The 57,671-nt window shown below is 63.6% G+C and carries 48 protein-coding genes (2 of these 48 running past the window's edge); 19 read left to right on the top strand and 29 right to left on the bottom strand.

Going from position 1 to position 57,671, the window contains the following annotated elements; all coding sequences use genetic code 11:
* Nucleotides 1–296 carry the 5' end (the start) of a DMT family transporter gene (locus ACZ5IU_RS06485; RefSeq protein WP_464421380.1) on the bottom strand. The gene continues 607 nt to the left of window position 1, outside the view, so 296 of the gene's 903 nt are visible here — the first part of the coding sequence; the start codon lies at nt 294–296; its stop codon lies off the left edge, out of view.
* A 180-nt stretch (nt 297–476) separates the two neighbouring features.
* Between ACZ5IU_RS06485 and ACZ5IU_RS06480 the strand changes: the two genes are divergently transcribed.
* Complete coding sequence (locus ACZ5IU_RS06480; protein WP_464421379.1) at nt 477–1,718, top strand: hypothetical protein; 1,242 nt, start codon at nt 477–479, stop codon at nt 1,716–1,718.
* 10 nt (nt 1,719–1,728) lie between these two features.
* Here the strand turns inward: ACZ5IU_RS06480 and ACZ5IU_RS06475 are convergent, their stop codons facing one another.
* The 4 genes from ACZ5IU_RS06475 to pdxR all read right to left on the bottom strand — a co-directional run bounded on the left by ACZ5IU_RS06475 (nt 1,729) and on the right by pdxR (nt 7,126).
* The gene (locus ACZ5IU_RS06475) at nt 1,729–2,496 is read right to left on the bottom strand and encodes an MBL fold metallo-hydrolase (protein ID WP_464421378.1); all 768 of its coding nucleotides are present in this window, start codon (nt 2,494–2,496) and stop codon (nt 1,729–1,731) included.
* A gap of 137 nt (nt 2,497–2,633) precedes the next feature.
* Complete coding sequence (locus ACZ5IU_RS06470; protein ID WP_464421377.1) at nt 2,634–4,211, bottom strand: AbgT family transporter; 1,578 nt, start codon at nt 4,209–4,211, stop codon at nt 2,634–2,636.
* 108 nt (nt 4,212–4,319) lie between these two features.
* Nucleotides 4,320–5,525: a M20 metallopeptidase family protein gene (locus tag ACZ5IU_RS06465; protein WP_464421376.1), complete on the bottom strand. Its 1,206-nt coding sequence runs from the start codon at nt 5,523–5,525 to the stop codon at nt 4,320–4,322.
* Between the two features lie 200 nt (nt 5,526–5,725).
* Nucleotides 5,726–7,126, bottom strand: a complete 1,401-nt coding sequence (pdxR, locus tag ACZ5IU_RS06460) for a MocR-like pyridoxine biosynthesis transcription factor PdxR (protein WP_464421375.1) — start codon at nt 7,124–7,126, stop codon at nt 5,726–5,728.
* Nucleotides 7,127–7,255: 129 nt separating this feature from the next.
* Here pdxR and ACZ5IU_RS06455 point away from each other — a divergent pair, with 129 nt between their 5' ends.
* Nucleotides 7,256–8,224, top strand: a complete 969-nt coding sequence (locus tag ACZ5IU_RS06455) for a DMT family transporter (protein WP_464421374.1) — start codon at nt 7,256–7,258, stop codon at nt 8,222–8,224.
* On the opposite strand, the gene ACZ5IU_RS06450 is transcribed toward ACZ5IU_RS06455, so the two are convergent.
* The 5 genes from ACZ5IU_RS06450 to ACZ5IU_RS06430 form a co-directional block, all read right to left on the bottom strand.
* Nucleotides 8,206–9,492 carry an MFS transporter gene (locus tag ACZ5IU_RS06450; RefSeq protein ID WP_464421373.1) on the bottom strand — a complete coding sequence of 429 codons (1,287 nt, stop codon included), beginning with the start codon at nt 9,490–9,492 and terminating at the stop codon, nt 8,206–8,208. The two genes, ACZ5IU_RS06455 and ACZ5IU_RS06450, sit on opposite strands and share 19 nt — an antisense overlap.
* A 167-nt stretch (nt 9,493–9,659) precedes the next feature.
* Nucleotides 9,660–10,769 carry a YkvI family membrane protein gene (locus tag ACZ5IU_RS06445; RefSeq protein WP_464421372.1) on the bottom strand — a complete coding sequence of 370 codons (1,110 nt, stop codon included), beginning with the start codon at nt 10,767–10,769 and terminating at the stop codon, nt 9,660–9,662.
* Nucleotides 10,770–10,842: 73 nt separating this feature from the next.
* Nucleotides 10,843–12,270 carry an FAD-binding oxidoreductase gene (locus tag ACZ5IU_RS06440; protein WP_464421371.1) on the bottom strand — a complete coding sequence of 476 codons (1,428 nt, stop codon included), beginning with the start codon at nt 12,268–12,270 and terminating at the stop codon, nt 10,843–10,845.
* On the bottom strand, nt 12,267–13,286 hold the full coding sequence (locus tag ACZ5IU_RS06435; RefSeq protein WP_464421370.1) for an electron transfer flavoprotein subunit alpha/FixB family protein: 1,020 nt from the start codon (nt 13,284–13,286) through the stop codon (nt 12,267–12,269). Before ACZ5IU_RS06435 ends, ACZ5IU_RS06440 begins: the two co-directional genes overlap by 4 nt.
* A complete protein-coding gene (locus ACZ5IU_RS06430) occupies nt 13,276–14,091 on the bottom strand; it encodes an electron transfer flavoprotein subunit beta/FixA family protein (protein ID WP_464421369.1) in 816 nt (271 codons plus the stop codon). Before ACZ5IU_RS06430 ends, ACZ5IU_RS06435 begins: the two co-directional genes overlap by 11 nt.
* Nucleotides 14,092–14,313: 222 nt before the next feature.
* On the opposite strand from ACZ5IU_RS06430, the gene ACZ5IU_RS06425 reads away from it, so the two are divergent.
* From ACZ5IU_RS06425 to ACZ5IU_RS06405, 5 genes are all read left to right on the top strand, one after another.
* A complete protein-coding gene (locus ACZ5IU_RS06425; RefSeq protein WP_464421368.1) occupies nt 14,314–14,985 on the top strand; it encodes a protease inhibitor I42 family protein in 672 nt (223 codons plus the stop codon).
* Between the two features lie 152 nt (nt 14,986–15,137).
* Complete coding sequence (locus ACZ5IU_RS06420; protein WP_464421367.1) at nt 15,138–17,321, top strand: diguanylate cyclase; 2,184 nt, start codon at nt 15,138–15,140, stop codon at nt 17,319–17,321.
* A 62-nt stretch (nt 17,322–17,383) separates the two neighbouring features.
* A complete protein-coding gene (pap, locus tag ACZ5IU_RS06415) occupies nt 17,384–18,928 on the top strand; it encodes a polyphosphate:AMP phosphotransferase (RefSeq protein ID WP_464421366.1) in 1,545 nt (514 codons plus the stop codon).
* Nucleotides 18,925–19,719, top strand: coding sequence for a metal ABC transporter ATP-binding protein (locus ACZ5IU_RS06410; protein WP_464421365.1), 795 nt, complete (start codon nt 18,925–18,927; stop codon nt 19,717–19,719). The genes pap and ACZ5IU_RS06410 overlap by 4 nt, the downstream gene beginning before the upstream one ends.
* Before the next feature lie 2 nt (nt 19,720–19,721).
* Entirely contained in the window at nt 19,722–20,522 is an 801-nt protein-coding gene (locus ACZ5IU_RS06405) for a metal ABC transporter permease (RefSeq protein WP_464421364.1), read from the top strand.
* Here ACZ5IU_RS06405 and ACZ5IU_RS06400 read toward each other — a convergent pair.
* From ACZ5IU_RS06400 to ACZ5IU_RS06350, 11 genes are all read right to left on the bottom strand, one after another.
* Nucleotides 20,497–21,558 carry a hypothetical protein gene (locus tag ACZ5IU_RS06400; protein WP_464421363.1) on the bottom strand — a complete coding sequence of 354 codons (1,062 nt, stop codon included), beginning with the start codon at nt 21,556–21,558 and terminating at the stop codon, nt 20,497–20,499. The two genes, ACZ5IU_RS06405 and ACZ5IU_RS06400, sit on opposite strands and share 26 nt — an antisense overlap.
* 21 nt (nt 21,559–21,579) lie before the next feature.
* The gene (locus ACZ5IU_RS06395) at nt 21,580–22,197 is read right to left on the bottom strand and encodes a hypothetical protein (RefSeq protein ID WP_464421362.1); all 618 of its coding nucleotides are present in this window, start codon (nt 22,195–22,197) and stop codon (nt 21,580–21,582) included.
* Between the two features lie 96 nt (nt 22,198–22,293).
* The gene (locus tag ACZ5IU_RS06390; protein WP_464421361.1) at nt 22,294–23,460 is read right to left on the bottom strand and encodes a hypothetical protein; all 1,167 of its coding nucleotides are present in this window, start codon (nt 23,458–23,460) and stop codon (nt 22,294–22,296) included.
* Nucleotides 23,461–23,567: 107 nt separating this feature from the next.
* Nucleotides 23,568–24,719 (bottom strand): hypothetical protein, encoded by a 1,152-nt coding sequence (locus ACZ5IU_RS06385; RefSeq protein ID WP_464421360.1) that lies wholly within the window; start codon nt 24,717–24,719, stop codon nt 23,568–23,570.
* Between the two features lie 103 nt (nt 24,720–24,822).
* On the bottom strand, nt 24,823–26,424 hold the full coding sequence (locus ACZ5IU_RS06380; RefSeq protein ID WP_464421359.1) for a Ppx/GppA phosphatase family protein: 1,602 nt from the start codon (nt 26,422–26,424) through the stop codon (nt 24,823–24,825).
* Nucleotides 26,409–27,713: a YfcE family phosphodiesterase gene (locus ACZ5IU_RS06375; RefSeq protein WP_464421358.1), complete on the bottom strand. Its 1,305-nt coding sequence runs from the start codon at nt 27,711–27,713 to the stop codon at nt 26,409–26,411. Before ACZ5IU_RS06375 ends, ACZ5IU_RS06380 begins: the two co-directional genes overlap by 16 nt.
* Nucleotides 27,710–28,720, bottom strand: a complete 1,011-nt coding sequence (locus tag ACZ5IU_RS06370; RefSeq protein WP_464421357.1) for a CHAD domain-containing protein — start codon at nt 28,718–28,720, stop codon at nt 27,710–27,712. The genes ACZ5IU_RS06375 and ACZ5IU_RS06370 overlap by 4 nt, the downstream gene beginning before the upstream one ends.
* Entirely contained in the window at nt 28,701–30,887 is a 2,187-nt protein-coding gene (gene ppk1 / locus ACZ5IU_RS06365; RefSeq protein WP_464421356.1) for a polyphosphate kinase 1, read from the bottom strand. The genes ACZ5IU_RS06370 and ppk1 overlap by 20 nt, the downstream gene beginning before the upstream one ends.
* 128 nt (nt 30,888–31,015) lie before the next feature.
* Nucleotides 31,016–34,573 carry a hypothetical protein gene (locus ACZ5IU_RS06360; RefSeq protein ID WP_464421355.1) on the bottom strand — a complete coding sequence of 1,186 codons (3,558 nt, stop codon included), beginning with the start codon at nt 34,571–34,573 and terminating at the stop codon, nt 31,016–31,018.
* Between the two features lie 21 nt (nt 34,574–34,594).
* Nucleotides 34,595–36,040 carry a tetratricopeptide repeat protein gene (locus ACZ5IU_RS06355; RefSeq protein WP_464421354.1) on the bottom strand — a complete coding sequence of 482 codons (1,446 nt, stop codon included), beginning with the start codon at nt 36,038–36,040 and terminating at the stop codon, nt 34,595–34,597.
* Nucleotides 36,041–36,340: 300 nt separating this feature from the next.
* Entirely contained in the window at nt 36,341–37,105 is a 765-nt protein-coding gene (locus ACZ5IU_RS06350) for a Rossmann-like domain-containing protein (protein WP_464421353.1), read from the bottom strand.
* A 71-nt stretch (nt 37,106–37,176) separates the two neighbouring features.
* Between ACZ5IU_RS06350 and rsmG the strand changes: the two genes are divergently transcribed.
* The 3 genes from rsmG to ACZ5IU_RS06335 are packed head-to-tail and all read left to right on the top strand — an operon-like array spanning nt 37,177 to nt 39,525.
* Nucleotides 37,177–37,863 carry a 16S rRNA (guanine(527)-N(7))-methyltransferase RsmG gene (gene rsmG / locus ACZ5IU_RS06345; protein WP_464421352.1) on the top strand — a complete coding sequence of 229 codons (687 nt, stop codon included), beginning with the start codon at nt 37,177–37,179 and terminating at the stop codon, nt 37,861–37,863.
* A gap of 4 nt (nt 37,864–37,867) precedes the next feature.
* On the top strand, nt 37,868–38,638 hold the full coding sequence (locus ACZ5IU_RS06340) for a ParA family protein (RefSeq protein ID WP_464421351.1): 771 nt from the start codon (nt 37,868–37,870) through the stop codon (nt 38,636–38,638).
* Entirely contained in the window at nt 38,617–39,525 is a 909-nt protein-coding gene (locus ACZ5IU_RS06335; protein ID WP_464421350.1) for a ParB/RepB/Spo0J family partition protein, read from the top strand. The genes ACZ5IU_RS06340 and ACZ5IU_RS06335 overlap by 22 nt, the downstream gene beginning before the upstream one ends.
* A 476-nt stretch (nt 39,526–40,001) precedes the next feature.
* Here the strand turns inward: ACZ5IU_RS06335 and ACZ5IU_RS06330 are convergent, their stop codons facing one another.
* Nucleotides 40,002–40,367 carry a hypothetical protein gene (locus ACZ5IU_RS06330; protein WP_464421349.1) on the bottom strand — a complete coding sequence of 122 codons (366 nt, stop codon included), beginning with the start codon at nt 40,365–40,367 and terminating at the stop codon, nt 40,002–40,004.
* 469 nt (nt 40,368–40,836) lie between these two features.
* Between ACZ5IU_RS06330 and ACZ5IU_RS06325 the strand changes: the two genes are divergently transcribed.
* A complete protein-coding gene (locus ACZ5IU_RS06325; protein WP_464421348.1) occupies nt 40,837–41,319 on the top strand; it encodes an HIT family protein in 483 nt (160 codons plus the stop codon).
* Nucleotides 41,316–41,945: an IMPACT family protein gene (locus ACZ5IU_RS06320; RefSeq protein ID WP_464421347.1), complete on the top strand. Its 630-nt coding sequence runs from the start codon at nt 41,316–41,318 to the stop codon at nt 41,943–41,945. The genes ACZ5IU_RS06325 and ACZ5IU_RS06320 overlap by 4 nt, the downstream gene beginning before the upstream one ends.
* Here the strand turns inward: ACZ5IU_RS06320 and ACZ5IU_RS06315 are convergent.
* Nucleotides 41,915–42,355: an N-acetyltransferase family protein gene (locus tag ACZ5IU_RS06315; protein WP_464421831.1), complete on the bottom strand. Its 441-nt coding sequence runs from the start codon at nt 42,353–42,355 to the stop codon at nt 41,915–41,917. The two genes, ACZ5IU_RS06320 and ACZ5IU_RS06315, sit on opposite strands and share 31 nt — an antisense overlap.
* 427 nt (nt 42,356–42,782) lie before the next feature.
* Between ACZ5IU_RS06315 and ACZ5IU_RS06310 the strand changes: the two genes are divergently transcribed.
* Nucleotides 42,783–43,322, top strand: coding sequence for a biotin transporter BioY (locus ACZ5IU_RS06310; protein WP_464421346.1), 540 nt, complete (start codon nt 42,783–42,785; stop codon nt 43,320–43,322).
* 158 nt (nt 43,323–43,480) lie between these two features.
* Here the strand turns inward: ACZ5IU_RS06310 and phrB are convergent, their stop codons facing one another.
* The 3 genes from phrB to ACZ5IU_RS06295 form a co-directional block, all read right to left on the bottom strand.
* A complete protein-coding gene (phrB, locus tag ACZ5IU_RS06305; RefSeq protein ID WP_464421345.1) occupies nt 43,481–44,818 on the bottom strand; it encodes a deoxyribodipyrimidine photo-lyase in 1,338 nt (445 codons plus the stop codon).
* Nucleotides 44,819–44,866: 48 nt separating this feature from the next.
* Nucleotides 44,867–45,700: an aminotransferase class IV gene (locus ACZ5IU_RS06300; RefSeq protein WP_464421344.1), complete on the bottom strand. Its 834-nt coding sequence runs from the start codon at nt 45,698–45,700 to the stop codon at nt 44,867–44,869.
* Between the two features lie 155 nt (nt 45,701–45,855).
* Entirely contained in the window at nt 45,856–46,560 is a 705-nt protein-coding gene (locus tag ACZ5IU_RS06295; RefSeq protein ID WP_464421343.1) for a polysaccharide deacetylase family protein, read from the bottom strand.
* Nucleotides 46,561–46,702: 142 nt separating this feature from the next.
* Here ACZ5IU_RS06295 and ACZ5IU_RS06290 point away from each other — a divergent pair, with 142 nt between their 5' ends.
* The 4 genes from ACZ5IU_RS06290 (at nt 46,703) to ACZ5IU_RS06275 (ending at nt 52,264) form a co-directional block, all read left to right on the top strand.
* Nucleotides 46,703–48,925 carry a response regulator gene (locus tag ACZ5IU_RS06290; protein WP_464421342.1) on the top strand — a complete coding sequence of 741 codons (2,223 nt, stop codon included), beginning with the start codon at nt 46,703–46,705 and terminating at the stop codon, nt 48,923–48,925.
* Nucleotides 48,926–48,960: 35 nt separating this feature from the next.
* Nucleotides 48,961–49,617, top strand: coding sequence for a response regulator (locus ACZ5IU_RS06285; protein WP_464421341.1), 657 nt, complete (start codon nt 48,961–48,963; stop codon nt 49,615–49,617).
* Nucleotides 49,618–49,780: 163 nt separating this feature from the next.
* Nucleotides 49,781–51,937 (top strand): methyl-accepting chemotaxis protein, encoded by a 2,157-nt coding sequence (locus tag ACZ5IU_RS06280; protein WP_464421340.1) that lies wholly within the window; start codon nt 49,781–49,783, stop codon nt 51,935–51,937.
* A gap of 69 nt (nt 51,938–52,006) precedes the next feature.
* Nucleotides 52,007–52,264 (top strand): hypothetical protein, encoded by a 258-nt coding sequence (locus tag ACZ5IU_RS06275; RefSeq protein ID WP_464421339.1) that lies wholly within the window; start codon nt 52,007–52,009, stop codon nt 52,262–52,264.
* A 53-nt stretch (nt 52,265–52,317) separates the two neighbouring features.
* On the opposite strand, the gene ACZ5IU_RS06270 is transcribed toward ACZ5IU_RS06275, so the two are convergent.
* Both ACZ5IU_RS06270 and ACZ5IU_RS06265 read right to left on the bottom strand, forming a co-directional pair.
* Nucleotides 52,318–53,979 carry a methyl-accepting chemotaxis protein gene (locus ACZ5IU_RS06270; RefSeq protein ID WP_464421338.1) on the bottom strand — a complete coding sequence of 554 codons (1,662 nt, stop codon included), beginning with the start codon at nt 53,977–53,979 and terminating at the stop codon, nt 52,318–52,320.
* Nucleotides 53,980–54,025: 46 nt separating this feature from the next.
* On the bottom strand, nt 54,026–56,197 hold the full coding sequence (locus tag ACZ5IU_RS06265) for a heavy metal translocating P-type ATPase (RefSeq protein WP_464421337.1): 2,172 nt from the start codon (nt 56,195–56,197) through the stop codon (nt 54,026–54,028).
* A 54-nt stretch (nt 56,198–56,251) separates the two neighbouring features.
* Here ACZ5IU_RS06265 and ACZ5IU_RS06260 point away from each other — a divergent pair, with 54 nt between their 5' ends.
* Complete coding sequence (locus tag ACZ5IU_RS06260; RefSeq protein WP_464421336.1) at nt 56,252–56,545, top strand: hypothetical protein; 294 nt, start codon at nt 56,252–56,254, stop codon at nt 56,543–56,545.
* Between the two features lie 3 nt (nt 56,546–56,548).
* On the opposite strand, the gene ACZ5IU_RS06255 is transcribed toward ACZ5IU_RS06260, so the two are convergent.
* Nucleotides 56,549–56,743, bottom strand: a complete 195-nt coding sequence (locus ACZ5IU_RS06255) for a heavy-metal-associated domain-containing protein (RefSeq protein WP_464421335.1) — start codon at nt 56,741–56,743, stop codon at nt 56,549–56,551.
* 145 nt (nt 56,744–56,888) lie between these two features.
* On the opposite strand from ACZ5IU_RS06255, the gene glnA reads away from it, so the two are divergent.
* A protein-coding gene (glnA, locus tag ACZ5IU_RS06250) for a type I glutamate--ammonia ligase (protein ID WP_464421334.1) crosses the window boundary here: on the top strand, nt 56,889–57,671 show its 5' portion. Its footprint extends 645 nt past the window's final position; only the first 783 of its 1,428 coding nucleotides appear in the window; the start codon lies at nt 56,889–56,891; the stop codon falls past the right edge of the window.

Here is a 57,671-nt window from a genome sequence, read left to right as displayed (position 1 = left end):
GACACGCCCGTGAGCCTGATGGCCGTGAAGAAGGCGAACTGGTAGCCCATGACGCCTGTTACGGTGATGAGGAGCGGGACGAGGGGCGTCCGGCGAAAGGCGTCGAGGATTCGCGCGCCCGTGACGACCATGTAGCCCGCCAGGAAGAAGCCCGCGAAGACGACGCGCACGGCCCCGACCGTGAGCGGATGCGCTCCTTCCGGGGCGAAGGCCTGAATGATGCCGCTCAATCCCCAGCTCATGCTCGACATCATGACGAACAGCATTCCCCTGAGCCGCTCCGCGTTTCCGTTCACCGTCGATCGCCGTCCTTTTGTTCTCCGCCGGAAGGATTATAGGCAGCGGAAGCGGTTCTGTCACGAAGAAGCCATCGCGATCGCCTCTTTCGGACGCGCCGGGGACGGCTGGACAAACGGGGAAACGAGTGACATGATTCGGAAAGATCGAGTACATTCCGTTTCCCGGAGGCGATGCGAATGACCGGACCGGTTTCTCCAGAAAAGACAGTCGCTACGTTCATGCGGCGACTCCGCCCGTTCGACCTCTCAGACCTGCCGCTCGACGTCGTGATCCTTCTCATCGGCGGCCTGACGCTGGCCCTCGCGGGAGTGCTCCTCTTCCCGGTCTCGACGGGGGCGCTTCCGTATTACGAAGAGGGGCTGTACGGACTTCTGCTGTTCATCTTCGCGCTCCAGACCGTGACGCTCGGGAAGACGCCGTTCGGCGACGCGCGCCGGACGGCGCCGGTCGTGGGCGCAGGGCTGCTCCTCGCGTCCGCGGGGATCGTCACGTGCTTCGTCCCGGGCCTCCTCGGGCCGCTTCCGCGTGTGCTGCTCTTCTGCTGCTTCTCCGTCGGCGGAGCGCTGCTCCTCGCGCAGATGGTCCTCTCGGAAAGCCGGCTCCGCGCATGGATGGCCTACGGCGGAATCTTCCGGCGCCTCGCGGCGGCCTGCGGGGCCGTCTATACCCTGTCGATCCTGACGGGGCTTCTCGTCCGGACCCCGTCGCTTCTGACGACGCGAACGACGGCCCTCGTCGCGATCGCGTTCGGCGCGTCGGTTTTCTTCCTCGCGTCGATTCTCGCGTCGATCGCCCGAAAGTACCCCCAAGTCGCCGGCGACGACGCCCCGGGCGGCGTCCCGCTTCCGCCCGACCGCGCCCTGCTGCTGCTGACGGCCGTCTTCATGGTGCTTCTCGGAGTGCTCCTGATCCCCGTGAACTTCGGCATCCTGCCGTTTTCGGGAAGCGCGCAGCTCGGGCTTCTCGTCGTGATCTTCTCCGTCCAGATGCTCGCGTCCGGGAGTACGCCCGTCGGCGCCTATCCGCGGACGCGGCTTATGGTGGCGCTCGGGCTCATCCTGGCGGGCCCGGGCATCGTCTCGTGCATCGTCCCGGAGGTTCTCGCGCCGTTCCTGACAGTCCTCGTCGGCGTGCTCAACGTGGCGGGCGGGGCGCTCGCGCTCGGAAAGATCGTCCTCCCCGCGCTCACGGGTCCGAAGCGTCCGGGCGGGAGCCTGCCGCCGATCCTCTCGAGGCTCCGGACGACGCAGATCGCGATGAATCTCCTCTCGATCGCGTTCGGCGCGTCGATGCTCCTCCCCGGGATCGTCCCCGGGCCGGTCGTCGGCCCCGTCCTCGCCGCGAACGGCGGCGCCCTGCTCTATCTGCTCCACATCCTCGGCGACATCGACAGGATGACGGAGGACGCGACAGCCTAGGACGGCGGGATCACTCCATCTTCCGAATTCTCACTTCGATGCCGCTGCCCTTCAGAAGGGCTTCGAGCCTCCCCGTGTCGGTCTGTCCGTAGTGGTACGGATAGAGGATCTTCGGGCGGAAGGCGAGCGCGGCGTCCGCGACCATCTCGGGCGACATCGTGTACGGCAGGTTCATCGGCAGGAAGGCGACCGTGATTCCCGAAAGCGCCTTCATCTCCGGAGTGTTCTCGGTATCTCCGGCGATGTAGACGGTCGTGTCGCCGAAGGTCAGAACGTAGCCGTTTCCCTCGCCCTTCGGGTGGAAGGGCTGTCCGGTATCGCGCCTGTGGACGATGTTGTAGGCGGGCACGGCCCGGACGGGAATTCCGAGGACGCTCGCCGCGTCGCCGTTTTTCATGACCGTTCCCCATCCGAGGATTCCGGCGCATTTCGGCGTGAGGATCGTTTCCGTCGAGGGCGTCACGATGCGGTCGAGCGCCGCCCGGTCGAGGTGGTCCTGGTGTTCGTGCGTGATCAGGACCGCGTCCGCCTTCGGAAGCGTCGAATAGTCGGCGGCCTTGCCGTAGGGGTCCACGTGGATCACCTTTCCGCCGAAAGAAAGCATGAGCGTTCCGTGGCCGAGGAACGTGATCGTGAGCTCTCCCGCCGACGTGGCGAAGACATCCTCCTCGAAGGCCCGTCCCGCGGCCGGAGCGTTCGCGAACGCCGCGCCGGCCGCACACACACCCGCGACGGCGAGCGCGAGGGAGAATCCGAGAAACACGGCCATCTGATTCATCGACATCCCCTCCTTCATACGGATTCGTCAGTATGTCACCATGCTACCGCAATCGGAAATCCGGTGCAAACGAACAAAAAAGCCGTCTCCCGCCCATCGGGACAGGAGACGGCGCACATACGGACGGACGGACGGAGTTACATGCTCACTCCGGCACCCGGTCCGAGCGGAATGCCGACGAGGTACCACACGATAAGCATCAGCGTCATTCCGGCCATGAACGCCAGCGAGTAGGGCATCGAGAGCGAGATGACCGTTCCGATGCCGACGGGGGGATCGGACTCCTTCTTGTACTGTTCGAGAAGGCCGATGACGACCGGAACGTAGTACGACAGCGGCGAGATGATGTTCGTCGTCGAGTCGCCGATCCGGTAGGCGACCTGCGTCAAAGCCGGCGAGAAGCCGACGAGCGAGAACATCGGCACGAAGATCGGGGCGAGGATGAGCCACTTCGCCGAGCCGCTGATCATGAAGAGGTTGATGAACGAGCAGAGCAGGATGAAGAGCACGAGCAGCGGGATGCCGCCGAGGTTCAGCGCCTTGAGGCCTTCGGCGCCCTTGACCGAGAGGATCGTCGTGAGGTTCGAGACGTTGAAGAGATAGACGAAGCACGCTGCGGGAAGAGCCACGACGAGGAAGCTCACGGCGCCCGACATGCCCTTCTGCATGAGCTTCGGGATGTCCGACGCGGTTTTTATCGTTCCCGCGCCGACGCCGTACGTGGTGCCGACGACGAAGAAGATCGCAAAGAGAATGGCGACGATGCTCGAAAGCAGCGGCGACGAAGGAACGAGCGTTCCGTTGTCGGCTCGGAAGAACGCCCCCTGCGGGACCGTGAGGTAGAGCAGCAGACCGACCATCAGGACGAGCGCGACCGTCGCGCAGCGGAGTCCGCGTTTCTCTTCCGGCGTTACGGCGTGCTCCTTGAGGAAGGACTCGTCCTTCACGGAGACGTCGTCGCCGAGAACCCTGACCGTGAAGCGTTCCGTGACCCACGTCGTGAGAAACGTCAGCACGACGGTCGCGGCGATCATGAAGTACCAGTTGATCAGCGGGTGGGTCGCTCCGGCGACGTGCATGCCTTTCGCGGCCGATTCGGTGATCCCCGCGAGCAACGCGTCCGTTCCGGCGACGAAGAGGTTCGCCGTGAAGCCGCCCGACGCCGCCGCGTAGCCGACGATGATCCCGACCCAGGGGTTGCGTCCGAGGGCCTTGAAGACCGCGCCGCCGATGACCGGCGTGAAGATGATTCCCGCGTCGGAGGCGAGGTTCGCGTTGATGCCGACGAGCGCGAGTGTCGCCGTGACGAGGTAGGACGGCGCGCCGAGGATCGTCCGGCGCATGAGCGCGGAGATGAATCCCGTCTGCTCGACGAGGCCGATGCCGAGCGTCATCGTCATGATGAGGCCGAGCGGCGCGAAGCCGACGTACGTCTTGACGAAATCCGCCAGGAACGTCCGCATCGCCTTGAAGCTCATGAGATTCAGGACCGCGACGGTGACTTCCTTCGGGGCCTCGCCCGCCTTGCTGGACGCGGCGAGGTACTTGACCGAGACGCCCTTCTGGGACAGGTAATACGACAGCGCGATGACGATGGCCGAGAGGATGACGAAGAGCCAGAACGGGTGGGGAAGCTTGTTGCCGACGATCTCGATCCCGCGGATGAATCGTTCGAAGAGTCCCTTTTCCGCAGGACGGTCGGATGTATTCGCCATATTCTTTCCTCCTTCGGTTTTCACAGATTCTTCCGATAGATCTGTGCCGGGGTCGATCCGGGATACGATATCGATGCCACGCTTCGAAGATCCTCTCCCTCTCCGCGATCACCTCCCGGTCCGGTCGTCCGCGATCGAGATCGCCGAACGCACGAGCGCCTCAACGCCGTACGGGAAGCACGCTTCGTCGGGAGTGAATCCCGTGTTGTGGACGGGCGCGAACGTTGCCGGATCCACCCCTTCGGGGCGGCAGCCGAGCCACAGGAACGCCGATGGGACGACGCGCGCGAAGAACGAAAAGTCCTCTCCGCCCATCGCGGGGTGTTCGACGTCGAGGACTCGCGCGCCGGGTACTGAATGGAGCGCTTCCCGGACCGTCGCGGTCACGGTTGGATCGTTGAGAAGCGGCGGATATCCCTTCACGTAGCGGATCTCCGCCGTCGCGCCGAACGCCGTCGCGATTCCTCCGGCGACCTGGCGGATGCGTTCGGGCATCATGTCCTGAACCTTCGGAGAGAGCGTCCGGACGGTTCCTTCCATGACGACCTCGTCGGCGATCACGTTGTAGCGGTATCCGCCGCGGATCGTTCCGATCGAGAGCACCGCCGCGTCGAGCGGCGAGACGTTTCGCGACACGATCGTCTGGAACGCCGAAAGGATCTGGCCTGCGGCCGCGATCGCGTCGACGCCCCTGTCCGGTTCCGACCCGTGGGAGCTGCGCCCCCGGACCGTCACGAAGACGCGGTCCGACGCCCCCATCATCGCACCCGGGCGGATGCCGATCTCCCCCGTCGCGAGCGACGGCCAGACGTGGAGTCCGACCATGGCGTCGACGTGCGGGTCTTCGAGGGCCCCCGCCTCGATCATCGCCGGAGCGCCGCCCGTCGGGTTCGCCTCCTCGGCGGGCTGGAAGACGAACTTCACGGTTCCCGCGAAGTCGTCCTTCATCCGGGCGAGAACCATGGCCGCGCCGAGGAGCATCGCCGTGTGCGCGTCGTGGCCGCAGGCATGCATCACGCCTTCGCTTTCCGAGGAATACGCGAGATTCGTCTGTTCCGTCATCGGCAGCGCGTCCATGTCGGCGCGAAGCGCGCAGACGCGTCCCGGCCCCCCCGCGCCGCGGATCGCTCCGACGACGCCGTTTCCGCCGACGCCCTCTCGGAATTCGATCCCGAGCGACGACAGGGTGTCCATCACCCGCGACGCGGTCCGCTCCTCCTCGCCGCTCAATTCGGGATGTCTGTGGATGTCCCTGCGGATCTCGATGACCTTCGGCATCACGTCGTCGATCAGCCGCTTCAGCCGTGTATCCACGATGCACACACCTCCAGTGGGAATGATTGCCGCGGCGAACCGGCGATACTTCGCCGGAACGCCGTTTCGTACCATATCATATTCTCGCGGTACGAGACAATACATGAAGATGTCCCGTGAGAATTCCACTTCACTCCAAATATGAATCTTTCAGTAAAAATTGAATATGCTGGAATGCGATGGTTTTTAACATTCAACTGTCAGGCGATGACGCGCCGGAGTCTCGCGACGCCCTCCCGGATGCGGCCCGGATCGAGGTTGCCGTATCCCATGATGACGTATTCGAGGTACCGCCCGGGCCGGATCGCGTGCGCCTCGACCGGATAGACGCGAACGCCTTCCCGTTCGAGCGCGGCGAGAGTCGCTGCGTCGAAGGCGCACCCGGGGAAACGAACGACCGCGTGGAGTCCCGCGGATGCCGTCGCGACGCGGTGCGAACCTGGGAAACAGTCCTCGAGCGACGCGAGAAGTTCCGAACGGTTCTTTCGGTAGATGCGCTTCATGTCGGCGATATGCCGCTCGAGGACGCCGCTCTCGAGCAGCCTCGCGAGAACGGGCTGGTCGCACCCGGACGTATGGTTGTTGAGCGCGTACTTCGCGTCGCGGAACTCGCCGGCGAGTTCCGGCGGTACGACCGCGTACCCCGTGCGGAATGCGGGGGCGAGCGTCTTGCTGAACGAACCGATATAGACGGTCCGTTCCGGACACAGCTCCCGAAGCGAACTCACCGGCGACCCCTCGAAACGGAATTCGCTCTCGTAGTCGTCCTCGACGATGAGACACCCGGTTCTCTCCGCGTATCCGGCCAGGATGACGCGCCGCTGGATCGGGAGCGTCCCTCCGAACGGGAACTGGTGCGACGGAGTCACGAAGACGAACGCCGCGTCTTCCGGCGCCGCGGGCAGAAATTCCGTGAGAAGCCCCGATTCGTCCACTGGCACTGGGAGGAGACGCATCCCGGCCGTCTCGAGCGTCTGCCGGAAGTGAAGGTGGAGGGGATCCTCGACGATGGCCGACGCGCGCCTCTTCCCGAGGACGACCGCGCAGAGCGTCAGGGCTTCCGCGGCGCCGACCGTGACGACGATGTCCTCCGGACTGCATTCGATGTCCCTCGCGCGCCGCAGGTAGTCCGCGATGGCGCTCCGGAACGCCGGGTTCCCGGCGGGGTCTCCGTAGCCGAAGGTCTGCGCGGGTTCGTCGCGGAAGACAGACCGGAAGGCCGCCGACAACTCCCGGACCGGAAGCGCCGAAAGCTTCGGAACGCCCGTACGAAAATCGATCAGTCCCGGTGTTGTCCGCGGAACGGACGGCAACGAAGACATCGTCGTCACGTTCCGGCGCGACTGCGCCCGGAAACAGGCGCCCGCGGAGACGTACGTTCCCGACCCCGGGCGCGCCTCGAGGTAGCCTTCCGAGAGAAGCTGGTCGTACGCGTCGAGGACGACGTTGCGCGATACGCCGAGCTGTTCGGCGAGTCGGCGCGTCGAAGGAATCTTCGTCCCCCCGGCGAGGAGTCCTTCGGCGACGCGCCGCCGGAACTGCCGGTAGAGCTGCCGCGCGAGTCCCTCGCCTGCCGACCTGTCGAGCGTGATCTGGAACATCGCTCATCGCCCCTTTCATGCGTGTGGTGCCGTCGAAAAAAGCCAAAGCGGCCCTTATGGTATCGGCAATTATGTCATATCGTGGGAACCACGTTCGAGGGACGAAACGACACGAAGGAGGGACGATTCATGGATGGAAATGAAGCACGGCCTCGAGGCATCACGGACCTTCCGTGGCAACGGGCATTCCGTACGGAAGGGGAGAAAGCGCGGACGCGATGGCGTTTCGGCGCGGGAGATGCGAGCGCGGTTCTCGCCGGAATTCTCTGGGGGGTGAATTACCCCGTCACGAAATGGGTTCTGCAGTCGATCCCGGAGGGCCAGTTCCTCGTGCTCCGGTTCGGGGCGGCGGCCTGTGTCTTCGCGCTGCTCCTGACCCTTCGGGAACAGAAGACTCCCCGACCGAAAATGCGTTCGCTGCTCGTTCTCGGACTGCTCGGCGTCGGTGTATACAACATTCTCTTCACGATGGGAATCCATCGGACATCCGCGTCGACAGCCGCGCTCATCATCTCGACGTCGCCGCTCATCACGGGCGTCTGGTGCGCCCTGACCGGGAGGGAGCCGTTCGCGAAACGACGTTGCGTGGGGACGCTGACCGCCTTCGCGGGCGTGATTCTCGTCCTCGTGTCGTCACGAGGGGGATTCTCGTTCGCGCAGGGGTATCTCGCGGGAAACGCGCTCATCGCGTGCGGGGCGTTCCTCTTCGCGCTCTACGCGGTCCTCGCGCGTCCGCTCCTTGAAATCCACTCGCCGGTTTGCGTGACGAGCCTCGTCATGATCGTCGGCTCGGTCGTCCTGCTGCCGTTCGGCCTCTGGCTGACGCCGCCGTCCCTCTGGGTCCGCCCGTCGGCCGGCGCGCTTTTCGGCATGGGCTACATCGTGCTCTTCGGGACGGTCGCCGCGTTCACCCTGTGGTACCGCGGCGTCCGCGACATCGGCCCCGTCGGCACGGTCCTCTATCACTTCGTGACGCCGACCGTGAGCATGGTGGTCGCGCCGGTGCTTCTCGGCGACGCGACCGGAGGCGGCAAGATCGTCGGCGCGGCGTTCGTCCTCGCCGGGCTGCTGGTCGCCCGTCAGTCGCGTTCCCGGTAGCGAATGACCGGAAACACGCAGAGGACGATCGCGGCCGCGACGACGAAGAAACTCGCGGCGTAGCCGCCGGACGCATAGGTTCCGGCGATGGACGCGGGGAATCTGTTGATGATCGCGCCGGTTCCCCACTGCGCGACAACCGCCGAAAGCACCGTCGCCATATTCATCATCCCGAAAATGGCGCCTTTCTCGCCGGCCGGAGCGTGCTCGTTGACGCCGCCGACGATGTAGATCCCCATGACGCCGATCGTGATTCCCGAAAGCAGCGTGAGCGCGCCCGAGACCCATATCGGCAGACGCAGCGTCATCGACAGCACGAGGCAGACCCACATGAGCGCGTTCGCGGCCGCCGACCGGAGCAGCAGACCGCGGATCCGCGATGGTTGCGCCCCGATGAGGCTCGCGACCGTCGGACCGATCATCATGCCGATTCCGGTGAGCGAGGCGAGGAAGCGTGCCGTAGCGGCTGGGCAACCGTAGGCGGCCGCGAACCACGAGACCGACCAGAGCCCCTGGAACGAGAAGAGCGTCGACGACGACATGATCCAACACGGCAGGACTGCGCGCAGCGACCGGCTTTTCGCGATCGTCAGGGCCGCGCGGCCGAGTCCCGCGGCGAACTCGCGCAGATTCTTCCCTTCCGGCCGGTCGTGCGCCGCGCACCGCACGGGATCGTGCCGCGACTGGAGCAGCAGCGATACGGAAACGGCCAGAAAGACCGCCCCGAGTCCGGCGAACGAGAGGCGGACGCCGAACGCGTCGAGCGCGACGCCCAGGCAGACGACCGACGCCACGGCTCCGAAATCCGCGATCGTGAAGTTCACGGCGGAGTAGAGGCAGTAGCGCTCGGGGCGGAACGCGTACGCCTGGAAGACGAGCCCGGCCGAGTACATCGGAGCGAGCCCGAATCCCGAGAGGAAGCGCCAGGCTCCGAGCGTCATGGGCGTGGCCTCCCACGCGACGAGGAAGTTCGAGAGGGCGGCGAGGAGCATTCCGATCCCGGAGACGCGAAGCGGTCCGAACCGGTCGTGGAGGATGCCCGAAACGGGCTGCATGAAGGCGTACGAGTAGAAGTGCAGGCTCGACAGGAAGCCGATGAGCGACGCGGTCATCCCGAGGCGCTCCGCCTCGGCGGGCATGACGACGGCCGCCGAGGTTCGGAGGAAGATGCTCAGGAAATACGCGCCGGACAGAAGCAGGAAGAGTCCGTGCGCGCGGATGGACGAAAGCCGCGATGTCTCTTCCGGAATCATGCGGTTGGGTGTCATGATCAGACCTCATTTCGGATTGCATGCAATTTTTTCCGGAAAGCATAGCATATCCGCGCCGTCCCGGCAAAGAACGCACGAGTCCGCCGCAAGGCGGGAAACGAAAAGCGCCCGACCTCCGTGTCGGAGGCCGGGCGCTTTTGTGCTGCGTCGTTTCGGAACGAGACTCAGTTGGCCTTCCAGCTTTTCGAACGGAACAGCCCGACGAACAGGATCGGAATGACGAGAAGGAAGATCGCGATCGACCCGAGATAGCCGTACCCCTTCGCGATGAGCGGGAGCAGGCCGAACAGCGCGACGCCCCATGTGATGAGGACGTACGCGAGCGACGCGACGATGTTCGCCGCGCGGTCGCTGCTTCCCCTGTGCGTCCGGCACCACCAGCCGACGATCCGCCGCGCGCCGCCGTAGATCAGACTGACGCCCGTGGAGACCACGGCGAGGAAGATCAGGATCGATACGATGCCGGTTCCGAACGCACCGCCGCCGCCGTGTGCCGCGACGTAGAGCACCGGGACCTTCTCGGCGACGATCGTCGGATAGTGCGCGAGCACGCCGAGCGTCGCGAGCCAGAGAACCCCGGCGTTGACGAGGACGCCGTAGCCGAACGCCTTCTTCACGTCCTCGTGGCTCATGAGCGCGTCGGCGACCGCGATGTAGGCCCCCATGGCGCACGTCTGGAAGCCGATGTATTTCGCCGTTGCCCAGAACGCCTCTCCGAAGCCCTTCGGCGCCGGGGCGGAGGCGAGGACGCCGATCAGCTGCGGCAGGTTCACGACGAGGTTCGCGACGTAGATGATGAGCATCCCGATGATGATCAGGAGCGCCATGGCCGTCGCCGCACGCCGGACGACTTCCGCGCCGAAGATCGTGAGGAAGAAGATGCAGACCGCGACGATGACCGTGTTCATCACGTAGCCCGTCCCGAGGAGCTGCTGCATGACCGTGCCCCCCGTCGCGATGGCGACGGCCGACGCGATGAGGAGGATCATGAGGTACATGACCTCGAACGCATTCGAGAAGAAGATCGAATACGGATGGAAGAACCGGTCCATCCACTCCCGGTAGTCGTATGCCTTGTGAATGAATGAAAACTCCCAGGCGTAATACAGGACCCATCCGACGATCAGGATGGCCAGGACCGGCGTGAACGCCGCGTACCACCCGTAGCCGACGAAGAAGTCAACGAGCTGCCTGCCGCTCGCGAACCCTCCGCCGAAGTGAGTCGTGAACCAGACAAACGCCACCGCAAGTGGTCCCCATTCCTTCCTCACCATTTCCATACCCCCCCTTTGCTGTATGCTGCCGGATCGAGCGTCGCGTTCCGCGTTCGATGAAGCGCTGTCGTGTCTAGTAGTCTCCCAGGACCTTCCCAGGGTTCATGATGTTGTCGGGATCGAAGGACGCCTTGATGCCGCGCAGGATCGCGAGTTCCTCGTCGGACTTCGTCCCGAGGAAGATCGGCATCTTGACGAAGCCGACGCCGTGCTCGCCGCTTCCCACGCCGCCGAGTCTGACGGCGACCCTGACGAGTTCCTCGAAGTACTCCTCCGCGAATTCCGCCCACTCGTGCGGCTCCATGTCCTTAGGCTTGAAGATGATCGGGTGCAGGTTTCCGTCGGCGATGTGGCCGAGAAGCGCCATCTCGATGCCGCGCCGCTTCGCGGCCGCGTGGCTTTCGGCGACCATTTCGGGAACGGCCGACAGCGGAACGACGAGATCGCCCGAGAGCGACGCGTACGGGTCGTAGTTCCGCGCCCCTTCGGCGAGGTTCTGGCGCACGTTCCATATCGCCGCCGATTCCGTGCGGCTCTCCGCGACGAAGACCTCGAGCGCGCCGCCGTCCGTGAGGATCTTTCCGACGGTTTCGTAGGAGTCTTCGAGGCGTTCCTCCGTATCTCCCTCGATCTGGATGATGAGGTAGGCCGCCGCCCTGTCCTGACAGGGCAGGCTCGTGTTGAGGTAGCGGCAGGTGATCTCCGTCGAGAACCTGTCGAGGATCTCGCAGGAGATGATCGGGACGCCCGACCGGATGACCTTCGCGACGCAGTCGACGGCCTCGTCGAGCGTTCCGAACGCCGTGAGGAGATTGACGACCTTTCCGGGCTTCGGTTCGAGGTTGACGATGATCTTCGTGATGACCGCGAGGGTCCCCTCCGACCCGACCATGAGCTGGACGAGGTTGTAGCCCCACGTATCCTTCCGGATCTTTCCGCCGAGCGTGAGGATCGTTCCGGATGCCAGGACGACCTCGAGTCCCATGACGTGCCGCCGCGTGCTTCCGTAGCGGATGACCTTTCCGCCGCCGGCGTTCGTGGCCACGTTGCCGCCGATGAAACTCGTCTCGGTGCTCATCGGGTAGCCCGCGTAGAGGAAGCCCTTCTCGGCGACGGCCTTGCAGAGTTCGTTCGTGACGACGCCGGGCTCGACGACCGCGACTCGGTTGACGGGATCGATCTCGAGGATCCGGTTCATTTTTTCGAGCGACAGGACGATGCCGCCCCGGACCGGAACGGCCGAGCCTGCGAGGCCGCTTCCCGCGCCCCGCGGCGTGACGGGGATCCTGTACTTCGAAGCGATCTTCATGACCGCCGAAACCTGTTCGGTCGTATCGACTCGGACGACGACGTCGGGCATGTGGCCGAAGATCTGCCCCGCCTCGTCCCAGGAGTAGTTCTCCATCGTGTCCCTGTCGTCGGTGACGACGTTGCGGACGCCCGCGGCGCCCCTGAGTTCCGCGACGATCTCGGGAGTGACGACTCCGTATTCCCGGGTCATCGGGCCTGGCCCCCCTTCCTCCCGCAGTCCGGGCACATCTCGATGAGCTTCGGCACGATCTCCATCGCGTCCCCGACGATGCCGACGTCGGCGACCCGGAAAATCGGGGCGTCGGGGTCGGTGTTGATCGCGATGACCGTGTCGGAGGCGGACATCCCGGCGAGGTGCTGCACGGCGCCGGAGATCCCGCAGGCGATGTAGATCCGCGGCGTGACGGACTTTCCCGAAAGGCCGACCTGCGCCGAATAGGGCGCCCACGAGAGATCCACGGCCTGCCGCGACGCGCCGACGGAACCGCCGAGCCTGCGCGCCAGTTCCTCGAGCATCGCGAAGTTCTTCGGGTTCTTCATGCCCTTGCCGCCCGCGACGATGATCTCGGCGTCCTGGATCGGCAATCCGACGGCCTTCTCGCGCTCGAACGACAGTCTCTGATAGACGGAGGCGAGGTCCGCGGGCGAGCCGCGCTTCGCGATCACCTCTCCCTTCCTGCCGGCGTCGGGCGCGAGCGGCTTTTTCGAGCGCGGACGAACCGTGCACATCTGGGGTTTCGTGTTCGGGGTCCGGATGTCGGCCATGACGTTCCCGCCGATCGCCGGGCGCGTCTGGAGCAGCAGCTTCGTCTCGGGGTCGATGTCGAGCCCCGTGCAGTCGGCCGTGAGCCCCGTTTCCAGGTCGACGTAGAGCACGGGCATCACGGTCCGCCCCGTCGTGGTCGCCGACGCGATGAAGATCTCGGGCTTGTACTCCTTCGCGAGCGAGACGAGAACCGCGTTGTACGCGTCCGGCCGGTAGGTCGCGAGTTCGGGTTCGTCGACGACGTAGACGACGTCCGCGCCGTGGCGGACGAGGCCGTCCGTCTGGTTCGCTATTCCCGAGCCCAGGACGACGCTCGCGAGCCTGCTTCCGAGCTTGTCGGCGAGTTTCCTGCCCCACGCCAGAAGTTCCCACGACACGGGATGGATGACGCCGTCGCGCACCTCGGCAAGCGTCCAGACTTCTCCGCGTTCAGCGGACATCCGAAGCCACCTCCTCTATTGCGCCGCGTTCGCGCAGCAGGTCGAACACGGCCCGGACAGCGCCGTCGGGATCGTCGGCCATCGAGAAGATCTTCCCGTTCCGCGTGATCTGGGGGTACATCACGCGGACGACCTTCGTCGGAGAGCCGTTCAGCCCGAGCTTCGAGTCCGGGATTCCGAGGGACGCCGCGTCGAGCAGCGGGATCTCCGTCCTGCGCGCCCGCATCTTTCCGGAAAGCGTGCACAGACGCGGGGTGTTGATCTCCTTGACGACGCAGAGAAGCGCAGGGAGCGGAGCGGAGATCGTCTCGTGCCCTCCCTCGACGGCCCGTTCGAGGACGATGCGGCTTTCCTCGACCGACGCCACCTTCGAGACGTACGTGACGACGGATGCCCCGAGGTATCGCCCGACGGCCGGGCCGACCTGTCCGGTCTCCCCGTCGGTGGCGCGTTCCCCGGCGAGAATGACGTCGAACTCCCCGCACTTGCGGATTCCCTCCGCGAGCGTCAGCGCCGTCGCGAGGGTGTCCGATCCCGCGAACTTCCGGTCCGAAATGAGGCAGCCTCTGTCGCAGCCCATCGCGATCGCCGACGCCACCGCCCGCCGCGCCGTGGGCGGTCCCATGGAGATCACGGTGATCTCGCCCCCGAGCCGTTCCTTGAGGCGCACCGCCTCCTCCACCGCGTGAAGGTCCAGCGGATTGAGCTCCGCCTCGACCCCCTCGCGGATCATGGTTCCGGTCGTTTCGTCGATCCTGATGTTTTCCGTGGCCGGAACCTGCTTGACCAGTACAGCCATTCGCATTCGCAACACCTCCTGAATTGGGATATCGTAATCGTCATGCGAGCGGAAAATCAAGAGACATTCAAACGTGTATTGCAAAAAGTACACTTTTCAAGAAGACGCCGACTTTTCCGCATGTACGCGAAGATACGGACGAGTCGTGGAATTGGTCCATGTTATACTACGTTTCAGAGATCCGGTGTCTCTCCGGATCCCGATATCAGACGGAAAGGGTGATGGAAAATGCGACTGACGTCGTTGCGGGAGATTCCGCGGTATATCCTGTCGGTTTTACTGCTTGCGGCGATGGTGCTTCCGGCGTTCGGGGCACAGGCCTTCCCCGAATCGCAAAGACCGGTTCCGCGGCCCGAGACGGGGCAGTTCCCGGTCCTCGTGACCGACGACGACGGCCCGGCGAGCGGCGCGACCGTCCGGATCTGGGACGGCAGCGCGACGCTTCAGGGCGTCACGGACGAACGGGGCATCTGTTCGTTCCCGACCGTCAGGTCCGACGTCCCGCTGACGTTCCGAATCTCGCCCAGACAGGGAGAAGGAGTTCGCCTCGAAGACGTTCGGATCGCCCCGGACGTGCCGTCGAGCGTTTCGGTTCAGTTCGTGGAAAAGCGTGTCGGCGCCGACTTCACCGTGCGTCTCGGGTCGAATCCGTCTACTGGATATTCCTGGAAGATCACGGACCAGGGAAAGCAGCCGGAGATCGCCCGTCTCGAGGGAAATTTCTTCTCGGAGCCGCAGCGCCCCGGCGCGCGGCGAGTGGCCGGACGCGGGGGATCCGATGTCTGGGTCTTCTCGGCCGCGCAACGGGGATATACGGTCCTGACGTTCGAATACGCGCGAAGCTGGGAGAAGGGTGTCCTGCCGCTCCGGAGCCACTTCGTCGTCATCCGCGTCCGCTGAAAACCTCGGTCGCCTGACATGACAAGAGCCTTCGGAATTATCTTTCCGGAGGCTCTTGTTCTATATGGTGCATGAATGGTATCCTTCGATTGAATACCAAAAAAACCTCCGGCGCAACCCCGGATACTCCTCTGCGGCGGGGGCTTGTGGTGATGCGTATGGACAGGCAGGAATCGTCGAAAATCGTTGAACAGCTCTGGGAGTCCGATGTGGCTTTTTTCTGGAAGTACCGCATACCCGACCGGAAAATCCGGTTTTCCGGGCACGTCACGCAGCTGACCGGCCGGGACGCGGACAGCCTCGAAGGCGAACTCGACCGTTTTTTCGCCATCGTTCCCCCTGAGGATCAGACGAAAATACTCGGACGCATCGACTCGGTCGCGCGCGGGACGAAACGGCGCTACCGGTGCTGCCACCGCGTGCTTCTCCCCGGCGGCGGATGCCGCTGGATCGCCGTCTCCGGTCGCCCCGTTTCGTGGGATCAGGCGGGAAAACCCCTCGACATGGCCGGAATCGGGATGGACGTCACCGATCTCCGGAACGTGCGCTCGGCGCTGCGCGTCATGGAATCGGACATCGTGTCGCTCGTCCACTCCGTCGGCGACTGCGTCTTCGTCCTCGACCATTCGGGGCGCATCGTCGACACGAACGAGGCCGTGCATCATTTCGTCGGCGCGGATCGCCCGGCGCTTCGGGGGCGTCGCCTCGAAAGCATCGTGCGTCCCGAAGGCAGGACGGTCGTCGAACGCCTGCTGCGCGAATCCGCTGTCCGGGAGTGGCAGGAAGAGCTTCCGGTCGCCACCGGCCCCGACGCGACCCGCTACCTCGAGGTCCGGATGACGCGCGGACGTTGGGGAAACCGCTCCGTCTTCGTCGGCGTCGGACGCGACGTCACGCGTCGTCACGAAGCGGAGGACGGCCTGCGGTGGCGCCTCGGATTCGAAAAGCTCATCGCGACGCTCTCGTCGACGTTCATGTCCGCAGACGATATCGGCCGCGCGATCGACAGCGCCCTCGCCGACGTCGGCCGCTTCTACGACGCCCGGCGCGTCTGCTTCCACCTGTCCGGGGACGTCTGCGCGCTGCGGACCTTCTACGAATGGCTCGACGAGGGAACGCCCTCGGCCGGAGACGACCGGAAGAGCCTCGCCCCCCTGATCGAACGGGCGCTTCGCGACGGACTCCTCGTCCTTCCCGACGTCGCCTCCCTTTCCCCGTCGCCGGAGCGCACGCTCCTCCTCGGCCTCGGGATCGATTCGATCCTCTGCGTCGTCGTCTTCGCGGACAGGACTCCGGCGGGCGTCGTCTGCCTGAGTTCCCCGAAACGCGGAGTCTCCTGGTCGGAACAGGATCTGCCGATGCTCCGGATCTTCGCGGACATCCTCGGCAACGCGCTCGTGCGCGACCGGGAGCGGCGGCGTCTCCGGGAGGACGAGGAGCGGCTCTCGATGGCCGTCGTCGCGAGCGATTCGGTGCTCTTCGAGTGGGACGTCCGTTCCGACGAGGTACGCGTTCTCCGGGGCGAACGATTCGTGGATCGGAGAACGCCAGAGGACCGCACCTACACGATGACCGAATGGAGAGAGCGGATTCATCCGGACGATCGCGAGCGCGCGTGGGCGACCGTCCGGACGCACCTTTCGGCGAACGACGACCATTACGAGGCTGAGTTCCGTACGAATATCGCGCAGGACGCCCGTTCGGGCGGAGAAAAATGGGTCTGGTTTCATTCGCGCGGGCGCGTGATGGAGCGCGACGCGAACGGAGAGCCGGCGCGCGTCATGGGAATCCTTCTGGACATTTCGCGCCGGAAAGCGGCCGAGGAAGAACGCGCCGCGCTGCTCGATCGCCTCCGCGCGGCCGCCGAGACGGACGTCCTGACGGGACTCGGGAACCGCCAGACGTTCGAGCGCGACCTGCGGCGCGCGATCGTCGCCAACGAGGACGCGAAACGGCCTTTCTGTCTCGTCATGTTCGATCTCGACGATTTCAAGGTGATCAACGACACGAGGGGGCACGTCGCCGGGGACGGCGTTCTTTCATACCTCGCCGGCGCGATCCGCAAACACGTCCGCGAATGCGACGCCTTCTACCGGTGGGGCGGAGACGAGTTCGCCGTTCTCGTCGACGGAGAGCTCGCCGAAACGACGGCGCTCGCCCGCCGGACGCTCGACCTGATCCGCTCCCTGCCGCGCGAATGCGCGGGCGGCATCGGCGCGAGCTTCGGCGTCGCGTGCCACGAGCCTCCCGAGACAGCCGAAGAACTGCTTCGTCGCGTCGACCGAGCGATGTACGCCGCCAAGCGGGACGGAGGTTCCCGGATCGCGTTCGCCTGACCGCCCCATCCCTTTTCACCGCCTCCGCGAGAGGGTACACTTGACGGCGGAGGTGATGGGCCGTGCTCGAGACGGTGGATCTGACCCGGAATCTGAAGAAGAAACAGGCGCAGGAAGCGATCAGGGAGCTTTCGCGCTCGATCGGCGAGATGCAGCGGCGGCTGAAGGATCACAGGACTGCCGTCGTCGTCGTCCTCGAGGGATGGGGCGCCTCGGGACGCGGCGGAATCGCGAATCGCCTGTTGCTCGCCCTCGATCCCCGCGGCTACTCGTTTCACTACCCCGAAACGCCGGACACCCTTCCGGGGCGCCCGTCGCTCCTGCCGTTCCAGAGACTCATTCCTCCGACGGGAAGAATCGCGGTCTTCGGGCGCAGCTTCTACGACCGGGCCTGGCGCGGAGATGCCGACGAGGTCTTCCTGCGGGATGTCGCGGCCTTCGAGCGGCAACTCGCGGACGCCGGAGTCCTCGTGATCAAGGCGTTTCTCCATATCTCGCGCGAGGAACAGACGAAACGGCTCAAGAAGCGCGCGAAGGACCCGAAGCTCTCGTGGAACGTCGAACCCGGAGATCTCGAGGAGAACGATCGCTACGACGAGCGTCTCGCGGCCGCCGAGGCGATGCTCCGCGCGACCGAGTCGGAAAACGCTCCGTGGACCGTGATTCCCGCGACCGACGAGGACTACGCGGCCGTCGCGTTTCTCACGTGCGTCCGGGACGCCGTGCACGCGTGGCTCGAGCGCCCCGAGGTTCCCGCTGTCACGACTCCCGGCCCGTCGCGGACGACCGACGCCGTTCTGCGAAGTTCGACGATCACGTCGCTCGACTATTCGGGCGATATGGATGGAGATACGTACTGCGAACGGCTTTCGGAACTCCAGGAACGCATTCACGAACTCGGCATCGAAATGATGCAGTCGCGCCTTCCCGGGGTCGTCGTCTTCGAGGGCGTCGACGCGGCGGGAAAGGGGGGCGCGATCAGACGCGTCACCGAATCGCTCTATCCCCGCTGCTACGACGTGATCCCGATCGGCGCCCCGACGGAGTGGGAGCGCTTCCACCCCTACCTCTGGCGCTTCTGGAAGGAGTTCCCCGAGGGGGGCAAACTCGTGATCTTCGACCGGAGCTGGTACGGACGCGTCCTCGTCGAACGCGTCGAAGGCTTCTGCGGCGAACGCGACTGGAAGCGCGCCTATCGGGAGATCAACGAGATGGAGGGACACCTCGCGTCGACGGGCGTCGTGATCGCGAAATTCTGGCTCCAGATCGACCCGGACGAGCAGCTCCGGCGCTTCGAGAGCCGACGGGACGACCCGGCCAGAAGCTGGAAGCTCACGGAGGAAGACTGGCGCAACCGCGAGAAGTGGGGACTCTACCAGGAGGCTGCGTCCGAGATGATCGTCCGGACGAGCACGGCGCAGGCGCCGTGGACTGTCGTCGCGACGAATTCGAAGCGGCTCGCGCGCGTGAAGGTGCTTTCGACGATCGTCGACGCGGTTTCGTCGGCGCTCGGTGTCCGTCGTGCCCCGCTTCAGACCCAGAAGGCGGGGGACGCCCCTCGGAAACGCAAGACCGATCGCGAAAAGGAAAAGAGGAAAAGGGCGTGAGCGATATTCCGGCGCTGCGGTTCGACGAGGTCTCATTCTCCTACGGAGGGGATCCCGTTCTCGAGGATGTCTCCTTCTCGGTTCCGGAGGGCGAATACCTCGTTTGCATGGGGCCGAACGGTGGCGGCAAGACGACGCTGCTCAGGCTCATACTCGGTCTGATCCCGCCCGACGCGGGCAGGATCGCCGTTCTCGGGCTCCCGGCGGGCGAGGCCCGCGGCGTCGGGTACGTGCCGCAGGACGCCGGGCGCAACCGTGGCTTCCCGGTATCCGTTCTCGACGTCGTCCTCATGGGGCGGCTCCACATGCCGGGAACAAAAGGGACCCGGCTCGGCCGCGGCGACTGCGTCCGAGCCGAGGAAGCCCTGGAGGCGATGGGCCTCGCGCATCGGAGGGGCGACCTCATGGGGGCGCTCTCGCAGGGACAGCGGCAGCGCGTCCTGATCGCCCGCGCGCTCGCGGCGGAACCGAGCCTGCTGCTGCTCGACGAACCCGCCGCTTCGATCGATCGCGAAGCCCGGGAGGTTCTCGACGAACGCCTTGCGTCCCTCAGAGGAAGCATCACGATCGTCGAGGTGAGCCACGGGCTCTCGGCCGTCTCGAGCCGCGCTACGGCGGTCGCGTGCGTCAACCGTCGCGTCTTCTACCACGACTCCGGCGAGATCGTCCCCGAGATGCTCTCGCTCGCGTACGGAACCTGTCCCGTGGAACTCGTCGCGCACGGCCTGCCGCACCGGGTGCTCGCGCCGCACCGCCACGACGGAAGCGACGACGGCGGAGACGGAGACTGACCATGACCGAAGCGCTCCAGTTCGAATTCATGCGCAACGCGATCCTCGCGGCCCTTCTCGCGAGCGCGCTCTGCGGCATTCTCGGCACGCTCGTCGTCGTGAGGCGCTACGTCATCCTCGCGGGCGGCGTCGCGCACGCCGCGTACGGCGGCGTCGGGCTGTCGCTCTACCTGGGCTTTCCGCCAGAAGCGGGAACCTTCGCGTTCACGGGGGCCGTCTCGGTCCTCATGGCGTGGATCGCCCGAAGGCACCCGGGCCGCGCCGACGCCGTCATCGGCGTGCTCTGGGCGGCGGGAATGGCCCTCGGCGTGATCTGCACGGATCTCGCGCCGCGCGGGGGCGCGGATCTCATGAGCTATCTCTTCGGAAGCATCCTCACGGTCACGCGGCAGGATCTGTACATCATGGCCGGACTTCTCGCCGTCTGTCTTCTCGTCGGCGTCACGCGATACCGGGAGATCCTCTGTTTCGCGTTCGACGAGGATTTCGCTCGGGTCCGGGGCGTTCCGACCGCGTTCTATCACTACGCGCTCGTCGTGATCCTGTCGCTGTCGGTCGTCCTCGCGATCCGCGTCGTCGGGCTCATTCTCGTGATCGCGCTCCTCACGATTCCGCCGTCGATCGCGGAACGCTTCTCCCGCTCGCTCTCGGGAATGATGATCCTCTCGACGGCGCTCGGCGTCGCCTTCTCGCTCGCCGGGCTCCAGCTCTCCTACGCGTTCAACCTCACGGCGGGGGCGACGATCATTCTCGTCGCGGCGCTCGCCTATCTCCTCGTCACGCTCTTTCCGCGGCGTTCCTGACGACCTCCGCGAGGCGAACGACCTCCTCCCCGTCAATTTCCTGACCGACGGGGAGTGCGACGACGCGACGCGCGATATCCCGGTCCGGCCCGAAACGCTCTCCCGGTTCCGGATTCACGTCCCAGGCGAGGGGCTCAGCGACGCGGGCGGCCCGCAGGCGGCGCAGGAGTTCGTCGCGGCTCCCGCGTTCGAGGACGACGGGGAGGCAGAGCGGCGCCGCGTCCTCCGGGATCTCGCGCCGCAACGGCCGCAGTACGGGCGGCAGCAGCGACGCGAGCAGCCTGGCGTTGGTGCGCCGCTTCGCGACGGCCGAAAGCGGATCGAGACGACGAAGGCGTCCGATCCATCCGGGCGACGCCTCGCGGGCGACCGAATCGGCGTCGAGACGTGCTTCCGCCTCCAGAGTCCGGCGGCGAAACGTCCGAAACCCCTCTGGAGTTCCGCGCGTCTCCGCCGCACCGAGCGAAGCGAGCGCCGCGGCGACGAAGTCTTCGTCGGACGGACGCAGCCTTCCTCCGACCGGAACGCGCGACGCGAGAAGTGCCCCGTCCGGGACCGGAAGGACTTTTCGGAAGCTGTAGACCGTGTAGTCGGCCGCGGGCGACGGGGAGGCGTCCGGAGCGAACGCCCGGAGGCTCGCCGGAACGCAGTCCTCGACGACGTGCGGGCGAAGCGGGCCGAACGAGCGCGCGAAACGGTCCGCCGGACGGTTCGGAAAGCCGAACCAGTGGATGAAGAGGAAGACCTCGCCCGGGGCCGGCGTCGCGTCGGGTTCCGCCTCGAGATCCGTTCCCTGCGAGTAGAACCGTGTCTCGAACCCCGCGTCTACGAACGGGTGCGCGACTGAGGGACAGCAATAGAACGGGAGGTGGACGACCCGTCGGGCGTCCCGGATCGGAACGGCTGCGGCGGCGAGCGCGAGCGCGCTTCGGCCCGTCGCGCAGGTTCGGATATGTCTTCCCGCGAGTGCGGCGAGCCCGGCGAGTTCTCCGGTCCCTTCCGCGCCGGAGCGGTCGGGCGGCTGCGATGTCGTCACGTCTGGGGAATCCGCCGGAGTCTACGCGGCAGGCCGGTCGGGACGCGGCGTGACGATCGGGAGCTCGGGGATCGTCATTTCCGGCTGCGGGGTCGGGGTTGGTCCGGCGACCGGCGTCGGAGCGGCCGGAGGTTCGTCGCCGACCGATATCCCGGCGAGAAACGCCTCGAGGTCGGCCGCGAGCGCGTCGAAGGAGTCTTCGAGCGCGACGAACAGGAGGGAGTATCCCGTGTTTCCGTCAAGAAAGCAGTAGGCGCGTCCCCGGAGGCTGTTTCCATTCGTCACGGTGAACGTGAAATCGTGACGCGCGGCCTTCTTCCCCGCGACGGCGACTTCCGTCGTTCCGCCCGGGACGTAGTTCTTGAAGGAGCTCCTGAGCGAGTTGTGCTGGACGAGTTTGAGATACGCCTGCGGTGTCAGGCGTATCCGGATTTTTTCCTCGACGGCGCGGAACTCCGCCGCGATCTTTTCGTTTTTCACGAGGTAGTAAAAGTGCGACAGCGGCGGCTCGGCCTTCTGCTCCACCCATTCCTCCGCCGGTGCCCCGAGGTACAGGCGCGCGAACGCTGGGCCGGCGCACAGCAGGAGCGCGACGATGCAGACCGCCGCGTACGGAGCGCGCCACGAAAAGCGTCTCACGATATCGATCCCTCCAGTGAACTTCCCGAAATTCCACGCGGGATAAAAACGGCCCGCCCGTTTCGGGGCGGGCCGTCCGGCGCGCGTCTCTCCGGGTTACTTCTTCTTCACGTCCGCGAAGAGCCTCTGGATCCAGGACTTCGCCTTGTCGTAGTCGCCCGCGGCGAGGGTGACTTCGACGAGCGTCTGGATGTCGGCAAAGTTCGCGATGAGCCTGACCTTGCGAACGGTTTCGGTCTTGCTGTACAGCGTGATGGTTCCCGCGAGGGCGCCGGTGATCGGAGACGATCCGTGGGCGCTCCAGCCTTCGGTCTGCTCGGCGAGGCGGTTCTCGACGTCCTTCCCGGTCACGGGGAAGAGAAGCCGGATTTCGGAGGCGTCCGGCCCATTGAAGATGACCTCGTCGGGAAGAATTTCTTCCTTGAGTTCGGCTGAATCCGGAAGCGTCACGACGCTGCGGGCCATCGGATCCTCGTACTGGTGCGTCCCGGGAGTCCAGAACGTTTCGGTGGTCTTCGGAAGGTCGGGCAGACCGCCGGATGCCGCGTCGCCCGAGGCGATGTCCGGAGAGGCCGGGAGATCGCCGGATGCGAGCTTCGAAGTCGCGGTCGGTCCGGCCTTCGGCGCTTCGGTCGGTTCCGGGGTCTTCGTCGGAGCGACCGGCAGGTTGAGCGAGGGCGTCGGCATCGGGGCAGTCGGAAGCGTCGGTTTCGGAGTCGCGGTCGGGGTTTTGGGCGATTGGGTCGGAACCGCCGGCGCGGCGTCGCCGATCGTCATCCCGTTCACGACCGTTTCGAAATCCGTCTCGAGAGCGCCGAAGAACTCCTCGAGCCCCACGAACAGAGCCGTATAGCCGGTGTTCCCCCTGACGAAGCAATAGACGCGTCCCTTGAGTTTCGATCCGTTGTCGACGGTGAACGCGAAGTCGTGGACGGCCGCCTTCTCGCCGGCGACCGTCGATTCCGACACGGCGCCCGGCGCGTAGTCCTTGAAGCCCGTCTTGAGCGAGTTCTGCTGCACGAGCTTGAGGTACCCCTGCGCGTTGATTTTGATCTTGATCTGTTCTTCCACCGCGCGGAACTCCGCCGCCACGTTCCCGTCCTTCATGAGATAGTAGAAGTACTTGATCGGCGCCTCCGCCTGCTGCTCCACCCATTCGTCGGAGAGAACGCCGAGATTCAGGCCCGCGTGCGCGGGCATCGCCGCACACAGGAGAACGACAGACGCGACGCACAGGAACACGATACCGCCGAAACGTTTCATCGTCACACACCCCTCGCTTTCAGATCGTCATTTCCGTCAGTATAGCGCGACAGTCCGCCCGCAGGCAACAAGCGACGGTCCGCGACATGAGGACGACGCGAAAAAGATCATTCCCGCAGCCGTCGCGTGAGTTCCTCGAATTCGCGCCGGATTCCGGCGTTTTCGAACGTCCGGATTTCGGGCACCTGGAGCGCGATGAGCGTGTCGAAGAGCTTGAGTCCCGACTGGATCAGGCCGCTGAGATCCGAGGAATGCCGCACGGTATCGTAGGTGTTCTTCGCGACCTCGCGGTCGCGTTCGAGGCCGTGGAGGCAGAGCACGAGGCGGGAACGCTGCCTCGAGAGGAGATCCTCGTAGAGCTTCGCGGCCCGGAGCGTCAGCGAGTTCGATTCGACGTTCGTGCCCAGGACCTTCCGCTGCGTCTCGGAGAAGCCCTGCCGCGCGAGCGCCGCCTGTCCTTCCTCGAGACTCTTCCTGACGCTGTCGCGGATATCCCTGATCCGGGGGACGTATTCGCCGTCGATTCGCCGGATGAATTCGTTCTGCGTGTGGATGAGGACGTCGATGAGGACGACGTACATTCCGTAGTAGCGCCGCGCGGTGGCCATGTCGTCCCGGTTCTCGCCCGCGAGTTCCATGAGCTTCGTCGTGACGGCCCGGACGTTCTCGAAAACGACGGCGTTCTTGAGCAGATCGTCGCCGACGACGGACGTGAGCAGGACGTCGAGCTGTCCCTCGTCGAGGTTCAGGTTGTAGCTCGCGAGGTTTTCCGCGATCTTCCCGCGGATCCCGGCGATCCGCGCGGCCGTGTCCGCGATTCGCTCCTCCGCGTCGGCGATCATGCCGTCGTAGTCCTTCACGGTTTTCACGATCCACGGCAGCTTCGTGGTCTTCGGAGCCGAGAGTCGCTTATTTCGGTACTCCTCGACGGAGCGGCGCATCTTGGGGATCTTCGCCTGAAGCTCGCGCATCTTCAGGCGCTGTTCGTTGACCCCGGATGTCAGCAGGAGCTCCATGGCGCGGTCGAGAAGCTCGTCGATCTTCTTCTCGTTCGACGTTCTGTCCGCACCGAACCACGACGACTCGGGGAGCGTCTCGTGCCGGTCCCTGAGTCCGATCGTCCGCTCCATCGTCTCATACAGACTGTTCCAGATTCCGGCGACGGGTTCCGGAAGCTCCGCGGCGTCCGTCTGCCGCGGGAGCGGCGCGGAAAGAAGCAACGCCGCAGCAAAGGCGCACAGCGTGAAGAGTCGTCTCATCGTGACAGCCTCCCCGCAACGGGCGTGAATTGTATCGATATAAGTATAGTCCCCGGAAGGAATGCCGGGCAATCGGCCAACTCCGGGATCCTGTGGAGGGAATTCAGACGCCCCCGGATTCCGGCGATGTGTCCGTCCGGATCGAGAAGCGTTCGCCGAAGAGTTTCGCGAAGGTCCCGATGTGCTCTTCGAGCGACCAGATCTCGAGCTGACACCCCGGGATCGTCGTGATTTGCAGGATGATGACGTCTCCCCTGCGGACGAACTCCACGCGCCTGACGAAGCGCTGGTGGCTCCGATCCATGCTCTCGGCCATCCGGAGGAACATCGACATGACCCGGACGGCCTTCCGCGACGGGGCGTCGGGGAGCGCGAACTCCGGATCGCTCTTCTTCGGAGCGCGCTTCCTGTGGTAGAACGCCGTCGCGGCGATCGCGGCGATCTCCTGCGCGTGGAAACCGAGAAGCTCGACGTTCCGGATGATGTAGAAGCTGTGTGCCTGGTGGTTGCTGAACGAGAGGAAGAGCCCGACGTCGTGGAGGAGCGCCGCGTAGAAGAGCAGCTCGCGATCGCGCTTCCCGAGGTCGTGGAGGCCGATCGCGGCCGCGCCGTCGAAGAGCTGGAGGCAGAGTTCCGCGATGTGCCGCGCATGTTCCTCGTCGAAGCCGCAGGAGCGGCCGAGCTGGAGTACGCTCTGCTCCCGGACCGACATTTCGGGTTCGAGGTAGCCGCCGTAGGTCCCGCGCATGAGGTAGTCGACGAGAAGACCGTTCTTGAGACTCCGCGCGCAGACGCGGATTTCGCGGAGCTTCAGTTCCTGCATGAGCGTGTGGAGAATCGCGGCTCCGGGAATGATGATGTCCGCGCGTTCGGGCGTCATTCCCGGGATTTTGCGGCGCTCGGAGAGCGTCGCGGACCGGAGTTTCCGGATGACGGCCTCGATCTGACCGAACGTGACGACGGAATCCCCCTCGTCTTCCCGCTTCTTGCTTCTGCCAGGCGCGCGCCGGGCGATTTCGGCGAGCGTCTCGATCGTTCCGGAGCTGCCGAGGACGAAGTCGAAATCCGACTCGGCGAGGCGCTGGACGCTCCGCAGCGACGCGTTTCGGATGTACTGCCGGAGCAGTGCGTACCGGTGGTCGTCGACCGGCTCCTCCTCGCCCGGGAGGAAAAAGATGTTCGCAAGGCGAATGCAGCCGAGCTTGAGCGAGTCGAGGTACGAGTATTCGACCTGGTTGCCGACGACGACCTCGGTGCTGCCACCGCCGATGTCGATGAAGAGGGCGTTCCGGTTCCCGAGGTGGACGCCGCTCGCGACGCCGAGGTAGATCAGTCGCGCTTCCTCGAGACCCGAGATGACCTTGAGATCGATGTCGGCCTCCCTGCGGACGCGTTCGATGAATGAGTCGCGGTTTTCGGCGTCGCGCGTCGCGGACGTGGCAACCGCGTAGATCTCCTCCGCGCCGAGATTCCGGGCCATGTCCGCGAAGCGGCGCAGGACGAGTATCGTGCGCTCCATGGCTTCGGGCCTGAGGCGCTGCTTCACGAACTCCCCCTCGCCGAGCCGGACCATGACCTTGTGCTGATTCAGGATCGTGTACGAGCGGTTCGCGTTGATCCGCACGACGAGGAGCCGCACGGAGTTCGTTCCGAGATCGACGAGCCCGACGACGTGCCCCTCTGTCGGGATCAGATGGGGCGCCATTCGATGACCGGCTCGCGGTCGAACGCCTTCCTGAACGGGCCGCTCTTCTCCATCGCCCGGCCGATGTCGGCGAGCGGTTCGGAGTCCGCCCCGACGCGGATTCTCACGCCCGTGCCGTCGACGGTGACGTCGACATCGCGGACTGCGTCCGCGTGGGTGAAGTCCAGCCCGTCGGCGAGGCGCAGAAGCGCCGCGAGGCGCGTGAATTCCTCCCGTTCGCTCTCCGTGAGACTTCCGATGCGTTCGTCGTCCTCGCCGGGCTCCTTCGTTCCGTGATATCGCGCGAGCAGCGCGACGATCGTGCGGTCGCGCCCGTCGGGAATCAGGTCGGGTCGTTCGAGGATCAGGCGCATCGAACGCTTCTGGTGTCCCTTCGCGCCGCCCGACCAGCCGATGTCGTGGAGCACGGCCGCGAGTTCGAGCCGGCGCCTCGCGTCGTCCCCGAGGCCGTGAAGGCCGCGCGTCCCGTCGAACAGCGCGAGCGCGAGCCGCGTCACCTGACGGCTGTGGCGCACGTTCTCCGGCGTCATGCGCGCGAGCGCCATCTCCGCCGCTTCGCGTCCGCCGGACGGAATCATCGGGCGCGCCCGTTCGAAGACATCCGTCAGCGACGCGGGCATTCCGAGCTCCCGGAGCGCCGCGGTCGTCCTCTCGACGTCGTAGGGAACGCGATAGTGCGTGACTCGGAAGTACCCGTCCCGGACGTTGAGGATCGCGTACGACGCGCGCGGGTCTCCGCCTTCCGGGCGGCCGACGCTCCCCGGGTTGACGATCCAGACGCCCCGGACCTTCCGGAGAAACGGGGCGTGCGTGTGTCCTAGAAGGACGACGTCGGCGTCGGACGTGTCCGCGATCGCGTCCAGCCGTTCTCCGGGGGTCTCGGGGCCGACGAATTCGTCCGGGGAATCGGGGCTTCCGTGAGCGATCAGGAAGCGCTTTCCCGCGGCCGTGAAGCGCCGCGTCTCCGGCAGCCTGGAGAGCTCTTCGCGCGTTGCGCGGGAAAGCGCGTGTCGTGTCCAGAGGAACGCCTCGATCTTTTCGGGTGCCTTGGTCTTCTTCCATTCGTCGAATCGCTTTTTCGCGTCGAGGACCTTCGCGTCGTAATTCCCGATCACGCCGGCCATTTGCGTGCGCAGCAGCAGCGTCGCGCACTCTTCGGGCCACGGCCCGTATCCGACGATGTCGCCCGTGTTGAGGACGATGTCTCCGCCTCGCCGCCGCGAATCTTCGAGGACCGCCTCGAGCGCGGGCAGATTCGCGTGGACGTCGCCCAGACAGACGATCTTCATGTCTCCGTCGCCTCCTTCGTTTCGACTGTTTCGCGTCCGTTCAGAATGTCCGAGGTCGTCCCGAAGAGTCCGTCCGCGAGTTCCCGCTCCCACGTCTTCACGAAGGAACCGTAGAGCCGGGAGCGTTCCTTCCTGCGGTCGTCGAGCAGGAACTCCACGCCCTCGACGAGGCGCGCGAACGGGCGGGGCGTTCCGAAATACGCGATTGTCCGCTCCCGCTCCGCCTCCAGAAAACCGGGAAGCTCCGCGATCCACACGTCGCAGTCGTGGATTGCGCCGAGATCGTCCTGAAGAGTCCGGAAGCGGGCGGCCGGGGCCGAGAGCGCTCCACCGAAGAGCGGATCGAGCATTTCGAGCATGTAGCGCACACGCTTGGTCGCCTTTCGCAGTTCGTGAAGCTCGGTCACGGCCGAAGGATCGCGCACGAAGAGATCGAAACTCAGGGCGACGCGAAGCTCCCGATCGACCTGCGCGGCGAGCAAAGCGAACGCAGCGGGGGTGCCGGAGGGAGAATCCCCGTTCCCGCGGGCGTCCGGGTTCATGACCGCACGACGGAGGCGCTCCCTGACGCGCTCCGGCGTTCCGGACCCGCGCCACCGGCGCAGGGCGCCGAGAACCCTTTCCCCGAGCCGTTCGCGTTCCTGCGACTTCCGCAGGACGAGGCGGGCGATGCCGGGCATCCGCCGCTTCCCGTCCGTCTCCCCGAGCGCCTCCGACTTTTCGCGAAGGAACTCGAGCTGGACGTCCAGATCGCGGGCGCGACCGAGCGCGGTCGTGACGCGCCTGACCGACGCGATCCCGTCCCGCTCGTCGTGTCCCTCGGGAAGCAGCGGAGCGAAGAGCCCGAACGCCGCGCGAAGGCGCCTCGTCGCCACGCGCGCGCGGTGCAGGAACTCGATGTCCGCGCCGGGCGCGATGCAGCCGGCCTGCTCCTCGAAGCGCGACAGGAACCCGAGGATCGTCTCCGCCGCATACCGCAGCGAGCCGTCAGAACCGGAGCTGTTCATGGCGTTTTTCCTCTTCCCCGCGAACCGGGGTGTATCCCGACGTCCGGTTCATCATGATCCGCTGGGAATCGACGACGGGTTCCCCGTTTCCGGACCTCACGCGGACGTACGTTCCGTCCTCCCGGAGACAGCGTGCCTTGGCGGTGTCGGCGAGATGGATCCTTAGGATATCGTCGCGGATCGTCCGGCGGATCTCGGCGTCGCGGACCGGCACGAGGATCTCGATTCTCCGGTCGAGGTTCCTGGGCATGAGGTCGGCGCTTCCGATGAGAAGCTCCTCGTCTCCTCCGTTGTGGAAGAAGAAGATCCTGACGTGTTCGAGGAAGCGTCCGACGACGGAGGTCACTTCGATCGTCTCGCTCACTCCCGGAACGCCGGGACGCAGACAGCAGATTCCCCTGACCTGGAGCCGGATCCGGACCCCCGCCATCGACGCGCGGTAGAGCGCCTGGATGCACGCCTTGTCGACGAGCTGGTTCATCTTGAACAGAATTTCGCCGTCGCCGTGCGCGCGGTGTCGCGCGACCTCGCGCTCGATGCGTCCGATGATCCCCGCGCGCGTCGTCATCGGCGAGACGAGGATCCGGCGATAGTCGTCCTTGCGGGAGTAGCCCGTAATCGCGTTGAACAGGTCGGTGATGTCCGCGCAGATTGCCGGGTCCGCCGTGAAGAGCCCGAGGTCTCCATAGATCTGCGCCGTGACCGGATTGTAGTTTCCCGTGCCGATGTGGACGTAGCGGCGGATTCCGTCGGTTTCGCGCCGGACGACGAGGCACATCTTCGCGTGGATCTTGTACCCGACGAGCCCGTAGACGACGTGGACGCCCGCTTCCTCGAGCGCCTCCGCCCACGTGATGTTCCGTTCCTCGTCGAAACGCGCCTTGAGTTCGACGAGAGCGGTCACCTGTTTCCCGTTCCGCCGCGCCTCGATGAGCGCCTGGACGATCGGGGACTCGCTCCCCACCCTGTAGAGCGTGATTTTGATCGCGACGACCTTCGGATCGGTCGCGGCGCGGCGAACGAAGTCGAGCACCGGGATGAAGCTGTCGTAGGGATGGTAGACGAGCGCGTCTCCGGCGCGGATGCCTGCGAAGATGTGAGCGCCATCGCGGAACGGCGCCGGCATCCGGGGCGAGAACGGCTCGTCCTTGAGATCGGGGCGTTCGGTGTCGCACAGCGTCATGTACCCCTGGAACGCGAGCGGCGCGCGCATCCGGTAGACCTGGAACGGCGCGAGGTGGAAGCGGCGGATCAGGAACGTGAGCATGTCCCGCGACATGTCCTTCGAGGCTTCGAGCCGGATGATCTCGCCGAAGTTTCTTCGGTCCACGAGGTTCCTGACCGCCTCGAGCAGGTCGGACGCTTCGTCCTCCTCGATCTCGACGTCCGTGTTCCGCGTGATCCGGAACGTCGCCGCGTCGAGAACCCTGTATCCGGGGAAGAGCAGCGGCAGAAAGGTCCGGATCATGTCTTCGATCAGGACGATGTCGCAGGAGCGCGTGTTTTTCGAGATCCCGAACGACGAGTAGGATTTCGCCTCCTTGTTGCGCGGGATGAAGACGAAACGCGAGAAGTTCTTCGGGATCTTGAGTCGGGCGTAGCGGATGCCCGAATCCGGGTCGAGGAGTTCGACGAGGAAATTCAGGCTCAGGTTCGAGATCGTCGGGAAAGGGCGCCCCGGGTCGATCGCCTGCGGCGTCAGGATCGGGTATATCTCGTTCCGGAAGTACCCCTCGAGGAACTTCTTCTGCTTTTCGCCGAGCTCCTCGAACGGCGTGATCCTGATATCGGCCTTGCGGAGCGCGGGCAGGAGATCCCCGAGCCAGCGGTTCTGCGCCTTCGAAATCAGCGGAAGCAGCTTCTTGCGGATCGTCGCGAGCTGCCGGGCGGGCGTCATTCCGTCGGGGGGCAGGTTGAGGAATCCCGTCGTGTGCTGGTGGAAGATATTCGCGACGCGGACCATGAAGAACTCGTCGAGGTTGTTCCAGAAGATGCACAGGAACTTGAGACGCTCCAGAAGCGGCGTCTCCTCGTCCTCCGCCTCTTCCAGCACCTTCGCGTCGAAGTCGATCCAGTTGATCTCGCGGTTCAGGAACAGCGACGGGTCGTCGAGATCGATCGTCGATATCTCTCGTCCGTCGCGCGGGTTGTCCGAAGTCGCGTCCATTGAGTCCACCTCCGGCGGCGTATTCGGGGCGGTCCCCGTCCGAATATCATACCCTTTCCGCCCCGGGGCGGTCATCACGGTTGTGTTACAATCATGTCTTTTCTTTCAGGATTCCCCGGATTCCGGGATCAGTTCGACTCCCCCGTCGTGACGATGCTCTTCATGAGATTTTCGAGAATCTGCTTTTTCACCTGGTCTTCGGCGCCCGGGGTCGAGTCCGCCCCCTTGCCCGTCGGAATGTCGATCCGGATCGTGAAGTCCCGCCCGTTCCCCGTCGAGGGTTTCGCCGGCGTCGTCCACGGGACGTCGGGTGTCCTCTTCGCCTCGCGCGTGACCTTGAAGTCCGAGAGTTCGGGTTTCGCCCACGTTCCCCTGAGCGAGAAACTCGTCTCGCGGAAGTCCCTGGTGGAGAGTCCGCCGATGAGTCCGGACAGGAAGTTCTGGAGGAATGCCGCGTTCGTGAGCGTCCCCTCGATCGAGAGCAACCCCTGAAGCGCGCCGAGGAAGGTGTTGAGCGCACGGACATTGATTTCTCCCATGCATTTGAGGTCGAACGGGTCGGACGTTCCGAGCCCCACGTTTCCCGTCACGCCGAAGTATCGGTAGACCGGATCTCCGGGCCAGGCCGCCGCGCGGCTTCCCGGGAGCAGGTAGAGACGTTTGCCGTCGATGTTGAAGCTCGAAAACAGCGAGTTGAACCGGAGAGTTCCGGTATCCGAGAGCTTTTTGAGCGCGGGGAACCCAGAAATGACGCCGTTCCTGGCCGAGAAGCTTCCGTCGCCGAAGACGAAGAGAAAGCGGCCCGCAGTGCCGGATGCCTTCATCTTCAGATCCGCGTTCCCCTCGATCCGTCCCGGGGCTGCGAGCAGCGGGCGCGAGACCCGGTCGAGGTCCATGCTCGTCACCGAAAGCGTGCAGGTCCATGCCCCCTGGGCGATCCGGTACTCCGCGTCCGTCTTCGCGGCGCCGCCATAGACGGACGCGGTTCCCTTCGCGATCGAAACCCGGTCGTCCGAGACGACGAACGGCAACGAGAAATCCCGGACCTCGAAACCGGAGAGAATCGCCCTGTTTCCTTCGATTTTCCCGGTACCCCTGTATCCGTCGTCGCGGATCGTCCCTTCGGTCGAGAACGTGACCAGCCCGGACATCGTCCCCTTGCGGTCCGGACCGATAGCCTCGGCGAGTCCGGCGAGGTCGAGCGACGTGCCGTCGGTCGCGAGGCGGACGAACGTTCCGTCGCTCTTCGGGACGATCGTTCCGCGCAGGCGCACCGGTCGTCCGCCGAGAACGGCCTTCACGAGGATCGCGATGCCGGCTTCCGGTTTATCGGCCTTCGCGGGACGCAGCGTCACCGTGACGTCCGCGAGATCGAGGCCGTAGACCCTGAGTTCGGGCGAGGTGAGCACGAGCGCGAATGCGGGCGAGTCGAGTCTTCCGGTGACGCCGAGTTCCGCAACGACCGTTCCGAAGAGGGGAAGGTCGATTCCCGTCGCGGTCGCCAGGGTTCGAAGGTCGATCTTCGACGCCGTCGCGGTCAGCGAGACGGTTGCGGGCTTCTTCGGCGCCGAGAGCGCGATCCTGCCGCGGCCCGAGAAATCCGCCGAGAGGACGGAGAGGGAAACCGACGGGAAGGCGATCGTTCCATCCTTCGTCTCGACCGATACGCGCAGCTTCGCAGGGTGGTTCGCGACGCTTCCCGAAGCGCCGAACTCGCCGCGGGCGACCGGGGATTCGATCGAACCTTCCACCGAGAGCGTTCCTTCGGCCTGTCCCTCGAGCGGAACGGACAGGTCGAGCGCCCGCCGCAGCGATGCGAGGCTCAGGTTCCGCATCGCTGCCGAGAGCGCGATACGGGATCTGGTTCCGTTCAGGTGGATCGTTCCCTGAACCGCGACGGTTCCTCCGAGCAACGCCGCGCCGGTTCCGGCGAGCGTGACGGTTCCATTCTCGTACCGTCCGCCGGCGGAAAGCGCGGACACGGGGATCTTTCGGGAGATCAGGAGGTTCTTTCCCTGCGCGTCGAGCGTGACGACCGGTCTGTCGGCGTTCCCTTCGACCATCCACGAGAGTGCGAGCGGTCCGGAAAGCGGAAGTTCCGGAAGGAGTCTGGCGAGCGTTTTCGGCTGGAGATTCCCGGAGCCCGCGATCGACAGGAGCGGAACTCCGTCGCGTATCCTGACGCTCCCCTTTCCCGAAACCGAACTTCCCTCCGAGGCGAGGGAGATCGGGTCGAGCGCGAGGTTCGTCGTCGTCCCCGCGACCGATACGGCGGCGGAGTCGACCGGAATATCCGCGATGCGCAGTCCGGTTCCCGAGAGAGAACCCCGGATTGAGCGGCCCTCGATCGTCACTGCGCCGCGTGCGATTCCCGAAAGACCGAGTCCCGAGAGTTCCGGGGTGTCCGAGGCGAGGGCGGCAAGGTCGATCCTGTCGGAACGGACCTCGATCCTGGGTGCGTCTCCGGTCTTCCCGGGTTTCCCGGTGACCCGGAGTTCCGTTCCGGCGACGGTGCCCAGAATGTTGGCGTCGTACCCGGAAGGGGTGATCTCGACGTGTCCCCGGATGTTCTTCACGGCGAAACCCGCGACCGAAAGGCGGGCGGCCTGAAGCGCCACCATGCCGCGGAGCGCCCGGAGCGTACCGGAAACGCCGAGCGTGAGCCGGTCGATCACCCCCGAAACGAACGCCGCTTCGGGGAAGAGATCCTTCCAGTCCCGGATCCTGACGCCGGACGAGCGGAGCGAGAGGAAGACCTTCGGATCGTCCGCGATCACCATGGCCGCCGTGCCGCGGAAGCTGCTTCCCATGACCGTCGCGTCGAGCGACACGACGGAGATCTTCCGGCCGTCGAAAGCGAACGCGGCTCCGGCGCGCGAAATATCGACGGACGCGATCTTCGCGCCCGCGACCGCTATGTTGCCCGAGACGACATCCGTTCCCGACGGAGAGATCCGGACACGGGCCCCGGCGCTCCCGGAAAGGGACGGGGCGCCCTGGGGAAGGTACGGAAGGAGCTTCGAGAGGTCGGGAACGGAGGCGACGATCGAAAACGGCGCTCCGGTCAGGAGCGGTCCGTCGAGATCGGCGCTCGCGACGCGCGACGACGCGCGCAGTGATGCCGAACCGTCGCCGCGGAGCTTCCCGCTGACCGAGATCGGCGTCCCGAGGAAGGATACGCTTCCCTCGACGCTCGCGACATCTTTCGACGATTCGATCGCGCCGATCGTAATCCGGTCGACGGAAACCGGTCCGGACGGGAGATCCAGAAGCGTCCTCCGGACGGAAATCCTGGGAAATACGGGCGGTTCGTCCGACGAGGAGGGGCGATACAGGTCGACGAGTACGGAGAGATCCGCGAAGCCGTCCGAGGCCGAGACCGCCGAAACGGGATCGCGGCCACTCACGGCCCGCACGGGATCGATACGGATTCTGAGGCTGCCGACGCGCACGGATTCGATGTCCCCCGAGAGAACGCGCACATCCCGCGCGCGATAGCCGACGATCGGGTTCCCGGCGACCGAGGCGACGTCCGTCCGTCCGTAGAGACTTGCGCCGACCGTATCGAGCAATCTGGAACGGACCATGTCCGTCCCGATGTCGATTCCCTGAAGGAGCGCATATCCAAACGAAAGGGCCCCGACGAGGCCCCCCGCAAGACAGATCCAGCGTTTCCGTATCTTCATTTCCTATTCATACAGCCCTTCCTACGATTCCTTGTGAACGCGCAGGCGCATCTGACGGAAGATCTCCTCGCCCTGCGTCAGTTCCCGGGGTTCCATGCCCCGGCGCAGCTCGTCGAGGAGCTGCGCGGCCTGTTCCTGGCCGCTTTCGGCGGCGAGGCGATACCACGCGTACGCCCGGGCGCGATTCCGTTCCGTGCCGAAACCGGCTTCGCAGATCTTGCCCATGTTCGTGAGGGCGAGCGGATACCCCCGCTCGGCGGCCTTCGCGAAGCACTCAACGGCCTTGCGCGTATCGCAGGGGATCCCGGCTCCGTCCTTGTAGAGCCACCCGAGCGCATAGAACGCGGCCGCGTTTCCCTTTTCGGCGGCCCGGGAGTAGAGCGACACGGCCTTTTCGGCGTCTTTCCGGACGCCGAGGCCGTTTTCGTACAGGAACCCGAGATTGTAGAGAGCCTCCGGGAGTCCTGCTTCGGATGCCTGCGAATAGTAGAACGCGGCCTTCGTGAGGTTCGCCTCGACGCCTTCTCCGTTCTGGTACAGGATCCCGAGGCTGTTCAGCGCACACGCGTGTCTCTTTCCGGCGGCGCGTTCGAGCCACGGAAACGCCTTCGCGGAATCCTTCGCGGCGAGATGGAGCGCACCCAGCGCGTACTGGGCGTGAGGGTGCCCCTGAAGCGCCGAACGTTCATACAGCATCGCCGCTTTCGTCGCGTCCGCGTCGACTCCGATGCCCAGTTCATAGAGCGTCCCGAGATTGTATTGCCCGGCCGCGTCTCCCTGGTCGGCCGCCTTCCGGAACCAGAAGAGCGCCTTCGCGCGGTCGGCGTTCACGCCGTCTCCCTTCAGGCAGAGCGCCCCGAGGTTGTTCTGCGCGGCCGCGTTGCCCTGCTCGGCCGCCTTCAGATACCACGCGGCGGCCTCCGTCGCGTTGCGCGGAAGTCCGAGGCCGTTTTCGTACATATAGGCGAGAGACGTCTGTCCGGGGGCGTATCCCTCGGCCGCCGCCCGCCGGTACCACGTGAGCGCCGCGGAATAGTCGACGGGGCTTCCGTGTCCGTTCTGGTACATCCATCCGAGGTTGTTCATCGCGGTGGCGTTTCCGAGATCGGCTGCCCGCAGAAAAAGCGACCGGGCCTTCGCGACGTTTTGCGCGACGCCGAGTCCATTGACGAGAAGATATCCGTAATTCGTCAGTGCCGAAAGAATTCCCTGTTCCGCCGCCTTCGCGAGAAATGGGACCGCCTCAGCGTGCTTTCCGCGGATCAGAAGCCGCCTGCCCCATTCCGCCTGAGCGTTCGGATCCGTCCGGGACTCGCGTTCGAGCGTCGCATCGTCCCTGGATCCATACGAGATAATCTCCATGTCCTTCGAAACCGCGGCGGAGCCGTCGAGACAGACGCCGTCATACGGGAACGACAGCGAAAGGCATACGGCCAGCAGTCCGGCGCGGAAGACGCGGTACTCCATATTTCCTCCCCCTCGTCTGCAGGAGACTTCGACGTGCCTTTCATGGTATCACAAAGGAGAGACGTCCGACTGCAAAAAATCCGAAGTGAAACGCACTGAAAAGCAAAAAATCGTGTTTGTCCGACACACTGATAGCGTCCGCGATTTATTCACATGATTGTGGACAAGTGGATAAGTCGGTGGATAACCGGTGCATTTCGACGCAAAAGCGCGCATGAGGACGGATATTGTGGATAACACGCGTCTCTGTGGATGACATGGGGAGCCCACTAGACGAGACCCGAGTCCCTTCATCCGTCATCACGGAGTCCCGAAATCTTTCGTATCCGTTCCGACGCACCGAAACGCACGCCACAGAACATGTGGCGAAAGCCACGGATCGCCCCCCGCGGCGATGTGCGAAAGGCAGGAACGTTCCGCGCCGGAGGCGATTTGCGGAAGAACGAGATACTGTACTCCCATATGGTACAAAACATCCGGAACGAATGGAATTCCCGGTCCCTGGACGATGACGGCGCTTCCCTGCGGGACGACCGGTACGAGAGCGCGAAGCGTTCCGTCGGGAACGAGTCTTCCCGAAAGCCAGAACACGCGAAACGACGATGCGGCGCATGTGGATGTCCAGCCCGGAAGTGTCCGCCGGTGTCCCGTGCGCTCTCCGAACGACGTTACGGTCCACCCCCAGTCTTCGAGAGTCTCCTTGACCGGGCGATCGGCATCGAGGAGTGCTACGGAGCTGTCTCCGGGCAGAGGAATGAGCGATTCGAGACCGAGACCGCCCTCCGGCGAGCAGAGTGCAGCCATCGCCGCGGATGCCGCCGCCGACTCCTGCGGAAACGGAGACGCGTAGAGCGACACGAGATCGTGAGCCGAAGCCGAGATGAGACGGCGCGCAATATCGTTGCGGACCTGGGTGCTCCCGGTACTGAAGGACGGAGCCCATCCGAGCCCCGTGCGTCCGTCGGAGAGGAGCGTCAGACTTCCCTTCCAGCCGATCAGAAGAGACTCGACACGAGCGTTCGGGCGTTCCAGTGCCGCTTTCATGAGAGATTCGAGAAATCGCATTCAGTTCCTCCTGTGGTCATGGAAAGATTCTCAATATATGATAGTACCTGAATCCGAACGGAGGGAAGCGTATGAACGAAAACGAATACAGGCAGATAATCCATGAGGAACTCACGCGAAACGAAGCAATGCTACGACGGTACGTCGATCTGCTCGCCTCGTACGGAGGGAAAATCAGGCTGACGGGCCCGACGGATCCGGGTATCCTGTGGGAGGAGCACATCGTCGACTGTGCATGGTCGCTTCCGTCGCTTCCCCCGACGGGAGACGTCATCGATGTGGGATCGGGAGGCGGGCTGCCAGGACTTGTCTGGGCGATCTGCCGTCCCCGTCTTTCCGTAACGCTTCTCGACAGCGTACACAAAAAGTGCGCCGCGATGGAGACTATGGCGGCCGCCCTCGGACTTGCGAACGTCACCGTCGTCTGCGCTCGCGCCGAGGACTTTGCGAAATCCCGAAGGGAATCGTTCGACCTCGCGGGCGCCCGCGCCCTCGCGGAAGCGGGGGTAGCCGCGGAACTCCTCTCGCCTCTCGTTCGCTCCGGCGGTACTCTCCTCGCGTTCAAGGGACCGAGATATACGGAAGAGATCGCACTCATCAATTCGTGGAGAGGGCTCGGACTCCTTCCCCCCACGCTTGTCGCGTATCGTATCGGCGAAAAGGAACGCTATCTTCTCGCCTGGAAGAAGAGCGATCCGTGCCCGAAAGCCTTTCCAAGACGTTCGGGCTCCGCGGAAAAAGATCCCTGGTGGAGGTGAAGGCATGATCACTATCGCAATTTCGAATCAGAAAGGCGGCGTCGGAAAGACCACGACGTGCGTCAACCTCGCGGCCGAACTCGGCCGTCTCGGATATCGGACGCTCGCGGTCGACATCGACCCGCAGGGTAACTGCACGAGCGGCCTCGGCGCCGTCCCGGCGACACTCGAGACGACACTTTACGACGTCCTCATCGGAAACACCCCCGTCGCCGACGCGATCCTCGGAACGAAATGGGAAAACGTCTTTCTCCTGCCGTCCAACATCGATCTTGCCGGAGCCGAACTTGAACTCGCGAGCGTTCTGAGCCGGGAGACACAGCTCAGAAAACACCTCGCGAAACTCTCGGGGTACGATGTCGCCCTGATCGACTGTCCGCCGTCGCTCGGACTTCTGACGATCAACGCCCTCGTCGCTGCCGGAAAACTCGTCATTCCGATCCAGTGCGAGTACTACGCGCTCGAAGGAGTCGGGCAGCTCGCCCATACGATTCAGCTCCTTCGCGAATCGCTCAACCCTCAGATCGGAATCGACGGCGTCCTTCTCACGATGTTCGACGGACGCACGAATTTGTCGAACGAAGTCGCCGAAGAGGTGCGACGTCAGTTTCCGGAAGCGGTCTTCGGTACGGTTATCCCCAGGAACGTCCGTCTCTCGGAGGCTCCGAGCTATGCGACCCCCGCCACGTATTACGATCCGGCATGTACAGGATCGCTCGCCTATGTCGGCTTCGCGAAGGAGGTGGCGGCACGATGGCTCGTCCGAGAGCCCTAGGTCGCGGACTTGGCGCGATCCTTCCCTCCGCTGAGGAACACTCCTTCGATCACCCGGCGGCCCCGCCCGCGACGCTTCCCGTCGACAGACTCATTCCGAACCCGAAACAGCCGAGAAGCCGTATGGACGAGGAAAGTCTCGCTTCGCTCGCCGAAAGCATCCGCGAGCATGGGGTCGTGCAGCCGATTCTCGTCATCCTCGAGGACACCCATTACAGAATCGTTGCCGGTGAGCGTCGATGGCGCGCCGCCACGATCGCGGGGTGTACCGAGATCCCAGTCCGGATCATTGAGGGAGACGACCGGACGCTTCGCGAAATCGCGCTGATCGAAAATCTTCAGCGCGAAGATCTTTCGGTTCTCGAAACCGCACGAGCACTTTCTTCCCTGATCCGCGACCATAATCTTACCCAGGAGGAACTTGCGGGGCGAATCGGTTGGAGCCGAAGCCGCGTCGCGAATACAATCCGCCTCCTGAATCTCTCCGATAGAATTCAGGACATGCTCGAGGAAGCGACAATTTCCGAAGGGCACGCACGACTTCTGATCGGAATGGGAATTGACGAGGCGGAACGAATCGCACGTCTGGTCTCGGAACGCAATCTCTCCGTCAGAGACCTTGAGGACTATATCAGAAGCCTCAACGAGCTTTCTGAAGAATCCCACTCTCCGGAATCGTCCCGGCGCACCGATGAAAGAATTCGCTCAAAGAGAGTCCGACTTCCGAAACGTTTCGAAACCGCAGGCAGGAATTGGGGAGCGACGCTCCGTGCGCGTCGGACGGGAGATCTCCTTTCTCTGACGATCAAAGGAATAGATGAGGAGAGATTTTCCGCGCTCTGTGACATTCTCGAGAAGAACGCGGAAGAAATATTTCCCGGGAAATAATCCATGTACCTTCGTTCTGACGATCTTATCGTCTTCGGGAAGATCGTGTCGACGGCTTTCCTTATAGGTGGCTATATTGGCCTTGGCTATCTTTTGGGAATTTTTCTCTCAAAAAGAGGATATTCCGATGGTTTCGTTCCCGGCTGCATGTTTCTTGGTGCGGTCATCGGACTTCATCAGGCGTGGCTCTTGGTTCGATCGATACTTCAGCAGGTAAGAAATCACGATAGGAATGGAAAGTAGTTTTTGATTGTATCGCGAATACAAAGTGCATTTTTTCCAGTATACATTATTCCATTTCATGTGAGACCGTCGCTTAAAGGTTTCGGAGAAGGATTCGAGATATTGCCATTCGTTTGAATCCAATATGGCATACAGATGTGCTCATTCAATCTGTTTCTTTGCGTTAGAGTTCGTTTTGTCGCAACTCCGGCGAAAATGAACGATTGACACGTGCGTAACGGATTCGAGCGATATCACGTATCGCAGAATGCTCCCGATTCTCGGTATGTATCGTCTTCGCTTCCAAAGGCGCTTCTGAAGGCAAAGAGTTCGCGCTTGGCTTTACCGGATCGCTCTCCTTTTTTTGAGCGATACGGAAATTCTTTCTTCTGCACAATGCGAAGGACTCCCTTGGGATATGGGGTGATATCGAAAAATGATTCATCGTTTGAGGTGAAGAGAAGAGAGTGAAGCGACTGATCGACGGCGGCTGATTGTGGAAGTTCAGATGAATTCTCATATTGTGCGATGAAAGACGAATTTTGCTGAAACTTGTCGGCTACGCATTTCATCTGCGGATATTTTTGAGAGGAGTGAATTTCCGGGATGATTGATGTCAACGCGAGGAAGTATCCGGTCGTTTGTGAGGCATCCGGAGAAGAATCCCGCCACTATACCGGGGCGAATGAGATTTGTCTCGCGACGAATATCTTTCGAGGCGAATTTCGATGCGATCGTATCGCGAAGTTTCCAAGCCATCGCGTCGAGGCGGGGTGATGTCGCGTGTCGAGAAATCTGCCTCCACATCCGTTGCGTACCCCTCCATGGATCGCGCACGGTTTTCCGGGGTGTCCCGCCGATACACAGATCGAGTCGTTATGCCGAAGCAAATGCCAATGTTCCGGATGAGTGTTTCACGTGAAACATTTATTTGCGAGATACATTTCAGTCCTCATATCTCGTTCGTCGATTTGCGTTCTGATTTTGCGTTTTCCGGAATCGCTTTCGGACGCCGAATGACTCCCACAATCCCGCTCGCGGGAAAACTGGAGTATACTACAATACAAATACCGACGATGAGGTGATGATGTGGAACACATCTTCGCGCCGTGGCGCATGACATATATCAGGATGTCGGACAGGAACGACGACGGGTGTTTTCTTTGCAACTACCCGAAGGAAGATCGCGACGAGGAACATCAAATCGTCGCACGCGGAAAACACTGCTTCGTCATCTGCAACGCATTCCCGTATAATCCCGGTCACCTCATGGTCGCGCCGTACCGACACTCGGCCGATTTCGCGGGGCTTTCTCCCGAAGAGATCCTCGACATCCATATGCACGTCGGGCGCGGCATTGCCGCCTTGAAGAAGGCCATGAATCCCCAAGGATTCAACATCGGAATCAATCTTGGAAAGGTGGCCGGAGCCGGACTCGAAGAGCATCTTCACGTCCATATCGTCCCGCGGTGGAACGGCGATACGAACTTCATGCCCGTTTTTTCGGACGTTCGTGTAGTCGCCGAATCTCTTGCCGAAACGTACCGACGAATTCACGACACCTGGGAATGACCTGCGTCTTCATCGAGCCCCGAAACGACGTCGAAATCCGTGAAGTCATTCAGAGATCCCAGTTTTTTGGCATCGTCCGGTGCGCCCGCGACGAGAATTCTGCTCGCGTCATTCTCTCAGGAGTCGGGGATCGGTACAGGAACGCAACGCATATCTGCTACGCATATCGCATCGGATTCCCGAAGATCACGGAGTTTGCGACGGATGCCGGTGAACCCTCCGGAACCGCCGGTCGTCCCATTCTTGGAGCCATCCAGCGAACTGACCTGGCGAATACGCTCGTCGTCATCGTTCGTTTTTTCGGAGGTATCAAGCTCGGAGTTCGAGGACTCATCGAGGCGTATGGTTTCACCGCTTCGGAAGCTCTTCGAGCGGCGAAGCGAATCGAACGGAAGGCTGCGCTCCGATGTTTCCTGCGTCTCCGATACGATCAATACTCCGAGACGCTTGCGATCCTGCGACGCTTCGGTTGCATCGCAGAAGCGCCCGAATATGCGGAAGATATCCGGTTCATCGCGCTGGTCCCCCTCGATTCTGTTGCTCTCCTGAGAGAATTCCTCGACGAACGTCTCGCGCGCGGCCTGATCCTCGAGTGCTATTGGGGAGAGGACGTCTCTATACTGTAATCTCCGGAGCTTTCTCCTAACGCATTTCGAGAACGGTCACAACGCTTCCGAAAGCGTCGAAACTCTTCCTTCCTCCCGCAGTCCCTCCGACTTTTTCGTAAAAAACCGATGGTGCGTTCGTTCCCCTCGAGAACCCAAAGCGCAAGCTCCGCCCGTCCGTACGACGCCAGAGTGGCTCTTCCGGATGCAGACAGCTTCCTTCCGATTCCCATACCCTGAAATTCCGGAAGGACGTACATCGAATAGATCTCTCCGGAATGACCATCATTCGGACTCTCGCAGGAGCGCTCCGGTCCGCCGATACAAAAAGTCGCAAGACGCCCGCACGACTCCGCGACAAGGGCAAACTCTCCGTCGTGCTCCCCCTGAACTATTTCAGTCACATACAGGGCGATTTCCCGGCCCGTCATTCCGGAAAGTGTCTCTTCGGAAATCAGCCCGCGATATGCGTCCCGCCATGTCAGAACCTGAATCGAGCCGATTCCGGCCGCGTCCTCAACCGTGGCGGAACGAATCGTGACGTCGTCCGGACAACAACGATCAATCTTTCGAGTCATAGCGATATCACTCAATTAGTCAGGATTCATCATACTCTTCCCACACATTTTAATGGCGAAATATTCTCCTGGGCGAGATATCGATACTTCCCCAGCGTTCCGGATAAGCGCCGCATCGAGCCTAATTCGTAAACATAAATTTGTAATGGTTGACATTTGTGCGTTTTCGGAGTAGAACCTTGAATCGCAAATACCACGATGCGCCGGCGATACGTTTCACGTGAAACGACGCCCCCCGTCGTCAATCGCGGAAGACACATATCTGACAGGAGTGATTCCCATGCGTTCACGCAGCATCGTTCTTGCCTCACTCTGCGCCGTCCTCACCGCAGTCGGGGCACGGATCGCAATTCCGATCGGTGCCGTTCCGATAACCCTTCAAGTCCTCGTTGTCCTGCTATCGGGCTTTCTTCTCGGCCCTAGGCTCGGTGCCGTGTCGCAGATCGTCTATATCGCGCTCGGGCTCACCGGCGTTCCCGTCTTCACATCCGGCGGAGGAATTCAGACGCTTCTGTCGCCGACATTCGGATATATTGTCGGCTTCGTTCCAATGGCATGGTGTGCCGGCCGATTGACCACCGGGAACGATACGACTCTCCCGCGCTTCTTTCTCGGCGGACTTGTTGCCGTCTGCGTCCTCTACCTTTTCGGCGCGTCCGTTCTCATGTGGAATATGACGTACGTCGCGGGGAAATCAATGTCTCCCGCCCTTGCGTTCAAAGTAGGCATCCTTCCGTTCGTCGGCATCGATATCGTCAAGGCGGTCATCGCGTCGCTCGCGGCCTGGAAGATTCGCCCCCTCCTGTTTCGCGACCGGTGATGACTCGCAGCCCAGTCCCTTCTTCGGACCGGGACCTCGTTTCGTGAAGACGCGCAAAGTATCAATCGAGTAGAGAAGGGCGGAAATTTTCGATATCACCGTGTTGAACAAAAAATGGACCGGATTCTGTGGAGTAAAGCGTTGACTTTATCTGATCTTCAACGCCGAGAGCTCCATCCGATATACGCTTCGACATCGAACTTACGCTTCGCTCCGGCGAACGTCATACTCCGGACCGTCCCGAAAATAGCTCGTTCGCCCCACGGACGGTCGTGAAGTCCCGCGAGACCCCACGAGATTCCCGCATAGCCGTTCGGGTCGCGTCCGTCGAGTTCGTAGCGGTCGTTGAGGCGGATCGCGATTTCGAGCGCTTTTTCGGGACTCTCCGTCCATTCGAGGATCTTCTTGACCCAGTACATCCGGAGCCATCCGTGCATCCTGCCGAGTACAACCATGTCTCGCTGTGCGGCGTTCCAGAGGGGATCGTGCGTTTCGGCGGCCTCGAGCGCTTCCGGAGAATAGAGATGGCCGCGGGGGTCGGTCGCGTGCTTTTCGAGCGTGGCGCGCGCCCATTCCGGCCACCCTCCCGTCGTGTCGTAGTTGGGGGTCCGGTGGCAGAAGTTGTCCGCGAGCTCGCGGCGGACGATCAGCTCTTCGAGGAATGTGTCGCGTCCCGGGGACGTCGTCGCAGCCGTTTCGTACGCGACGCGTTGCGGCGCGATCTGGCCGAAATGGAGATATGGCGAGAGTCCCGAAAGAGCGTCCATGTTCGGATCGTTGCGTTCCTGCGGATACCGGTCGAGACGGTTCGCGAGAAAATCGCGGAGGCGGGTCATCCCGGCGGCGTACCCCGGGATCGCGTTTTCGACCGGTGCGACGGATGTATCGACTCGAAAGTCGGTTTCGAGTCGGTCGAAGGATACAGGTGGCGGGAAATTTTCCGGAGGAAAGGGGTGAATGGTGAGGGGAGGAATGTTCGTCAGGAATTCGGGGAGGCGCGCGTTGATTTTCGGGCGCAACGTTCGCGCGGCATACTCCCGCCTGTCCGACGCGGCTCGGCACGGAACGACATTATGCCCGTCGACTTCGGTGAGGCGGACCGGGAGGGTTTTCGCGAGCGTATCCTGCCACGCGCGCTTGGGTCTGAGCGGATCGAAATCCGTGACGACCCACCCGGCGCGGATTTCGTTCGCCAGAGACGCGACCGAATCCGGCGGATCGCCCGTCCGGACGAGAAGGGGAATTCCGTTCGACCGAAGGACGCGCTCCGTTTCCTCGAGACCTCGCAGAAGAAAGGAGTACTGGCGCTTCGTCGCCCCGAGAAACGACGGCGCGAGCGCGAAAACGACATAAACCGGCGTCTTCGTGGTACGCGCCCGCTCCAGCGCGCGGAGCAGCCCCCAGTTGTCGTATGCGCGCTGTTCCCGGCTCATCCAGTAGATTACGGGGCCGGGAGCGTACGGTCGGTCGTTGAGATCGTGACACCGTTCATCCACCGTCCCCGCCGCCTTTCCCGAAAATGCGTCACGCCCGTATGGACGCCATCACTCCAGCCATTCGGCAATGCAGCCCGCGTAGATCTGCCGCAGCCGTCGCGTCAGCGGTCCCGGCCTGCCGTCGCCGATGACGGCGTCGCCGATCCGGACCACCGGCAGGATTCCCTTGAGCGATCCCGTGATAAAGGCTTCCGAGGTCCTCCCGAGTTCCGAAAGAAGCGGAACGCGTTCACGGACTCTCATGCCGTTGCGTTTCGCGAGTTCGATGACGATCCATCTCGTCGTTCCGGACAGAACGCGTCCCAGCGGAGCAGTGACGATTTCTCCGTCAATGACGAGGAAAAAACTGCTGTGGGCTCCCTCGGTGATCTCTCCGCCGGGGCAGTAGAGAACCTCGAAGGCACCCCGTTCCCGGGCCTCGAGCGAGTAGGACGTCATGTAGTCGACGCTCTTCGTCTCGGGCGACCTTCGCGCCATGTCGAGCGGCCAGAGGAGCACTCCGGTTTCGTACAGCTCCTTCGCGGGGCTCGTCGCGCGCTCGAACAGAATGAAGAACCGGGGATTCGGAAAGCCCGTCGTTTCGTCGAACGTATCTCCGCCGGTGATATACGGACGGATGAGAGTCTCCGTTCCCGGTTCCATGCGGTGGAGCCCCTCGCGAATGATCGCCTTCATTTTTTCCGTGTCGACGGGCAACGCTATCGTCGATGCTCCAGCGGATACGATCAGGCGTTCGATATGCGCCGTCATGCGGAGCGGACGTCCGCCTACAGTGGGAATCGACTCGAAAACACCGACGCCGCGCTGAATGATCAGATCGGAAACCGGGAGCATCGCCTCGCTCAGCGGACGGAATTCCCCGTCCATGTAGCAGAGATTCACTCTATCACCTCGTGGGACTCATACTCCGGCGGCGTGACATGCCGACGGCCGGATCATTCTACCACGTCGGCGCGGCCAACCGGCGGAAGACACGAGAAAGCCGGAGCGGTAAAACCGCTCCGGCTTTCTCGTGTCGGAGGAATTACCGGAGAAGGTTACTGGCCTTTTCCGGCTGTATGGGGCACTCGCGCCGTTTCCCGGCGCGGAAGCTGATCGACCGTCACGAACGAATACCCTTTTTTCCTGATCCCCTCGATGATCGCAGGAAGAGCCTCGACCGTCGGTTGGACACCGATATGAAGAAGAACGATGGCCCCGGGATGAATCTGACCGACGACCTTTCTCGCGAGTTCCGGAGCGGAGTCCTTCGCCCTGTAGTCTCCGGGATTCACCGTCCAGAATACGGGCACGAGCCCCCGTTTCGCCGCCAGTTCGAGAACGAACTCGTTGTACTGTCCTCCGGGAGGTCTGCAAAAAACCGGATACGTCCCCGTTATCGTCCGGATCGTCTCCTGGCACATGTCCCACTCGAGGTGCGCATTCTCCGGCGGAAGCTTCGTGATGTTGTTGTGATAGTGCGAATGGTTCGCGACGATATGTCCCTCGGCGATCATCCGCCTGATGCAATCCGGTTCCACCGCGGCGAAACGCCCGACGACGAAAAACGACGCCTTCACATCGTACCGCTTCAGAATGTCGAGGATCCGGTCGGAGAAACCCGCCTCGGGACCGTCATCGAACGTCAGAGCGACCGTCCTGCCCCTCCCGTGATGGATTTCCTCCCAAGCAAAAAGTTCCGTGCAACCGAAATCCCCGGTCGCAAGGAAGAACACCACCGCAGCTATCAGCAACGCACGCACGTATTGCAGCCGATCTCTCCCCATTGAAAGTAGTGTAGCACATCGGACCGCGTCACGCTACAGGAAAAGGAAAACGGGTGTACATTGTCGGGTCTTTTGGATAATATTCTACTATGTCTGAACCCGAAAAGGAGGACTCGCGGTGTCCCGAATCCTGAAACGAAGCGTGGTTCCCCTGGCGGTCGCGCTTCTCTTCGGTGTCTTCCATCTCGGAATCGTCTTTCTGATGGAACGGAAGATCGTGAATCCGTCGTTCTCGCCGCAGACGATCTTCGGCATCGCGGCGGGAATGGCGCTCTCATATTTCGTCGCGTCGCGCCTCCAGTCCTGTACCGAAGCCGCCATAAGCGCGAAACTGCGATACAACGCCCTGTTCGACGGCAACGTCGAGCCGATTCTCGTTCTCGACCCGGAAACCGGGGCCGTTATCGACGCGAATCCCGCTGCCGTCGCCTTCTACGGCTACCCGAGGGATCGCTTGCTTTCGATGAATATCGCACAAATCAACCCGATTCGGGAAGACAAGATCAGGAAAAACCTCCGGAACGCCGCGAACCGCACGAAAACCCGCTTCCTCTTCCGCCACAGGCTGGCGGACGGAACGGAGCGTCCCGTGGAAGTCTACAGCTTGGCGTCGGATGCCGGCGACCGGACGCTGATTTATGCGATCGTCCACGACGTCACCGACCGGCTGCGGATGGAAAAGGAACTCGCCGTCCTCAACGAGCGCCTCGAGTCGCAGGTGGACCAGAGAACTCAGGAGCTTCGCGAGGTTCTCTCGAGCCTCGAACGGGAGATCAGCGGACGCCGGATTCTCGAGAAGGAACTCCGGCTCGCGCGCGACGAATCGGAGCGCGCGAACCTCGCGAAGAGCGAATTTCTCTCTTGGGCGAGCCACGAACTGCGCACGCCGCTCAACGCGGTCATCGGAATGACGAACCTCGCGCTCGATACGGAACTCGACGAGGAACAGCGTTCGTACATGGAATCGGTCCTCTGGTCGGGAAACAGACTCCTGCGCCTCGTGAACGACCTTCTGGATCTCTCCCGGGTCGAGGAAGGGCGCATGATCCTCCAAGAGGACGCGTTTTCAATCGTCGATTCGTTCGAACGCGTCCTGCAGGACAACCGGGCTGCGGCGGAGGAGAAGGGGCTGCGGCTCTCCCTCCGCACGGAAGGAACGATCCCGTCCGCGATGACAGGGGACGCATTCCGCGTCGAACAGATCCTCGACAACCTCGTCGATAACGCGATCCGCTTCACCGACGTCGGTTCGGTCTCCGTCACGCTCTCCGTCTCCCTGCGCGAGGGAGACGACCGTACGGCGGATGTCTCGTTCGTTGTCGCCGATACAGGAATCGGCATTCCGACCGAGGACCTGCCGCACATATTCGACCCCTACGTCCGGTCGACGCCGCCCGGAGGACGCGGCAGCATCGGGCTCGGTCTCCCGGTCTCGCGGCGGATCGCGAAGCTCCTCGGCGGGGACGTCTCGGCGCAGAGCGACGATTCGGGGTCGACGTTCCGCGTCGATTTCCCGCTGAAAATCGCGGACGTTCCCTGCGCCGCCGGCGAAGAAAACCGTTCTCCGGAGGCCGACGGTGCGATCGGAGGGGAGACGCTCCGCGTCCTTCTCGCCGAGGACGAACCGATGAACCGCGAAGTGGTGCTCGGGATGCTCCGCAATACGTCATGGACCATCGACATCGCCGAGAACGGCGAGGAAGCCGTGCGGAGCTTCGAGTCGGGCGACTACGACCTCATCCTCATGGATGTCAAGATGCCCGTCTTCGACGGGCTCGAGGCGACGCGCCGGATCCGCGCGATCGAAAACGAACGGGCATCCTCGAAACGAACCCCGATCGTCGCGATGACCGCCTACGCCATGACGGGAGACCGGGAGCGCTGTCTCGCGGCAGGCATGGACGACTATATCTCGAAACCCGTGAGGCGGGACGAAATCCTTCGCGTCGCCGCACGAGCCTTCTCCGGCGGCGGATCGGCGGAGCCGAACCAGTGGAGTGACTCCGGATTGTCTTCCATTGCCCGTCTCGCGGGAAACGATCCCACGCTCATGACGCCCATCCTTCGCGCTTTCATCGAAGTGGCGCCGACGCACATCGCCGCCCTCCGGAAAAGCGTGGAAAGCGGCGACGCGGCGGGAACGGAGGAGGCGGCGCATCGTCTCAAGGGGCAGTCGTCTTATTTCGACGACAGGACCGCGTCCGAAATCGCGGCCCGACTCGAAGCGGACGCCCGCGAAGGGAGAATGGAGAACGCTCTCTCCGATTCCCGCGTCCTCGAAGCCGCCATGCGATCGCTGCTCGTCCTCGCGCGCGGATTTCTCGAGAGGAGTGAAGCCTGATCCCCTATCGCGTCCTGATCGTCGACGACGATCTGATGGTCTGCCGCATCAACCTGCGGTACCTTTCGACCGTGGAAGATTTCGTCTCCGCCGGAACGGCCGACGGAGCCGAGGCGATGTTGCGCCGGCTCGGCAGCGGCGATATCGATCTGATGCTCCTCGATATCTATATGCCCGGAATGAACGGCCTCGAGGCTCTCCGCGAGGTCCGGATGCGGGGAAACACCGTTGACGTCGTCCTCGTGTCCGCGGCCGACGAATGCCGGTACCTCAAGGAAGCCATCGGTCTCGGCACGCTCGACTATCTCATCAAGCCCTTCAGCTACGACCGATTCCGTTCGATGCTGGGGGCCTACGTGATCTATCGCCGGACGCTCGACACGCTTTCGGCCGAAGGACGCCTCTCCCAGGAGGCTGTCGACGGCGTTTTTTCGTTCCGGACCCTCCGCGACACCGGACAGACGCTCGACGAGCTTCCGAAGGGCTTTCAGGAGGGAACCCTCGAGAAAATCCTCGACACGCTCCGTTCCCTCGGCGCCCCCGTCACATGCGAGGAAACTGCAGCTGCCTCCGGAATCGCGCCCGCCACCGTGCGTCGCTATCTCGGACATCTCGTCGGGAAAAACCGGGCCTCCATCGACCTCGAATACCGTTCGACGGGACGACCCGTCAACCGCTACCGCCTCCGGTGATACCCCGCGGATGGAACGACCGTAACGGTTAATGGAAAAAAATCCCGCGGCGGTGAACAAAAATAGCGCCATAATTCCCTCAAACCTTGCAAATGTCCGGCGAAACGCTCACAATTTGACGCGTACAGACGGCATATATTCCGGAGAAGAGGGAGGAAGAACCATGAAAAACCTCAGGATCGGCATGAAGCTCGCCGTTGGTTTCGGGATTCTGATCATCCTGTTCGCGGCGGTCGGGTACGTCAGCGGCGCACGGCTCGCCGGCGTCAGCGACGAGGCCGCCACGCTCGCCGATCAGTACGTGCCGAGCGTCCGGCTCGCCGCCGGCGTCGAACGGCAATCGCTGAACCTCGTCCTGAAAACCGATCTGTTCAGCCTGACGGAAGATTCGAGCCACGCCGACGACGCGAACGCGCATGTCTCGAACGTCCGCAATCACCTGAAGGAGGCTGCGGACCTCACGGCGAAATATCCGGGACTCACGACCCTGAAGACGAACGCGGAAGCCGCCTCGAAGGGGCTGGACGTCTTCGTTTCCCGTTTCGAGGCGACACGGGATCTCCTCGGGAAGATGAACGCCGAAAAGCGGAACGCGGACAAAACGGGACAGACGTTCGTGAGAATGTCGAAGAATTTTCTGAGAATCCAGTACGAAACATTCATCACGGAGGTCAACGAGTTCAAGGAATCCGAAGCGCTGCTCGCACGGCTCGACAAGATCAGGATGCTCAACGAGGCCATCCAGTCCGTGGACGACGCCCGGATTCTGACGTACGCGGGAATCCTCTCTCGTTCTCCCGGGCAACTGGATCGCGTCGAGAAGATCGTCGACGGAATCTTTCCGACCCTCGATGCCCTCAGGAAGGTCACGCAGCAGAAAGCGAACCTCGACATCATCGACGAGGTCGAGAAAGCCGCGAAGAACTACAGCCAGGCCGTCAGGAACTACAAGGCGACGTGGCTCGAGCTTCAGGTGCTCGACGCGGAACGCGCCGAAAGCGCGAACAACGTTCTCTCGGCCGCCCAGAAGGTTACCGACGGCGGCATCGCCCACGCCGGGGAAATCGCGAAGTTCACCGTCGCGGAAGCGACCGGCGCCAGAAAGATCGTCACCCTCGCCCTCGTCGCCGCGGTTCTCGCGGGACTTCTGATTTCGTTCCTCATCACGCGCGTCATCACGCGTCCGCTCGTCACGGCCGTCGAACTCGCGGAACGGGCCGGAAAGGGAGATCTCACGATCTCCCGAAAGGACTTCCGATACGATTCGAACGACGAAATCGGAACGCTCGCGGACGCGCTAGCGGCGATGGTCACAGCGCAGGCGGAATCGGTCCGGCAGATAAAGGCGACGGCCGGCGACCTCGCGCGGCGCGCGGAATCCCTTGCGGCCCTGTCGCAGGAGACCAACGCCTCGGTCGAGGAGATCCGGGGATCGGTCGAAGAGGTCGCGTCCCTCTCGGAATCCAACAGCGCCGCGATCCAGCAGACGAACGCGGGAATCGAGGAAGTCGCCTCCGGCGCGCAGAACGCCGCGAAGACGGCGGGCGACGGCGCGTCCTTCGGTGAAGGCGCCGGAAAGATGGCGCGCGAGGCGGTGGAGCAGGTCGACGAGGTTATCGGGGATATCCGGAAGGTCGGAGAGCGTTCCGGGGAAAGCGCGGAGAAGATCGGCCACCTCGCGTCATCGGTCGAGGAGATCTCGCGCTTCGTCACGGTCATCACGTCGATCGCGGACCAGACGAACCTTCTGGCGCTGAACGCCGCCATCGAGGCAGCGCGGGCCGGGGACGCCGGACGCGGCTTCGCGGTCGTCGCGGACGAAGTGCGCAAGCTCGCGGAAGAATCGGCGAAGGCCGCGCAGGAAGTCGCCCGTCTCATCACGACGCTTCAGTCGAACGCGGATGCGTCGATATCGGCGACGCAGGAGGCGGGTGCCATCATGAAGAGCACGACGGCGAAGGCCGAAGGCGCACAGAAACGCCTTCAGGAGAGCCTCGCGGCTATCGCGAGGCTCGTCGACTCGATCCACGGACTCGCGTCCGTCGCCGAGGAGCAGGCCGCGTCAAGCGAGGAAATGGCGAATTCCATCGACCAGGTCGCAAAAAGCACCGTCCGGATCGCCGAAATGGTCGACGGGGTCCGCGGCGCGGTCGGAGAGACGTCGAAGGCTGCGGACGGCGTCGCGGGAGAGGCCCAGAAGATCTTCGAAGGCGCCGGGCACATGGAGGCGCTCCTCTCGGGATTCTCGGTCGACCGCGGCGGAGACGGGAACCCACTCTCCGCCGGAGAAAAGGAAAACGGGCTTGTCGCCGCGGGATAGTACATCCGAAGATTTTTCGGTACAATATCGATGTTGTCAGAAAATCGATCGATGCAGGAGGCACGTTATATGGATTGGAGTTCGATGCCCGCGGATACGATGGTCTGCGCGGCCAGGAACGTCACGCTGCGGGATGTCGTCATGAGTATCGCGCAGGGTGCGGAAAGCGTGGAGGATGTCCGCAGTGCCGTCGGGATGCAGGACGGGGATGAAGGGCTCGAGAATCTCCACGGAATCGTCGAGGTTTTCCTCCCCGTCATCCGGGATCTTCAGAGCGGAGGCTGCGGCGGCGGTTGCAGCGGATGCTCCGGGTGCCACGGGGGCTGACGGCCCCGGGAGTAACGCGAAAGGGGCCGGGCGTCCGCCCGGCCCCTTTCGCGTTACTCCCTTGAAAGCGATCGCCCGGGCGCGGGGAGACCCGGGATGTCCGAACCGCCGCCGCAGAGCGCAATAACTTCTCCGAACAGCGAAACGAGCGTCGAGCTGATCTCCTGCGCCTTCCGGAGTCCCGCTCCGGCAGCGGAGCGATCCTTTTTCCGCAGCGCGTCCGTGACGGCGTGTCCCGTCCGGTGCAGCTCCTCGTGAAGCGAGAGGACGCGCGACCAGAGCGCGTCGGGAACGACGTCGGGCCTGTCGACGAGCGAGAGGAACACCCCGAAGCGGCATCTCGCCGGGTCCGTTTCGACCGACCCGGATCCTTCCGACATCATCTTCCCGAGCGCCATGATCCACGTCTTGTGCGCCTCGACGGCCGCCTTCGCGATATCCGAAAAGTCCCTGTCCGTCATCGCCCTGACGGCCCTGAGCCCACGGCAGAGTATTCCCGCTTCCACGGCGTTCCGGCCCGCCGAGGTCCGGAGAGCTTCCGCCATCTTCGCGATCTCCCCGACCGACGAACCTATGACGGAAAACTCCCCGCGCATCGTCTCCGTCTCTTTCGAAGCGGTCTCCGCCGTCGCCGCGAGTTCTTCCGACGACGCGGACAACTCCTGCGCGCTCGCCGCGACCCGTTCGGACGCATCCCCGATCGCCCGGACGCCGCTCAGAATCTCTCCGAAACTCCCGACAGCAGTCGTCACGATCCTTCCGGAATCCTTCATCCCGGCCGAGATCGCATCCGCCTCCGAACTGGTCCGGCGGACATCCTGAACGAGCTCCTCGAGACTTCCGCCGATCTGCGCCGCTGCCCGCTTGCTTTCCTCGGCGAGATTCCGCACTTCGTCCGCGACGACCGCGAACCCCCGCCCCGCCCCGCCGGCCCGCGCCGCCTCTATGGACGCGTTGAGCGCGAGGAGGTTCGTCTGTTCCGCGATTCCGGTGATGGTCCGGACGACGGATCCGATGACGGATACCTTTTCGGCGAGCTCCTTCGCCATTGACGTCAGATTTTCGACTCCGTCGCCGATTCCGCCTATCGAGCGGTTCATCTCCTCGAGCGCGACGCGGCCCGATTCCGCCTTCTCCGTCACGGACGAGACCGTTTCGTTCAGTTCGGCGGCGAGCCGCGCGAGCGCCTGCGCCGTGGAGGAAATCTCCTCCGAACTCGCGTACTGCGTTGAAACGGCGTCTCCGACCGCGTTCGACGCGACGACGCCCGTGTCGACGGCCGTCGTGATTTCGGAAAACGTATCGACGAACGCCGACAGCTCGCGCTCGAGCCGGAAGAAGTTGAACGTGAAGCCGTGAAGCCCCCTGATTGTGGAAAGAAACACCTCCCGGAGTTTGCCGACGAAACCGTTCAGTCCCTGCGCCACTCCGTAGAGGGGAGAGCCGGACGGCGCCTCGACGCGTTTCCGTATATCGATCGCCCCCTCGCGGTCCAGCGACTCGAGCCATTCCGAGATCACCCTGGCCGGCGACGAACAGAGTTCCCTGAAGCGGAGGAGCAATCCCGCCGAAGCCCCCGTCGCGACGACGAGGCTCCAGACGACGCCCCTTCCGCCCGCGAGGAACGAGAGTCCGAAAGCCGCGGCCAGCGCGGCGAGCAGCAGGACGAAGAGGGCCTGTACCGTCCGGTCGCGTTCGTTACGATGTTCGGTCATTTCGGGATTCATCCTTTCGCGAATGAAATGTCGAAGCAAGGCCATTCTATCTGATCCGCATCGAGTTGAGGATCACCGAGATCGAACTCATCGCCATCGCGGATTCCGCGATCAGCGGATTGAGCAGTCCGAGCGCCGCGAGCGGAACGGCCACGACGTTGTAGGCGAACGCCCAGAAGAGGTTCTGCCGGATGACGGAGAACGTCTTCCTCGATATTTCGATGCCGTCCGCAACGCGCGAAAGCCCTCCTCGGACGATCACGATATCCGCGCTCTCGATCGCGAGATCGGTCCCCGATCCCACGGCCACGCCGATATCGGCGCCCTTGAGCGCGGCCGCGTCGTTGAGGCCGTCTCCGACCATGAGAACCTTCCGTCCCTCCGTCTGGAGCCTGCGCACGAGCGACAGCTTGTCCGCAGGGCGGACGCGGGCGTGGAACTCGTCGATTCCCACGCGTTTCGCGACGGCCTCCGCGGTCCGCTCCTCGTCGCCGGTCGCCATCACGACGCGGATTCCGGCGTCGCGCAGGCGCGCGACCGCTGGACGCGAGTCCTCGCGGATCCGGTCTTCGACCGAAATCCATCCGACGGCGACGTCGTCGCGCCGGACCTCTACGACCGTTCTTCCGAGTTCGAGTTCGGTTGCGTGCCGCGTCGCATCCGAGGGGCGACCGACGAAATACCGTACGCCGTCGACGGTTCCTCCGACGCCCTCCCCGGCGATCTCCTCGACGTCGGCGACGACTCTCCCGCCGTGCGTCGCCGCGGCGATGGCTCGCGCGAGGGGGTGATTCGATCGCGCCTCGAGCGCCGCGGCCGCTTCGAGATCCTCCCGTGAGATCTCCGTCGCGGCGATCGACGGAGTTCCCTCCGTAACCGTTCCGGTCTTGTCGACGACGACGATGCCGACATCCCGCGCCGTCTGGATCGCTTCCGCGTTGCGGATGATCAGGCCAAGCCTCGACGCCGCTCCGGTCCCCGTGATGAGAGCCATCGGCGTCGCGAGGCCGAGCGCGCACGGACACGCGATCACGATCGTCGAGACGAATACGAACGCGGCGAGCGACGCGGGGTCGCGGACGGCGGTCGTCCACGGAATGAAGGCGGAAACCCAATCGAGCAGCGGCGTGAACCAGCCGGGTTCGAAATACCACGCGGCCGCCGCCGAAACGGCGATGATCGCGATCGCAGGCACGAAAACATTCGTCACGCGGTCGGCGAAGGCCTGGATCGGCACCTTCGCTCCCTGCGCTTCGCGCACGAGCGACAGCATCTGCGAGAGAAAGCTGTCCTCCCCCGTCGCGGTCACGAGAAACCGGATCTCGCCCGAAAGGTTCAGCGCCCCTCCGGTCACGGCATCGTCTGGTCCCCGGGTCACAGGGATCGGCTCGCCCGTGATCATCGATTCGTCGATCGACGTCCGTCCCTTCAGAATCGTCCCGTCCGCGGGAATTCGCTCCCCCGGACGGACGATCGCCGTGGCGCCGGACGCGACCGCATCGATCGGGATCAGGATCTCCGTGCCCGAAGAATCGAGAACGCGGGCCTCGCGCGGCTGAAGCGCCGCGAGTGCCCGGATCGCCTTCGCGGCGCGGTCGCGAAGGCGCGACTCGATGAACCGTCCCGTCACGTGAAGCGCGACGATCATCGCGCCGATCGCTCCGAACGACTGGATCCGGACGCCGGACAGCGAGAGCAGCGACGTGCTCCACGCCGCAATCGCGCCCAGAGAGACGAGGACATCCATGTTGGAATGCGCGTGCGTCAGCGCGATCCACGCCCCCTTGAGCGTCTGGCGACCCGAAAGCAGGATCGCCGCCGCGGCGCCGATCACCTCGACCGGGAGATAGAACGGAACGTGGCGCCCCGTCATGTGAAGCGCCATCAGAAGCATCAGCGGCGCGGTCGCCCCCCACGCGACCAGGACATTCGTCCGCGCGGCCGCGTAGCGCGTCTTCTCGGCGTCCACGGGCGACTCGCGGGAGAGGTGATATCCCACGTTTTCGACGGCGGCCTCGAGCTCGGAGAACGGAACCTCGCGGTCGAGCACGACGAACGCGGTTTCGGTCGCCAGATTCACGGCCGCGAACGCGACCCCGGGGACTTTCTTCAGAGACCTCTCCACAATACGGACGCACGTCGCGCACGTCATTCCCGTCACCGCGAAGCTCATCTTCGGACGCACGGAGGCGTCTTCCTGTTTCACATGTTCGACCATTCGGCATCCTCCTGTTATAATAACAAAACATATATGAAAAGGAGGTCCACGAAAATGACCATAGAGAACGAAGGTCTTCGCGGCCTCGGAAACATCATCGCCGACGCGGCGGGGGGGAAATCCGTCCGCGGACGAACGGGCTCCGCGGTTCGGCAGCGGAGCGGCGTCCCGGAGGAAACCGGAACATTCCGGCGCCTCGCTCCGGTCGGAAACCGTATCGGAGACGAAGATACGGCGCGGACGCTTCTCGCCGCCCTGAAGGAAGGCGTGGTCGCAGATCCGCTCGGGAACCTCGCGCTTCAGGCCGACGGACTCGACGCCGGATCGGTCACAGCGCTGAGCTGGTGACGGCTACGCAACGCTCGCGTCGTACCCCACCTCGTCGAGGATGCGGACGATTTTCTCAGGATCGTCCGTCATTAGTTCTATTGTTTTCTTCTCCAGAGAAATTTCCGCATCGAGTCCCGCTTTCGAAAGCGCTTCCCGAATCCGCTTCACACAGTGCTGACACGACATACCAGGAACGGAAAATACCAGAAGAGCCATAAGGATCTCCCTCCCTATCCCGAAACTCGGGATACCCGATTTTTTTACTTCGGATTGATTATACCACTGGAAGGTATTCAGCGAACGGCGAATTTGCGCATCATCCTTCTCTCTTCGAAGGGAACACTCCAAAGGAGGCGTACGGATGTTTTCATCGTTCGGGGAACTGAAGCACTACGTCGAAACCGAGGGTGTCGAGACGCTGGACTTCAAGGTGACGCAGCTCTCGGGGTCGTGGCGTCATCTGAGCGTTCCGGCTCGGGCGCTCTCGGAAAAGCTCTTCTCTTGCGGCTTCGGCTTCGACGGCTCGAACTACGGCTACACGACCATCGAGGCGAGCGACATGGTATTCATCCCGGATCTCCGGAGCGCGTTCGTCGATCCGTTCTGGTCGCGAAAGACGCTCGGATTCCTCGGGACCGTCCACGAGATCCTGCCCGACGGCTTCCGACCCTACGGCGGCGACTCCCGCGAGATCCTCGACAGGGCGCTCGCGGCGCTGCGCGCCACGGGGCGCGCGGATTCATTCCACGTCGGACCGGAATTCGAATTCTACATTTTCGACTCCGTCTCGTACCGCAACGAACTGAACCGATCCGGCTTCGAGATCGACGCCGTCCAGGCCGAGTGGCGGTCCGATGACGATGACGGACAGGGGCTCGCGGTTCGCCGAAAGGGAGGCTATCACCTCGAAGCCCCGTCGGACATCAACCGCGACCTGCGCGCCGACATGGCCGCCGCCATCGACGGACTCGGAATCCCGGTGAAATACCACCACCACGAGGTCGGGGGCCCCGGGCAGCACGAAATCGAGACGGCGATGGGAGAGGCGAAGTTCCTCGCCGACGGCGCGATGCTCATCAAGCACTTCGTCAGAAACATAGCCGTCGAACGGGGCTGCACGGCGACATTCATGCCGAAACCCTTC

Source organism: Lactivibrio alcoholicus, assembly GCF_055390895.1.
The sequence above is the reverse complement of the archived record's forward strand: the minus strand, read 5'-3'. Positions and strand labels throughout refer to the sequence as shown.

Bases quoted from the DNA above. Each gene is read 5' to 3' on its own strand.
- ACZ5IU_RS06385 (WP_464421360.1), bottom strand. From the start codon at position 24,719: ATGAGACGACTCTTCACGCTGTGCGCCTTTGCTGCGGCGTTGCTTCTT.
- rsmG (WP_464421352.1), top strand. From the start codon at position 37,177: ATGAACGAAAACGAATACAGGCAGATAATCCATGAGGAACTCACGCGA.
- ACZ5IU_RS06425 (WP_464421368.1), top strand. From the start codon at position 14,314: ATGCGACTGACGTCGTTGCGGGAGATTCCGCGGTATATCCTGTCGGTT.
- ACZ5IU_RS06435 (WP_464421370.1), bottom strand. From the start codon at position 13,286: ATGTCCGCTGAACGCGGAGAAGTCTGGACGCTTGCCGAGGTGCGCGAC.
- ACZ5IU_RS06275 (WP_464421339.1), top strand. From the start codon at position 52,007: ATGGATTGGAGTTCGATGCCCGCGGATACGATGGTCTGCGCGGCCAGG.
- ACZ5IU_RS06375 (WP_464421358.1), bottom strand. From the start codon at position 27,713: ATGAAGATCGTCTGTCTGGGCGACGTCCACGCGAATCTGCCCGCGCTC.
- ACZ5IU_RS06280 (WP_464421340.1), top strand. From the start codon at position 49,781: ATGAAAAACCTCAGGATCGGCATGAAGCTCGCCGTTGGTTTCGGGATT.
- ACZ5IU_RS06265 (WP_464421337.1), bottom strand. From the start codon at position 56,197: ATGGTCGAACATGTGAAACAGGAAGACGCCTCCGTGCGTCCGAAGATG.
- ppk1 (WP_464421356.1), bottom strand. From the start codon at position 30,887: ATGGACGCGACTTCGGACAACCCGCGCGACGGACGAGAGATATCGACG.
- ACZ5IU_RS06430 (WP_464421369.1), bottom strand. From the start codon at position 14,091: ATGCGAATGGCTGTACTGGTCAAGCAGGTTCCGGCCACGGAAAACATC.
- ACZ5IU_RS06360 (WP_464421355.1), bottom strand. From the start codon at position 34,573: ATGAAGATACGGAAACGCTGGATCTGTCTTGCGGGGGGCCTCGTCGGG.
- ACZ5IU_RS06480 (WP_464421379.1), top strand. From the start codon at position 477: ATGACCGGACCGGTTTCTCCAGAAAAGACAGTCGCTACGTTCATGCGG.
- ACZ5IU_RS06310 (WP_464421346.1), top strand. From the start codon at position 42,783: ATGCGTTCACGCAGCATCGTTCTTGCCTCACTCTGCGCCGTCCTCACC.
- ACZ5IU_RS06320 (WP_464421347.1), top strand. From the start codon at position 41,316: ATGACCTGCGTCTTCATCGAGCCCCGAAACGACGTCGAAATCCGTGAA.
- ACZ5IU_RS06405 (WP_464421364.1), top strand. From the start codon at position 19,722: ATGACCGAAGCGCTCCAGTTCGAATTCATGCGCAACGCGATCCTCGCG.
- ACZ5IU_RS06370 (WP_464421357.1), bottom strand. From the start codon at position 28,720: ATGAACAGCTCCGGTTCTGACGGCTCGCTGCGGTATGCGGCGGAGACG.
- ACZ5IU_RS06260 (WP_464421336.1), top strand. From the start codon at position 56,252: ATGACCATAGAGAACGAAGGTCTTCGCGGCCTCGGAAACATCATCGCC.
- ACZ5IU_RS06420 (WP_464421367.1), top strand. From the start codon at position 15,138: ATGCGTATGGACAGGCAGGAATCGTCGAAAATCGTTGAACAGCTCTGG.
- ACZ5IU_RS06255 (WP_464421335.1), bottom strand. From the start codon at position 56,743: ATGGCTCTTCTGGTATTTTCCGTTCCTGGTATGTCGTGTCAGCACTGT.
- ACZ5IU_RS06315 (WP_464421831.1), bottom strand. From the start codon at position 42,355: ATGACGGGCCGGGAAATCGCCCTGTATGTGACTGAAATAGTTCAGGGG.
- ACZ5IU_RS06270 (WP_464421338.1), bottom strand. From the start codon at position 53,979: ATGACCGAACATCGTAACGAACGCGACCGGACGGTACAGGCCCTCTTC.
- ACZ5IU_RS06285 (WP_464421341.1), top strand. From the start codon at position 48,961: ATGGTCTGCCGCATCAACCTGCGGTACCTTTCGACCGTGGAAGATTTC.
- ACZ5IU_RS06350 (WP_464421353.1), bottom strand. From the start codon at position 37,105: ATGCGATTTCTCGAATCTCTCATGAAAGCGGCACTGGAACGCCCGAAC.
- ACZ5IU_RS06390 (WP_464421361.1), bottom strand. From the start codon at position 23,460: ATGAAACGTTTCGGCGGTATCGTGTTCCTGTGCGTCGCGTCTGTCGTT.
- ACZ5IU_RS06335 (WP_464421350.1), top strand. From the start codon at position 38,617: ATGGCTCGTCCGAGAGCCCTAGGTCGCGGACTTGGCGCGATCCTTCCC.
- pdxR (WP_464421375.1), bottom strand. From the start codon at position 7,126: ATGTTCCAGATCACGCTCGACAGGTCGGCAGGCGAGGGACTCGCGCGG.
- ACZ5IU_RS06340 (WP_464421351.1), top strand. From the start codon at position 37,868: ATGATCACTATCGCAATTTCGAATCAGAAAGGCGGCGTCGGAAAGACC.
- ACZ5IU_RS06445 (WP_464421372.1), bottom strand. From the start codon at position 10,769: ATGGTGAGGAAGGAATGGGGACCACTTGCGGTGGCGTTTGTCTGGTTC.
- ACZ5IU_RS06470 (WP_464421377.1), bottom strand. From the start codon at position 4,211: ATGGCGAATACATCCGACCGTCCTGCGGAAAAGGGACTCTTCGAACGA.
- ACZ5IU_RS06475 (WP_464421378.1), bottom strand. From the start codon at position 2,496: ATGAATCAGATGGCCGTGTTTCTCGGATTCTCCCTCGCGCTCGCCGTC.
- ACZ5IU_RS06380 (WP_464421359.1), bottom strand. From the start codon at position 26,424: ATGGCGCCCCATCTGATCCCGACAGAGGGGCACGTCGTCGGGCTCGTC.
- ACZ5IU_RS06355 (WP_464421354.1), bottom strand. From the start codon at position 36,040: ATGGAGTACCGCGTCTTCCGCGCCGGACTGCTGGCCGTATGCCTTTCG.
- ACZ5IU_RS06440 (WP_464421371.1), bottom strand. From the start codon at position 12,270: ATGACCCGGGAATACGGAGTCGTCACTCCCGAGATCGTCGCGGAACTC.
- ACZ5IU_RS06450 (WP_464421373.1), bottom strand. From the start codon at position 9,492: ATGACACCCAACCGCATGATTCCGGAAGAGACATCGCGGCTTTCGTCC.
- ACZ5IU_RS06455 (WP_464421374.1), top strand. From the start codon at position 7,256: ATGGATGGAAATGAAGCACGGCCTCGAGGCATCACGGACCTTCCGTGG.